Annotated in this window: 42 protein-coding genes (1 of these 42 running past the window's edge); 23 read left to right on the top strand and 19 right to left on the bottom strand. The window is 70.6% G+C overall.

Translation table 11 applies throughout. The features are described 5' to 3' along the window. From ACZ60T_RS24095 to ACZ60T_RS24085, 3 genes are all read right to left on the bottom strand, one after another. On the bottom strand, nucleotides 1-42 hold the 5' end (the start) of the coding sequence (locus ACZ60T_RS24095) for a hypothetical protein (RefSeq protein ID WP_365625294.1). The gene continues 480 nt to the left of window position 1, outside the view; only the first 42 of its 522 coding nucleotides appear in the window; the start codon lies at nucleotides 40-42; its stop codon lies beyond the left edge, outside the window. A 122-nt stretch (nucleotides 43-164) separates the two neighbouring features. Further along, a complete protein-coding gene (locus tag ACZ60T_RS24090; protein WP_365625291.1) occupies nucleotides 165-947 on the bottom strand; it encodes an ABC transporter permease in 783 nt (260 codons plus the stop codon). After that, nucleotides 944-1558, bottom strand: coding sequence for an ABC transporter ATP-binding protein (locus ACZ60T_RS24085; protein WP_469667747.1), 615 nt, complete (start codon nucleotides 1556-1558; stop codon nucleotides 944-946). Before ACZ60T_RS24085 ends, ACZ60T_RS24090 begins: the two co-directional genes overlap by 4 nt. Nucleotides 1559-1922: 364 nt before the next feature. Between ACZ60T_RS24085 and ACZ60T_RS24080 the strand changes: the two genes are divergently transcribed. Together ACZ60T_RS24080 and ACZ60T_RS24075 are read left to right on the top strand one after the other, a co-directional pair. Further along, the gene (locus tag ACZ60T_RS24080) at nucleotides 1923-3284 is read left to right on the top strand and encodes an NAD(P)-binding domain-containing protein (RefSeq protein WP_469667746.1); all 1362 of its coding nucleotides are present in this window, start codon (nucleotides 1923-1925) and stop codon (nucleotides 3282-3284) included. A 13-nt stretch (nucleotides 3285-3297) separates the two neighbouring features. Further along, nucleotides 3298-4536: a wax ester/triacylglycerol synthase domain-containing protein gene (locus ACZ60T_RS24075; protein WP_469667745.1), complete on the top strand. Its 1239-nt coding sequence runs from the start codon at nucleotides 3298-3300 to the stop codon at nucleotides 4534-4536. Between the two features lie 66 nt (nucleotides 4537-4602). Here the strand turns inward: ACZ60T_RS24075 and ACZ60T_RS24070 are convergent, their stop codons facing one another. Then, on the bottom strand, nucleotides 4603-5946 hold the full coding sequence (locus ACZ60T_RS24070) for a wax ester/triacylglycerol synthase domain-containing protein (protein ID WP_469667744.1): 1344 nt from the start codon (nucleotides 5944-5946) through the stop codon (nucleotides 4603-4605). A 522-nt stretch (nucleotides 5947-6468) separates the two neighbouring features. On the opposite strand from ACZ60T_RS24070, the gene ACZ60T_RS24065 reads away from it, so the two are divergent. The 4 genes from ACZ60T_RS24065 (at nucleotide 6469) to ACZ60T_RS24050 (ending at nucleotide 22168) form a co-directional block, all read left to right on the top strand. Then, entirely contained in the window at nucleotides 6469-7656 is a 1188-nt protein-coding gene (locus tag ACZ60T_RS24065; protein ID WP_469667743.1) for an SDR family oxidoreductase, read from the top strand. Nucleotides 7657-7698: 42 nt separating this feature from the next. Beyond that, nucleotides 7699-9282 carry a PfaD family polyunsaturated fatty acid/polyketide biosynthesis protein gene (locus tag ACZ60T_RS24060; RefSeq protein WP_469667742.1) on the top strand — a complete coding sequence of 528 codons (1584 nt, stop codon included), beginning with the start codon at nucleotides 7699-7701 and terminating at the stop codon, nucleotides 9280-9282. Then, nucleotides 9279-15455 carry an SDR family NAD(P)-dependent oxidoreductase gene (locus ACZ60T_RS24055; RefSeq protein WP_469667741.1) on the top strand — a complete coding sequence of 2059 codons (6177 nt, stop codon included), beginning with the start codon at nucleotides 9279-9281 and terminating at the stop codon, nucleotides 15453-15455. The genes ACZ60T_RS24060 and ACZ60T_RS24055 overlap by 4 nt, the downstream gene beginning before the upstream one ends. Nucleotides 15456-15520: 65 nt before the next feature. Continuing rightward, a complete protein-coding gene (locus tag ACZ60T_RS24050) occupies nucleotides 15521-22168 on the top strand; it encodes a beta-ketoacyl synthase N-terminal-like domain-containing protein (protein ID WP_469667740.1) in 6648 nt (2215 codons plus the stop codon). 143 nt (nucleotides 22169-22311) lie between these two features. Here ACZ60T_RS24050 and ACZ60T_RS24045 read toward each other — a convergent pair whose 3' ends face one another. The 4 genes from ACZ60T_RS24045 to ACZ60T_RS24030 all read right to left on the bottom strand — a co-directional run bounded on the left by ACZ60T_RS24045 (nucleotide 22312) and on the right by ACZ60T_RS24030 (nucleotide 25186). Further along, nucleotides 22312-23964, bottom strand: coding sequence for a DEAD/DEAH box helicase (locus ACZ60T_RS24045; RefSeq protein WP_469667739.1), 1653 nt, complete (start codon nucleotides 23962-23964; stop codon nucleotides 22312-22314). 87 nt (nucleotides 23965-24051) lie between these two features. Beyond that, nucleotides 24052-24255, bottom strand: a complete 204-nt coding sequence (locus ACZ60T_RS24040; protein WP_252425628.1) for a cold-shock protein — start codon at nucleotides 24253-24255, stop codon at nucleotides 24052-24054. A gap of 79 nt (nucleotides 24256-24334) precedes the next feature. Next, on the bottom strand, nucleotides 24335-24757 hold the full coding sequence (locus tag ACZ60T_RS24035) for a histidine phosphatase family protein (protein ID WP_469667956.1): 423 nt from the start codon (nucleotides 24755-24757) through the stop codon (nucleotides 24335-24337). Between the two features lie 75 nt (nucleotides 24758-24832). Then, nucleotides 24833-25186 carry a beta/gamma crystallin domain-containing protein gene (locus ACZ60T_RS24030; RefSeq protein WP_365625260.1) on the bottom strand — a complete coding sequence of 118 codons (354 nt, stop codon included), beginning with the start codon at nucleotides 25184-25186 and terminating at the stop codon, nucleotides 24833-24835. 294 nt (nucleotides 25187-25480) lie between these two features. On the opposite strand from ACZ60T_RS24030, the gene ACZ60T_RS24025 reads away from it, so the two are divergent. After that, the gene (locus tag ACZ60T_RS24025) at nucleotides 25481-26521 is read left to right on the top strand and encodes a vWA domain-containing protein (RefSeq protein WP_469667738.1); all 1041 of its coding nucleotides are present in this window, start codon (nucleotides 25481-25483) and stop codon (nucleotides 26519-26521) included. 31 nt (nucleotides 26522-26552) lie between these two features. Here the strand turns inward: ACZ60T_RS24025 and ACZ60T_RS24020 are convergent, their stop codons facing one another. The 3 genes from ACZ60T_RS24020 to ACZ60T_RS24010 form a co-directional block, all read right to left on the bottom strand. After that, complete coding sequence (locus ACZ60T_RS24020; protein WP_469667737.1) at nucleotides 26553-27488, bottom strand: DUF4232 domain-containing protein; 936 nt, start codon at nucleotides 27486-27488, stop codon at nucleotides 26553-26555. A gap of 173 nt (nucleotides 27489-27661) precedes the next feature. Next, complete coding sequence (locus ACZ60T_RS24015) at nucleotides 27662-28345, bottom strand: restriction endonuclease (RefSeq protein ID WP_469667736.1); 684 nt, start codon at nucleotides 28343-28345, stop codon at nucleotides 27662-27664. Between the two features lie 178 nt (nucleotides 28346-28523). Beyond that, nucleotides 28524-29444 (bottom strand): hypothetical protein, encoded by a 921-nt coding sequence (locus ACZ60T_RS24010; protein WP_469667735.1) that lies wholly within the window; start codon nucleotides 29442-29444, stop codon nucleotides 28524-28526. Nucleotides 29445-29607: 163 nt separating this feature from the next. On the opposite strand from ACZ60T_RS24010, the gene ACZ60T_RS24005 reads away from it, so the two are divergent. Both ACZ60T_RS24005 and ACZ60T_RS24000 read left to right on the top strand, forming a co-directional pair. Further along, nucleotides 29608-30957, top strand: coding sequence for a HEAT repeat domain-containing protein (locus tag ACZ60T_RS24005; protein WP_469667734.1), 1350 nt, complete (start codon nucleotides 29608-29610; stop codon nucleotides 30955-30957). Continuing rightward, on the top strand, nucleotides 30957-31502 hold the full coding sequence (locus tag ACZ60T_RS24000) for a P-loop nucleotide/nucleoside kinase family protein (protein WP_469667733.1): 546 nt from the start codon (nucleotides 30957-30959) through the stop codon (nucleotides 31500-31502). The genes ACZ60T_RS24005 and ACZ60T_RS24000 overlap by 1 nt, the downstream gene beginning before the upstream one ends. 21 nt (nucleotides 31503-31523) lie before the next feature. Here the strand turns inward: ACZ60T_RS24000 and ACZ60T_RS23995 are convergent, their stop codons facing one another. The 7 genes from ACZ60T_RS23995 to ACZ60T_RS23965 all read right to left on the bottom strand — a co-directional run bounded on the left by ACZ60T_RS23995 (nucleotide 31524) and on the right by ACZ60T_RS23965 (nucleotide 39735). Further along, nucleotides 31524-32006 carry an iron chaperone gene (locus ACZ60T_RS23995; RefSeq protein ID WP_469667731.1) on the bottom strand — a complete coding sequence of 161 codons (483 nt, stop codon included), beginning with the start codon at nucleotides 32004-32006 and terminating at the stop codon, nucleotides 31524-31526. Between the two features lie 79 nt (nucleotides 32007-32085). Continuing rightward, complete coding sequence (locus tag ACZ60T_RS23990; protein WP_469667730.1) at nucleotides 32086-32598, bottom strand: helix-turn-helix transcriptional regulator; 513 nt, start codon at nucleotides 32596-32598, stop codon at nucleotides 32086-32088. A gap of 17 nt (nucleotides 32599-32615) precedes the next feature. Next, nucleotides 32616-33026, bottom strand: a complete 411-nt coding sequence (locus ACZ60T_RS23985) for a VOC family protein (protein ID WP_469667729.1) — start codon at nucleotides 33024-33026, stop codon at nucleotides 32616-32618. A 165-nt stretch (nucleotides 33027-33191) separates the two neighbouring features. Next, nucleotides 33192-33686: a hypothetical protein gene (locus ACZ60T_RS23980; RefSeq protein ID WP_365625230.1), complete on the bottom strand. Its 495-nt coding sequence runs from the start codon at nucleotides 33684-33686 to the stop codon at nucleotides 33192-33194. 88 nt (nucleotides 33687-33774) lie between these two features. Continuing rightward, a complete protein-coding gene (locus tag ACZ60T_RS23975) occupies nucleotides 33775-34356 on the bottom strand; it encodes a hypothetical protein (protein ID WP_469667728.1) in 582 nt (193 codons plus the stop codon). Continuing rightward, on the bottom strand, nucleotides 34356-36899 hold the full coding sequence (locus tag ACZ60T_RS23970; RefSeq protein WP_469667727.1) for a DnaB-like helicase C-terminal domain-containing protein: 2544 nt from the start codon (nucleotides 36897-36899) through the stop codon (nucleotides 34356-34358). The genes ACZ60T_RS23975 and ACZ60T_RS23970 overlap by 1 nt, the downstream gene beginning before the upstream one ends. Nucleotides 36900-37059: 160 nt before the next feature. Beyond that, a complete protein-coding gene (locus tag ACZ60T_RS23965) occupies nucleotides 37060-39735 on the bottom strand; it encodes a beta-N-acetylglucosaminidase domain-containing protein (RefSeq protein ID WP_469667726.1) in 2676 nt (891 codons plus the stop codon). Between the two features lie 273 nt (nucleotides 39736-40008). Here ACZ60T_RS23965 and ACZ60T_RS23960 point away from each other — a divergent pair, with 273 nt between their 5' ends. The 3 genes from ACZ60T_RS23960 (at nucleotide 40009) to ACZ60T_RS23950 (ending at nucleotide 41858) form a co-directional block, all read left to right on the top strand. Continuing rightward, nucleotides 40009-40437: an LmrA/YxaF family transcription factor gene (locus ACZ60T_RS23960; RefSeq protein WP_469667724.1), complete on the top strand. Its 429-nt coding sequence runs from the start codon at nucleotides 40009-40011 to the stop codon at nucleotides 40435-40437. An 82-nt stretch (nucleotides 40438-40519) separates the two neighbouring features. Then, the gene (locus ACZ60T_RS23955; protein ID WP_469667723.1) at nucleotides 40520-41191 is read left to right on the top strand and encodes an enoyl-CoA hydratase-related protein; all 672 of its coding nucleotides are present in this window, start codon (nucleotides 40520-40522) and stop codon (nucleotides 41189-41191) included. 100 nt (nucleotides 41192-41291) lie between these two features. Beyond that, nucleotides 41292-41858, top strand: coding sequence for a GNAT family N-acetyltransferase (locus tag ACZ60T_RS23950; protein WP_469667722.1), 567 nt, complete (start codon nucleotides 41292-41294; stop codon nucleotides 41856-41858). 31 nt (nucleotides 41859-41889) lie between these two features. Here ACZ60T_RS23950 and ettA read toward each other — a convergent pair whose 3' ends face one another. Further along, nucleotides 41890-43557 carry an energy-dependent translational throttle protein EttA gene (ettA, locus tag ACZ60T_RS23945; protein ID WP_469667955.1) on the bottom strand — a complete coding sequence of 556 codons (1668 nt, stop codon included), beginning with the start codon at nucleotides 43555-43557 and terminating at the stop codon, nucleotides 41890-41892. Between the two features lie 376 nt (nucleotides 43558-43933). Here ettA and eno point away from each other — a divergent pair, with 376 nt between their 5' ends. The 11 genes from eno to ACZ60T_RS23890 all read left to right on the top strand — a co-directional run bounded on the left by eno (nucleotide 43934) and on the right by ACZ60T_RS23890 (nucleotide 57621). Then, nucleotides 43934-45211 carry a phosphopyruvate hydratase gene (eno, locus tag ACZ60T_RS23940; protein ID WP_469667721.1) on the top strand — a complete coding sequence of 426 codons (1278 nt, stop codon included), beginning with the start codon at nucleotides 43934-43936 and terminating at the stop codon, nucleotides 45209-45211. Between the two features lie 137 nt (nucleotides 45212-45348). Continuing rightward, nucleotides 45349-45648, top strand: coding sequence for a hypothetical protein (locus tag ACZ60T_RS23935; protein WP_469667720.1), 300 nt, complete (start codon nucleotides 45349-45351; stop codon nucleotides 45646-45648). A gap of 191 nt (nucleotides 45649-45839) precedes the next feature. After that, a complete protein-coding gene (locus ACZ60T_RS23930) occupies nucleotides 45840-47117 on the top strand; it encodes an IS701 family transposase (protein ID WP_469667719.1) in 1278 nt (425 codons plus the stop codon). 333 nt (nucleotides 47118-47450) lie between these two features. Next, nucleotides 47451-49088 (top strand): carboxylesterase/lipase family protein, encoded by a 1638-nt coding sequence (locus ACZ60T_RS23925; protein WP_469667718.1) that lies wholly within the window; start codon nucleotides 47451-47453, stop codon nucleotides 49086-49088. 168 nt (nucleotides 49089-49256) lie between these two features. Next, nucleotides 49257-50438 carry a 3-deoxy-7-phosphoheptulonate synthase gene (locus tag ACZ60T_RS23920; protein ID WP_469667717.1) on the top strand — a complete coding sequence of 394 codons (1182 nt, stop codon included), beginning with the start codon at nucleotides 49257-49259 and terminating at the stop codon, nucleotides 50436-50438. Between the two features lie 77 nt (nucleotides 50439-50515). Then, a complete protein-coding gene (locus ACZ60T_RS23915; RefSeq protein ID WP_469667954.1) occupies nucleotides 50516-51286 on the top strand; it encodes a 2,3-dihydro-2,3-dihydroxybenzoate dehydrogenase in 771 nt (256 codons plus the stop codon). A 96-nt stretch (nucleotides 51287-51382) separates the two neighbouring features. Next, nucleotides 51383-52012: an isochorismatase family protein gene (locus ACZ60T_RS23910; RefSeq protein ID WP_365625200.1), complete on the top strand. Its 630-nt coding sequence runs from the start codon at nucleotides 51383-51385 to the stop codon at nucleotides 52010-52012. Further along, a complete protein-coding gene (locus tag ACZ60T_RS23905; RefSeq protein WP_469667716.1) occupies nucleotides 52009-53934 on the top strand; it encodes an anthranilate synthase family protein in 1926 nt (641 codons plus the stop codon). The genes ACZ60T_RS23910 and ACZ60T_RS23905 overlap by 4 nt, the downstream gene beginning before the upstream one ends. Before the next feature lie 126 nt (nucleotides 53935-54060). Then, nucleotides 54061-55125, top strand: a complete 1065-nt coding sequence (locus tag ACZ60T_RS23900; protein WP_469667715.1) for a 3-oxoacyl-ACP synthase III family protein — start codon at nucleotides 54061-54063, stop codon at nucleotides 55123-55125. Between the two features lie 64 nt (nucleotides 55126-55189). Continuing rightward, complete coding sequence (locus ACZ60T_RS23895; protein WP_469667714.1) at nucleotides 55190-56005, top strand: arylamine N-acetyltransferase family protein; 816 nt, start codon at nucleotides 55190-55192, stop codon at nucleotides 56003-56005. Nucleotides 56006-56010: 5 nt separating this feature from the next. Beyond that, the gene (locus tag ACZ60T_RS23890; RefSeq protein ID WP_469667712.1) at nucleotides 56011-57621 is read left to right on the top strand and encodes an FAD-dependent oxidoreductase; all 1611 of its coding nucleotides are present in this window, start codon (nucleotides 56011-56013) and stop codon (nucleotides 57619-57621) included. The last annotated feature ends 50 nt before the right edge of the window (nucleotides 57622-57671 follow it).

Genomic DNA, 57671 nt, shown 5'->3' with positions numbered 1-57671 from the left:
CGCGGTGAGGACCGTGCGCTGGACGGTACGGGACAGGGTCATGGGTGATGCTCCTTGCGGGAACCATGGGGTGGGCCGGGCGCGGATCAGCGCCCGGGTACAGAACGAACACCGGCTCACGCCGGTCACGGCGGCTGTGCGGTCAACTGCCCAGGAGCCGTAGGTCAGGTGGGGCGCCCGCGTTCCCGCGGGAGCGCGTCGCGCGTGCGTCGGCGGAAGACCATGAACGCGGCCAGCGCCGCCCCCACGAGCCAGAGCGACTGGATCGCGAGGGCCTGGGCCACGGGCGCGGTGGAGAAGGCCGCGGACATACTGGCCTGCACGGCGCCGTACGACGGCAGGAAGCGCACGATGGCGCTGTCCGACCCGGAGCTCGACAGGGGGTTCTGCAGGGCCACGTCGATGATGCTGATCATCAGGATCGCGAACATGCCCTCCACCTCGCGGCGGAGCACCGAGCCGAAGACGACGCCGAGCGCGCCGTAGGTCAGGGCCGCGCAGAACAGCGCGGCGGCGAGCATGAAGGACTGTCGCGGGGACCAGGCGAAGCCTGCGGCGGCCGTGGCGTAGGCGGCGATGGCGGCGCAGACCAAGGTGAGTGCGGAGAGCTTGGCGAGGACCAGGTGGTGGCGGGGGTACCCCGCCATGGCCAGGCGCCGGTCGAAGGCACCGCCCGTGAACGTGGCGGCGAACATCATGAACCCGGCGATCAGGGTGACCGCGTTGAGCGCGCCGGTGATCTGGGTGAGGTGGTTGCCGGGTGGGGTCAGGACCTCGTTCGTGGCCCGCAGCCGGAACGGCGCCGGCCGGTCGGGAATGGTCACGTAGGCGAGCGCGATCCATACGGGGATGTACACCACCACGAGCAGCATCGCGAACCGGTTGCGGGCGTGACCGATCAGCGCGTACCGGGAGGCCGTGGTGAACAACGACCAGTGCCGCCTCATGCCGCCGCCCGGGAGTGCCGCTCCCGGCGGTGCAGGCGCCCGTCCTCCAGGCGCCACAGCTCGTCCAACCGGTCGATGTCGTAGGCGAGATGGGAGACGACCAGCACCGAGCGTCCGGCGTCGCGCAGCTCTGTCGCCAGCTTCCAGAAGCGTTGGTACGTCTCCCAGTCGAAGCCCTGGTAGGGCTCGTCGAGCAGCAGTACCTCCGGGTCGTGCATGAGCGCGAGGGTCAGGTTCAGCTTCTGCCGTGAGCCCCCGCTGAGCAGGCCCGCGCGCTGGTCGAGGTACTCGGTGAAGGCGAGGATCTCCATCACTTCCTCGGCCCGTCGCAGGTCCGCGAGTCCGAAGGCGTGCCGGAAGAGGTCCAGGTGCTGGCGGACGGTGAAGGAGTCGTCCAGGACGACGGACTGCGGGCAGTAGCCGAACCTGCCGCTGTGGCGCACCGAGCCCCGGTCCGGCCTGAGTTCACCGGAGAGGATCTTCAGCAGCGTCGTCTTGCCGGCGCCGTTCTCCCCGACGATCCCGGCGAGGACACCGGGCCGCAGATGGAGGTCGACGCCGCGTAACACGGCGTGCTGCCGGTAGGAGTGGTGCACCTCTGTGAAGTCCAACGCGCTGCTCCGTCGTTCCAGATCTTCCGGTGGTCAGGTCCCGATCGACCCCAACGAGCAAGCGGGGCAAGGGAAACGGCGCCGGGAGCGCTTCTGTCCCGCGGCGTCAATCCGGCGCACGACGCGTCACGCGTGCGGCGGTGTTTCCAGCGGCAGCGGGGTTCGGGGCGGCCAAGGCGGCTAGCGTGCCCAGGACCGGGGGTGCCAGCAGGTCGTGCGGCTCCGTATCGGTCCCTGTCGGTCCCTACGGGCAAGGTTCTGCCCCCGCTCGCGGGGCGGGGAAGGTCGGTCAGTCATGTGTCCTCGGCCAGTCATGCGTCGTCCGTCAGTCATGCGTCCTCGGCCGGTCATGCGGAGAACATGTGTGATCGGCGCCGGGCCGTCCGGCCTGGCCGCGAGCAAGGTCTTCGCCTCGCGGAACGTCCCGTTCGACTGCTTCGAGGCCGGGTCGGGCATCGGCGGACTGTGGCGATACGGCAACGACAACGGCATGTCGGGGGTCTACGCGTCGCTGCACACGAACATCTCGAAGGAGAGCATGTCCTTCACCTCCCGGACCATGCCCGCGACCTATCCGGTCTTCCCCCATCACAGCCTGGTTCTGGCCTACTTGGAGGACTACGCCACGTCGTTCGATCTGCACCGGCACATCGTGTGCGACACGAAGGTCACCTCGGTGCGGCCCCTGGACGACGGTGGCTGGGAGGTGGTCTGCCGGCACCGCGGCACCGAGGCCGAGGAGACGCGGCGCTACAGCGAGGTGGTCGTCGCCAACGGGCACCACTGGGACCCTCGCTTCCCGGCCCCCGCCGTGCCCGGTGCCGAGGAGTTCGAGGGAACCGCGATCCACTCGCACGACTACCGCACCCCTGATCCGTACGCGGGTCGCCGGGTCCTGGTGATCGGCATGGGCAACTCCGCGTGCGAGATCGCGGCGGAGATCTCCCGTACGGCGGCGCGGACGTTCCTCTCCGCGCGCGACGCGGCGCATGTGTACCCCAAGATGCTGCTCGGCCGTCCGGCGGATCACTTGGCGTCGAGCCCGCTGTCCGATCTCCCGCGCTTCCTCAAGGACCCGGCGCTACGGCTCCTTCTGCGGCTGTCCCGTGGTGCCCCGGCTCAGTACGGGCTGCCCGACCCGGTCGGCGGACCCCTCGCGAGCCACCCTTCCACCTCCGACGAACTCCTCGTCCAACTGGCCCGCGGTGCGGTGACGCCGAAGCCCGGCGTCAGCTCCTTCGGCCGGAACACGGCGGCGTTCACGGACGGCAGCCGGGAAGCGGTGGACGCCGTGGTGTACGCCACGGGTTACACGATCTCCTTCCCCTTCCTGGACCCCGCCGTGTTCGCCGCCCCAAAGGGCCGTACGGAGCTGTATCTGCGCACGGTCCCGCCCCGGATCCCCGGGCTCTACTTCATGGGACTCGCCCAACCCTCCGGCGCGGCCTTCCCGTTGCTCGAACCGCAGGCGGAATGGATCGCCGAGCTGATCGAGGGCGCGGTCGCGCTGCCGTCGCCGACGGACATGACGCGGGCGATCGCACGCGAGTGGCGCCGCCATCGCACGACGTACGTGTCCACCTACCGCCATGGAATCGAAATTGACTTCCGCTCCTACCGAAGAGCCCTCCGCCGGGAACGCCGAGAGGGAAGGCGTCGCGCACGCGGCACCGTCCCGGCCCTGCCCACCGTGGCAGGCACCGCCCCGGCGGTCGATCACGTGTGATCCGCTCAGCCAGGTGTTCCATCAACTGTCCGGCGCCCAGCAGTTGGCGGTGGGCTGGGCGCTGCGCTTCCGTGGGAAGCCACCCTCGGCGGACGCCCTGCGCGCACACGTACGGACCAGGCTCGGGGACCTGCCGACGCTGACCCACCGGGTCGAGGAGCAGCCGGGATCTCGTCCCCACTTCATGCCCGTCCGGAATCTCGACCTGGGACGGCATATCCGTCGTCTGCTCGTGACAGATCCATGGGAGCAGTGGCAGGACTGTCTCCGGACGGTACTGGAGCGGCCGTTGCCGGACGCGCCCCATCCGCCCTGGGACCTCTGGCTGCTTCACGGACACGCCGATGCCGATGCCACCGACGGGCCTGAGTATGTGCTGGTGTTCCGTATCCACCACGCTCTGGAGGATGGCGCGGGGCACCACTACGTACTCCGGACGCTGTTCACCCCGTACGTCCCGTCGCCCAGGTCGCCCGACGTCCAGGGCACTCCCCCGCCGGTCGACGGCTGGGGGCGGATCTCGTCCCGTGCCGTGCTGGGCATCATGGGTGACCTGGCCCGGAGTCTGCGGGGCGCCGACGCCTGGCCCATGCTGCGTCGGCCGCCGACCGGTCAACTCGCCACCGTTGTAGGGACGGTGGAGACCCGGCGGCTGCTCGCACTCTCCCGGGCCCTCGGTACTGACGTCAGCGCCGTCTTCCTGACCGCACTGACCGGGGCGATGCGCACTGTCGCCCTGGCCGAGGGAGAACGCCCGGCTCCCCTCGCACTCCTGTGGCCGCTGTCGGTCCGGAGCGGTGGCGAACGCGGCGCGGTGGGCAACTTCCTCACCATGGTGCGCCTCGGACTGCCCTGTGAGGAGCCGCTTCCGCAGCGCCGACTCGCCTCGCTCGTACGACAGTTAGAGCCCGGAGGCCTGGAGCGGCGGATGCGCACCTCTCGCGCTCTCCTGCGGCTCGCGCCGCGTCCTGTGAGCCTTGGCACCCTGCGGCTGCTCATGCGCCCGCGCCATGCCTCCCTCACCGGCACCTACTTCCCGGCGGCCTTGCCCCAACCTGTCCTCGGCGAGGCTCGGTTGGACGGCGCGCTCGGGCTGGGCGCTCCCCTGCCGGGTCAGCTCTGCCATCTGACGCTGCTCAGATACCGGGCGCAGTGCACGCTCTCGGTCGTCCACGACACGGCCTTCGCCCACGGCGCGGACCTTCCGGGACTGTGGCTGAGCGCGCTGGCGGAACTCGAAGCGGTGGTCTGACCCGGACAACACACCTGGGCCTGGGGCCGTATTGAGCGTTCGCTACGACCCTGGGCGCGGCCTCGTTCACGTCGACGCCGAGGTCTGCTCCAGTTCCCCCACGGCCTGCTCCCACAGTTCCGGAAGCAGTTCCCCGAGCGGCAGCGCGGGGTCGGCGACGAAGGACACCTCGGCCCAGGTACCGAAGAACGACAGGCCCACTCCGCAGAGTTGACCGGGAACGAGCAAGGGGAGCAAGGCGGCGCCCGTCACTTGGGTGTCGCCCAGGCTGCCCTTGTCGGCGAGCGGCATGGACGTGGCCATGAGGCCGCTGACGCGTGGGGAGAGCATCCTGCGCAGGTACCACTCGGTCGGGCGGTCCGGCATGAAGCGGACCAGATCCTGAACGGCCTGCCGCCAGGCCTCGCCGCGCAGCTTCCGGGTCGTCGCCATGATGTGCTCCAGGCGCCGCACGGGCGCCTTGCCCTCCTTGGCCCCTGTCCCGCGTTCGGTCCGTACGGGCGCATCGCCGCCCTGGGCGCCGGTCCCGCGTGCGGTCCGTACGGACAGTGGCAGTTCCAGCGGCAGGGCGAAACAGCGGTTGCCCCAGGTCTGTTCCTCTTCCGGGCGGCGCGCGTCGACGGGCAGCAGTGCCGTCACCCGCGGAAGCGGCACGCCGGAGCGGGTCGACCAGGTCGCCAACGCCCCGGTGAGAGCGGCCAGATGGGCGTCGTGGGCGGATCCGCCGTGCGCCGCACCGATCCGACGGAGGACGTCCGCCGGTACGCGGCCCCGCCACAGCCGCCGCTCTCCCGTGGCGACGAAGGGGAGGGTCGGACGGCGGCCACGTACGGCGAGTGAGCGGGCCATGAACAGCGCGCCCAGCCCGACGGCCGTGCCGAGTCGCCGCGGGAGACCGGCCAGGCCGCCCTTCCTCGGCACCGGACGGGCCGAGGGCTCTCCCTCGCCCAGTACGGCGCGAAAGGTCATCGCGGCGGCGGCACCGTCCTGGCAGGCGTGGTGGAAGCGGTAGCACACGGCGTACTCGTCGGGCGCATGGCCGTGGATCAGCCAGACACCCCAGTAAGTGCCGGGCGCGAACGGCGCGTTGACCGCGGTGTGCAGGGCGGCGTCCCATCCTTCGGGGCCCTCGGCGACCACCTCGTGGACATGGCGGTCGACGGCGAAGTCCGCGTCCGGTTGCCACCGGGGGCGTCGTGTGCCGCCCTCGACTCGGCTGGTGAGCAAGGGCAGCCGGGTCAGGCGGAAGCCCACGTACGCGCGGAGATCGGCCAGGCTCGGGGGCGGACCGCTCAAGTACGCGACGCCGCCGGCGTCCCAGCGAACGCCGGGGTGGCGGCGCGCCATGCCGAGGAACGCGCGGTCGACCGCGTGGGTGGGACGGCCGGGGAGGGGAGCGGACACGGGCATCGGGGGACTCCAGTTCGTGCCGAATGAGGGGCAGGCCGGATGCGGCCGGGCGGCTGCCGACCGGTGCCCGGCGACACCGAACGCGTCACTCGGCCTCGGCCTGAATCCTGAATCGGTCCGGTTATATCCGCTCGCGAGGAACGCCCGTGCCCACTCCTCCCCTGCCCTGCCCGGCTCGCTACCCCGCGCCGCACCGCCCGACGGGGACACGGTGTCCCCCGGTCACCGCCCGCGAGACCACCCGAACGGGGGACGGCCCTCCCGTCGGACCGCACGGGCCCGACTGCCTCCCTCGCGTCTGTACGGCCGCTGCCCTGGCCCCCGTTGAGGGTTCCGACGCGTCGTCCAGGAGTCATGCCGAGCGCGGCGTTGGTCCTCCGTTCGGGTGAGCAGCGGGGCTCGGGGCACCATCACCGTCCGCCGTCTGACACTGTGCTCCGCGCCGCCGCAATGACCTCGGCCTTCCTCGCCTTCGCATGCGGTCGTGGTCCTGTCCCTTTCGGAGCCCTTGGAGCCAAGGTCATGCACGTCGCCCTCACCGGCGCCACCGGATTCCTCGGACTCCGCCTGCTGCGCCGCCTGCTCGACACGCACCGGTCGGTGACAGTCCTGGTCCACGCCGGGTCGGGTGACGCGCTGCACCGCATCAGCCGGTTCTTCGAACTGACGGGCACGCCTGAGCGGTTCCTCACCGAACTCCCCGACCGGCTACGGGTGGTGGAGACCGAGTTGGAGCAGCCCAGGCTTGGGCTGTCCCGGCGCGCGTTCCAGGAGTTGGCCGACGGTCTCGGCGCGCTCTGGCACAGCGCGGGCAGCATCAACCTCGAAGGGAACCTTCCCGAGTTACGCCGGACCAACGTCGAAGGGACGCGGCATGTGCTGGAGTTGGCCGCCGCCGGGCGCGAGAAGCCCGTGGTCCACCATGTGAGTACCGCCTTCGTAGCCGGGAGTCGGCGACAAGGAGTGGCGTACGAGGACGAGTTGGACGACGCGTACGGCTTCGAGAACGCCTACGAACGCTCCAAGTACGAGGCGGAAGTGCTGGTTCACGCCTGGGCGCGGGAGCACCGCCGTCCGGTCGTCGTGCTGCGGCCGAGCGTGCTGGTCACGGATGTGCCGCCGCATCCGGAACTGCCCTCGCATCCGCTTCAGGTCGTCGAGCGGATCCTGCGCGACGCGCGCCGCAGCGCCGAACCCGACGGTCCTTACGGCACCGACCCGGGCGACCGTCCCCGCATCCGGTTGGTAGGCCATCCGCATGGTCGGTTGAACCTGATGCAGGTGGAGCACGCGGCCGAGGTCATGGTGCGACTGGCCGATCGGCCACCCTCGGGCGGAGTCGACACGTACCACGTCGTCCATGACCGTGACGTGCCGGTGCCGACGATCGTGGCCCTGCTGGAGCGGCTGGTCCAGGTGTCGATCGAGCTGGTCGCCAAGAAGCCGGACGACCCGTCCGCGCTGGAGGCGCTGCTGGACTTCTATCCGGGCCTGACGACCTATCTGACCCACCGACGGCGCTTCGACGACACACGGGTCCGGACCCTGCTCGGTCCGTCGGCGGCCTCCGGCCGGGTGGACCTCGACTACCTGTGGTCCGGCCTGGCCCCGAGGGACCGGGTTCCCGCCGGACCATCGGCCACGCCCGCGACCGGCCTCCCGCCCGCGCAGCACACCCCGTACGCCGCCCCGTACACCCGACACGCCTAGTGCGTCTGCCCGCCAGACCTCCCTTCCCGCTGGAGCCCTTCCATGCCCGTCCTGTCCTCCCCTGACGCACCCGTCGCGTCTCCGCCGGTCTTCTCCCTCGGGGACATCGCCGCCCTCGCCCGACGGATCCGGGAACCCGTCCATGTCGTCAGCGGCCCGACCGGCCGTGAACTGGGGCTCGCCATCGGTCCCGTACCCGAAGGACCGGTGCTCGGTACGCTGCCGCCGCTCTACCCGGAGTGGCTCGGCGGGCGGACCTTCTGCGAGGCACACGGCGTCCGATTCCCTTACGTAGCGGGCGAGATGGCGAACGGCATCGCCACCACCCGGATGGTGTCCGCGATGGCCCAGGCGGAGATGCTCGGGTTCTTCGGCGCCGGAGGCCTCGCGTACACCGAGGTGGAGCGGGCCGTGCACACGCTGGCCCGGGAGTTGCGGTCCCGCCCCAACTGGGGCGTGAACCTCATCCATTCACCCGCCGAACCCTCCCTGGAGTTCGGCGTCGCCGAGCTGCTGCTGCGCTGCGGTGTGCCCCGGATCTCGGCGTCGGCGTTCATGGAGCTGACCCCGGCCGTGGTGCTGTGCTCGGCCCGAGGGCTGCGCCGTGACGGCGACGGCGCGATCGTCCGGCGCACGCGGATCCTCGCCAAGGTGTCCCGTCCGGAGGTGGCCGAGAGGTTCCTCTCCCCCGCCCCGGCCGCGCTGTTGGACCGGCTCGTCGCCGAACGGAAGCTGACCGCGGAGGAGGCCCGTCTTGCGGCCCTGGTGCCGGTGGCCGAGGACATCACCGTGGAGGCCGACAGCGGAGGTCACACCGACAACCGGCCGTTGTCCGCCCTGCTGCCGAGGATCGTCCTGCTGCGGGACGCGTTGTGCCGTCGGTTCGGCTACCCGCGACCGGTCAGGATCGGCGCGGCGGGTGGTCTGGGCACACCGGACGCGGTGGCCGCCGCGTTCGCCCTCGGTGCCTCCTACGTGGTCGTCGGATCGGTGCACCAGACGGCCGTCGAGGCGGGGTTGTCGGACGAGGCCAAGGCGATGCTCTGCGAGGCGGATGTCGCCGATGTGGCCATGGCACCGGCAGCGGACATGTTCGAGTTGGGGGTCACGCTGCAAGTGCTGTCCCGAGGAACGATGTTCGCCCAGCGGGCGGGCAGACTGTACGCGGCGTACCGGACGCACGGCGCGCTGGAGGAGATCCCGCCCGCCTCGCGCGCCACGCTCGAACGGGACGTCCTGCGCGCCTCGTTCGACGAGATCTGGCAGCGCACGCGCGCGTTCTGGGAGCGGCGCGACCCCTCGGAGATCGCGCGCGCGGAGGCCGATCCGAAGCACCGTATGGCGTTGGTCTTCCGCTGGTACCTGGGCAGTTCGAGCCGGTGGGCGATCACCGGGGAGGCGTCCCGGCGTACCGACTACCAGATCTGGTGCGGGCCCGCGATGGGCTCGTTCAACCGCTGGGTCGCGGGCACGTTCCTGGCCGAACCGGCGAACCGGTCCGTGACGCAGATCGCCCTCAACCTGCTCGAAGGCGCCGCGATGCTCACCCGCGCCCATCAACTACGCACCTATGGAGTGCCGTTGCCGACCGAAGCCTTCACCTACACCCCGTGCGGGCTGGCATGAGCGGCCCCGGCGCCGCGCAGGCGTCAACAGCCGCGCAGGTGCCCGTCGCCGTGATCGGCGTCGGTGCTCTCGTACCGGGCGCGACAAACGCGGCCGGTTACTGGCGGATCGTGACCGGCGGCCGCGATCTGATCACCGAAGTGCCTTCCTCCCGCTGGCTGGTTGCCGACCACTACGACCCTGACCCGGCCGCGCCCGACAAGACGTACGCCCGCCGAGGCGCGTTCCTGCCGGAAGTGGACTTCGACCCGTTGGCCTACGGCGTCCCGCCCGCCAACCTGTCGGCGACGGACACCTCCCAACTGCTGGCCCTGCTGGTCGCCGACCAGGTGTTGACCGACGCCGGTGGTCTGTCGGGCGTGGACCGGGACCGGGTCGGTGTCGTACTCGGCGCGGCTGCCCTGGAACTGCTCCCGCACATGTACGGACGCACCCAACGCCCGTTGTGGGTCAAGGCGTTGCGGGAGAGCGGTCTGCCCGAGGCCGAGGTGCGGGCCGTGTGCGACCGGATCGCGGCGCACTTCAGTCCCTGGCAGGAGTCGACCTTCCCGGGTCTGCTCGGCAATGTCGTCGCGGGCCGGATCGCCAACCGGTTCGATCTGCACGGCATCAACCACACGACCGACGCAGCCTGTGCCAGCTCGCTTGCGGCCCTGTCCACGGCGGTCGGTGAACTGTCGCTCGGCCGGACCGACTTGGTGATCAGCGGCGGTGTGGACACCGGGAACGACATCGGCATGTTCCTGTGCTTCTCCAAGACACCCGCACTCTCCCCCACCGGTGACTGCCGTCCGTTCTCGGACGCGGCGGACGGCACCATGCTCGGTGAAGCGGTCGTCATGTACGCCCTGAAGCGACTGTCCGACGCGGAGCGGGACGGCGACCGGATCCATGCGGTGATCCGGGGCATCGGCGCCTCGTCCGACGGCAGGAGTACGGCGATCTACGCGCCACTTCCGGGCGGTCAGGCACGGGCTCTGCGGCGCGCCTACGAGCAAGCGGGCTACAGTCCACGGACCGTCGAGCTGATCGAGGCGCACGGGACCGGCACGAAGGCCGGGGACGCGGCCGAACTCCAGGCGCTCCGCGAGGTGTTCGAGGCATCGGAACCTACGGACAGGCAGGACGGGCAGGACCGGAAGGACGGGCAGGACCGGAGCGGCGGGTACGACGGGCCCGACGGACAGTGGTGCGCGGTCGGCTCGGTCAAGTCGCAGATCGGGCATACCAAGTGCGCGGCGGGGGCGGCGGGGCTGCTCAAGGCGGTCATGGCACTGCATCACCAGGTGCTGCCGCCGACCATCAAGGTCGGCCGACCGGTCCCGGCGGCGGCTGCCCCGGACGGCCCGTTCTACGTCAACACCGAGACCCGGCCATGGGTGCGGCCCGCCGGTCATCCGCGCCGCGCATCGGTGTCTAGCTTCGGCTTCGGGGGCAGCAACTTCCATGTCACGTTGGAGGAGTACGTGCCTTCGGGCACCTCGGCGCGGGTGCCGCCCCGCCATCGCTCGGCGCCGAGCGAACTCGTCCTGTTCAGCGGCGCGTCACCGGCCGACCTGGTGTTGCCGGATGCGAGCGGCGACCGTCCGCTGGCCGCGCTCGCCCGGGAGAGCCAGAGCGCGTTCTCGCCCACCGACCCGCTGCGACTGGCCGTCGTCGCCACGGACTTCGCGGATCTGCGGGAGAAGTACGCGCAGGCGCTCGCGCTGATCCGGCAGCGGCCCGGCACCGCGTTCGCGACCCCGAACGGCGTCCGGTACGCCTGTGAGGACCCGGCGGTCGGCCGTCTCGCCTTCCTGTTTCCGGGCCAGGGGTCCCAGTACGTCGGGATGGGCGCCGACCTCGCGATGCTGGCACCGGCCGCCCAGGCCGTGTGGGACCGGCTGGGCGGTACCCGGTTCGACGGGCGGCCCCTGCACCGGGTGGTGTTCCCACCGCCCGCCTTCACCGACGATGAACGCGCGTTCCAAGCAGCCCAGTTGGCCGCCACCGAGTGGGCGCAGCCCGCGCTCGCGGTGCACGCGCTGGCGCTGTTGGAGGTACTGCGGGAGCTGGGGCTGCGGCCGGACTGCGTGGCGGGCCACAGCTTCGGTGAGTTGGTGGCGCTGCACTGCGCGGGTGCCCTGGAAGCCGACACGTTGGTCTCGCTGGCCCGCACGCGCGGTGAGTTGATGCGGGACGCGGCCGTCGTACCGGGCACGATGCTGGCCGTCGCGGCGGACCGCGCGCACGTGGCGGCGGTGCTGGCCGAGGGCGCGTTCGGCGACATCTGGTCGGCCAACCTCAACTCGCCTCTTCAAGTGGTGCTTTCGGGTACGACGGAGGCGGTCGCGCGTGCCGAGCGGGCGTTCACGGCGGAGGGTGTCGGCACCCACCGGCTGACCACGTCGACCGCGTTCCACAGCCCGCTGGTCGCCCCGGCCGCTGAGCCGCTCGCCGCGTTCCTGCGCACGGTCCCGGTCGCGGGACCCCGGATCGAGGTGTACGGCAACGCGGACGCGACACCGTACCCGTCCTCACCCGACGCCGTACGCCGCCGGATCGCCGACCAGTTGGCCTCGCCGGTGCTCTTCCAGGACCAGATCGAGGCGATGTACGCGGCGGGGGTGCGAACCTTCGTCGAGGTCGGCGCGGGCGCGGCGTTGACCGGCCTCGTCGGGCAGATCCTCGGTGACCGCGCGCACGCGGCCGTCTCCCTGGACCGGGCGGACCGGTCCGGGGTCAACACCCTGCACACCGCGCTCGGCGAACTCGCCGTACGCGGTGTCCCGTTCGACTTCGATCCCCTCTGGGCGCCGTACGGCTCGCCCGAACCCCCAGCCAAGGAGCGCGCGCCCCGGATGACCGTGAAGATCAGCGGAGCCAACTACGGTCAGCTCTACCCGTCTTGCGACGAACCCGCCGAAGTCGCCGAAGCCGAACCTCTGTTGCCTGCCCCTGTGCTGGGGCGCCGGCCGGAACACACCCATCCGCAGCCCGCACCCGCGTCCGACATCCCGGCGGTTCCTATGCCCTCGAATCCCCCTGCTCCGGAGGCGTCGGCGTACGACGCCGCGTCACCGTACGATGCCGTGTCCGCGTACGAGACCGAGTCCGTGTCCGTGTACGACACCGAGCCCGGGGCCGCCCTCGGCGCCGAGTGGTACGCCGCGGTGGAGAGCGTTCAGCGGCAGACCGCCGAGGCCCACGCGGCCTGTCAACGCATGCTGACCGACAGCCACTTGGCCTTCCTGCGGATGACCGAGACCACCCTGGCCGCGATGCTCGGCGTGCGGGCCGTCGGCGATGTACCCGACGCCCCGACTCCCGTGACCCCGCTGCCGCTCCCCCGCCCTTCGGAACCGCGCCAGGCCTCGGCACCCGTGGCGTCGGCCCCGACGGTCGCCGTCGAGCAGCGGACCTCGGTAGCCGCCCCTGTAGTCCCCCCAGCCAAGGCCGCCGAGGCCACGCCGCTACCGACCCCCGAACCGTCGGCGCCGCAACTGTCGGCACCCGAGCTGGAGGACCTCCTCCTCTCCGTGGTGGCCCAACTCACCGGCTACCCGGCGGAGATGCTCACCGTGGACATGGAGTTGGAGGCGGATCTGGGGGTCGACTCGATCAAGCGTGTCGAGATCCTGTCGGCCGTACGCCGCCGCGTGGGCGACCTGGCGACGGGAGACGTCGGGGAACTCGGCAAGCTCCGCACGCTGCGTGAGATCGTCGAGGCGCTCACGACGACCGGCAACCCGCCCGGGGCCCCTGAGCCGAACTCCCGTACAGCAGACTCTAGTACGCCTGATTCCCGTACTCCGTTCTCCCCGACCCAGGGCTCCCCGGCCATGGCCCGGCCCCAAGCCGTCGCGAAGATCCCCGCCATGCGCACCGAGTCCGAGCCGGACAAGGCGCTGACGAGGCTGGTGCCGCGCGCCGTGGAGTCACCCGCGGCCGGCCTCGCGACGGCACGGCTTCTGGACGGACCGCTCGTGGTGACGGACGGAGGCGTCGGCCGCTCCGCTGTCACCGAACTCGTCGCGCTGAAGCTGACGGAGCGCGGCGTGGACGCCACCGCCGTGACGGAGGTACCCGAGGACGCGCGTGCCGTCGTCCATCTCGGCGGGCTGACCGGGGGCAACGGGCCGGACGACGCGCGGGAGGTCCACCGCTCGGTGTTCCGCGCGGCGCGCACCATGGCGGCCCAAGTGGCCGAGCGGGGCGGGCTGTTCGTGACCGTGCAGGACACCGGAGGCGACTTCGGGCTCGGTGGCCACGCCCCCGATCGGGCGTGGCTGGGCGGCGTCGCCGGTCTGACCAGGACCGCCGCGAAGGAATGGCCGGGCGCCTCGGTCAAGGCCATCGACTGCGAGCGCGGCGCCCGCGACGACGAGGAGGTCGCCGAGGCCATCGTGCGAGAGCTGTTCGAAGGGGGCCCCGACCCGGAGGTGGGTCTCCGGGCGGACGGGACCCGCACCACCCCGCGGGTGGTACCCGCGCCCGTGGTTCCCGATGACACCCGGCGGATCACCTCGGAGTCCGTGATCGTGGCCACGGGAGGGGCTCGCGGGGTGACCGCCGCCGCGCTGCTGGATCTGGCGAGGACCCACCGTCCGCGCATCGTGCTGCTCGGCCGGACGGCACCGGCTCCCGAGCCCGAGGGGCTCGCGTCGGCCACCGACGAACCGGCCCTCACCCGCCTGCTCGCCGAGCGTTCCGCCGCGGACGCCACGAACGCGGCGCACACGGCGCACACGGCGGACTCCTCGCCCGCCCGGATCGCGGCACGGGCCCGGGAGATCCTGGCCGCGCGCGAGGTGCGCGCGACGCTGGCGGCGCTGGAGGAGGCCGGGTCCCCTGTCCGGTATGTGCCGGTGGACGTCCGCGACAGTGACGCCGTCGCCGCCGCGCTGTGTGAGGTACGGGAGGTGTGGGGGCCGGTCACCGGCATCGTGCACGGTGCGGGAGTGCTGGCCGACAAGTGGCTCGCCGACAAGACCGAGGAGCAGGTCGAGTATGTGATGTCCACCAAGGTGGACGGTCTGCGCGCGCTGTTGGCCGCGACGGCGGACGATCCGCTGGAGGTGCTCTGCCTGTTCTCCTCGGTGGCCGCCGTGTTCGGCAACGCGGGGCAGAGCGACTACGCCATGGCGAACGAGATCCTCGGCCAGGTGGCGTCCGCCGAACAGGCCCGCCGCCCCAACTGCCTGGTGCGGTGCGTCGCTTGGGGTCCGTGGCGCGGCGGCATGGTCACACCCGCTCTGGTCGGGCACTTCGGCCGGTCCGGAGTCCCGCTGATCCCCCTGGAGCAAGGGGCCGCCGCGTTCACGGCCGAGTTGGACGGCGCGGCCGGTGAGGCGCGTGTCGTCCTGGTGGCCGGGGACGATCCGGCGGCCCTGTCCCCGGCCGGTGATCCGCGTCCGGCGCAGGTGCTCGTCCGGGCGGACAGCGCACCGCAGTTGGCCGACCATACGATCACCGGGGTTCCCGTACTGCCCGTGGCGATGGTGCTGAACTGGTTCGCGGGTGCGGCCACCGCCTGGCTGCCGGGCGTCGACTCCCTCGTCCTGCGCGACCTGCGGGTGTACCAGAAGTACGCGCTGCCCGAACTGGCCGGACCTGGCCATCGGTTGACGGTGCACGGCAGCCGGGGCGCGGCCGGTTCGCCGTCGGGGCTGGAGGCGGAACTGCGGGGAGAGAGCGGGGTGGCGCACTTCCGGGTCGTGCTGGATGCCGGGGCCGAGGAACCGGATCCGGCGGGGTGGGGCAGTCCGGAGGGTCTCAAGCCGCTGGGTCGCGGCGAGTTGTACGACGGGGAGAGCCTCTTCCACGGCCCTCGCTTCCACTGCGTCCGCTCGCTGCAAGGTGTTTCGGCGCACGGAGCCGAGGCGATCGTCGCGGGCGTGCGCGCCCTGGAGTGGCCGGGTGAGCACTGGCCGCTCGACCCGGCCGCCGTGGACGGCGCGCTCCAACTCGCCCTGGTCTGGGCGCAGGAGGAGCTGGGCGCGGCGACGCTGCCGATGGCCGTCGCGGAGTGCCGGGTGCACCGGGGCGGCCCGGTGGACGGCACGGTGCGGTGTGTGCTGCGCGGTCGGAGGGTGCACAGCACGGGGGCGCGCTGCGACGCGGCGCTGATCGATGCCGACGGGGCGGTCCGTCTGGAACTGCTCGGCGTTGAACTCGTCCGCCGCCCCTCATGAACCCCCTCTCCTTTCCGAGCCCCGGCCTTCCCCAGTCCCGCCCCCGCTGTTGAAGTGAGACCTGCATGGAATTCGAACCGATCGCCGTCGTCGGCCGGGGCTGTGTGCTGCCCGACGCGCTCGATCCGGACACGTTCTGGGACAACATCGCCGCGGGCCGCCTCAGTCTGTCGGCCGTCCCGGAGGGCCGGTGGCGGCTGCCGCGCCACTGGGCCATGGGCTCGGTGGCGGACCACCTCGACCGCACCTGGACCGATGTCGGCGGGTACGTAAGGGGGTTCGAGTCCGTCTTCGACCCGGGTGGCTTCCGGATCGCCCCGGAGCGGATCCTGTCACTGGACCCGCTCTTCCACTGGGTCCTGTACGGCGTCCGGCAGGCGCTCACGGAGGCGGGACGCGAAGGCCCGCTGCCGCGCGCGGGGTTGGTGCTGGGGAACCTGTCGTATCCGACGCCCACGGGGGCGGCCTTCGCCGAGCACGTCTGGCTGTCCGCCCAACAGCCCCCGATTCGCGACGCGTTGCTGACGGGAGAGCGCCGGGAGCGGCCCGACGCCCGCAACCGCTTCTCGTCGGGGCTGCCCGCCGAACTCGCGGCCCGCGCCCTCGGGTTGGGCGCGGGCGCGTGGTCGCTCGACGCCGCCTGCGCGTCGTCGCTGTATGCGATCAAGCTGGCGTGCGACCGACTGCACGACGGCACGGCGGATCTGATGGTGGCCGGTGCGGTCAGCCGGGCGGACCCTCTCTATCTGCACGTGGGGTTCTGCGGGCTGTCCGCGACGAGCCGTACGGGGCGCAGCCGCCCCTTCCACCGGGACGCGGACGGACTCGTGCACGGAGAGGGCGCCGGGTTCGTCGCCCTGATGCGGCTGTCCGAGGCCCGTACCGCCGGGCTGCCCGTGCTCGGCGTGATGCGCGGTATCGGGCTGTCCAATGACGGGCGCGGCACCGGGCTGATCAGTCCCTCGGAGGAGGGTCAGGTCCGAGCCATGCGCCTGGCGTACGACATGGCGGGCATCGCGCCCGAGACCGTGTCGCTCGTCGAGTGCCATGCGACGGGGACGCCGCTCGGGGACGCGGTGGAGGCGCGCGGCATGGCCCGGGTCTTCGGGGCCGGTGACGATGTGCCCATCGGTTCGGTGAAGTCGAACGTCGGGCATCTGCTGGCGTCGGCGGGGGTGGCCGGGCTGCTGAAGGTGCTCGGCGCGCTGCGCGCGGGGGTCCGTCCGGCGACGCTCGGCGCGGGGCGGCCGTCGGAGGCACTGGCGGGCACGCCGTTGCGGGTGCTGACCGCGCCGGAACCGTGGTCGGGGCCGCGCCGGGCGGCGGTGAGCGCGTTCGGGTTCGGCGGGACCAACGCCCATCTGGTGGTGGACCTTCCGGACGACGACCCGGTAGGACCCGCCGTACCGCGACCGATCCGCCCGCCCGCCGCCGTATCGCGACCGATCCGTCCGGCCGCCGCCGTGCCCACCCCGGCCCGAGTGCCGGATGCGTCGGATACGTCGGATACGGAGAACACGGCGGACGGTCGTCCTCCTGTGGCGATCGTCGCCCTTGGTGCCCGCGTCGGCGACGGGACCTGTACCGAGGACTTCCGGCGGGCGGTACTGGGCGGTGAACGGCGCGGCCCGGCCCGGGAGATCGCCGTGGAGTTGAGGGACCTGTGCTTCCCGCCCCTGGCCCTGGAGCGAACGGTTCGCCATCAGCTCCTGGTGCTGGAGGCCGCCCGGGAGGCCGTACGGCCGGTGTCCCTGCCACGGGAGCGGACCATGGTGGTCATCGGCATGGGGGTGGACCCGGAGGTGGCCCGAGCGGGCGCCCGCTGGCGGGCCCCTCACTGGCTGGAGCAGGCCGGGCTCCTGGTCACAGAGGCGTCGGCGGGCCTCGCCCGGGACGCGTTCGTGCCACCGATGACCGCGGATGCGGTGGTGGGTACGCTGCCGAACCTCGTGGCGAACCGGATCAGTACCCAACTCGACCTGGCCGGGCCGGGGTTCGCGGTCTCGGCGGAGGAGGCGTCCGGCCTGGTGGCGCTGGAACTCGCGGCCCGCGCGGTCCGGTCGGGCGAGGTCGACGCCGCGCTCGTCGGTGCCACCGACCTGTCCTGCGAGGCGGTGCATCGGGCCGCCCTGCACCAGCTCGGGCGCGAGGACGAACCGGGGGACGCCGCTGTCGTCCTGGTCCTCAAGTCCCTTGACTCCGCGCGCAGGGACGGCGACACCGTCGTCGCCCTCCTCGACGAGGACGGTGACAGCGACGGTGCGCCCGACATGATCATCGGGGACGGCCCGGACACGGTGTTCGATCCGGCGTCGGCCTTCGGGCGCGCCCACGCGGCGTACGGGCTGGTCTCCGTCGCGGTCGCGGCGCTCTCGCTCCAGCACCGCGCGGTGCCGCGTCCGGGCGGCCCCGCGGACACCTTGGCCGTCGCGCATACGGCGAAGGCGGCGGTGACGTCACTGGAGGGGCCCACTGCCAGTGTCCGCCTACGGGCGGGAGACGCCCGGCCCTGGCTGCGCGGCCCCGCTCCACGCCTGCACGTCTTCTCCGGTGCCGACCGCCGGGAGGTCCTGGCCGCGCTGGAGTCCGGTGCTCGGTCGGGCACAGGGCTCGACGCCGGTCCGGCCCTGCTCGCTCTCGTCGCTGACGACGACGCGCTGCCGGACCGGATGGAGGCCGCTCGCCGCTGGCTGGCCGAGGGCGGGACCCGTCCGCCCGATGTGCGGTACCGGGACAGGCCGATCGCGGGGCAGACCGCGTTCGTGTACACCAACGGCTCGGCCGCGTATCCGGGGATGGGTCATGAGCTGATGCTCGCTCTGCCGTCGCTCGGCGAGGCCGTCCGCGCCCGACACGCCATGATCGGCGCGCGGTTGAGGTCGCGGGCCGATCGCGGAGTGCTCGACCAGATCTGGGCCGCCGCCGAACTCGCGCTCTTCCACACCGTGTTCACCCGCGAGGTGCTCGGCCTCCGGCCGGACGCCGCGCTCGGCTACTCCTCCGGCGAGTCGGCCGCCTTGGTGGCGCTGGGGGCCTGGCCGGACGCCGCCGGGCTGTGGGAGGCCACCCGGGACAGCGGGCTGTTCACGACCGAACTCACCGGTGAACTCAGGGCGGTTCGGCGCCACTGGGAGCGTCAGGGTGTCCAGGGCCACCGCTGGTCGAGCTACCTGGTCACTGCACCCTTGGAGGCGGTCCGCGCCGCACTCGCCACCGAGGTGGCCGTCCATCTGATGGCGGTGAACGCGCCCGGCGTCTGCGTCATCGGCGGCGAGTCCCGCGCGTGCGCGGCGGTCGTGGCCCGGCTCGGCACGGACCGCACGATTCAGCTCGACTACGAACTGGCTGCGCACGCCCCGGAGTTGGCGGAGATCCAGGAGGTGTGGCGGGAGGCCCACCGCCACCCCACGGTCGATGTGCCCGGTGTGCGGTTCTACAGCGGGGCCACCGGCCAGACGTACCGGCCGACGACCGAGCGGGCGGCCGAGGCGCTCACCGCGCAGGGGCTGAACACGATCGACTTCGCGGCCACGGTCGAGCAGGCGTGGGCCGACGGTGTCCGGGTCTTCGTGGAGCACGGGCCGCGCAAGCTGTGCACCGGCTGGATCAAGCGCGTACTCGGCGACCGGGACCATGTGGCCGTCGCACTCGACGCCCCGGACGACACCGGGCTGCGGCAGCCCTGCCTGGCGGTGGCCGAACTCGTCGTCGCGGGCGTGCCGTTACACACCGACGCACTGTTCACCCGGCTCGCGCAAGCCGCCACCGAGGTCCCGCGTCCCGGACCCACCATCACCGTGCCCGTACCCGCGCCCCCGTGTCTGCCGCCGCTGGAGCCGACCTTGGTATCCCTGCCTCGGGCCCCGGAGTTGGCGCCGGTACCGGACCGGGAGCCCGGCCGCCCCGACTCACCGGCCGGGGGACCGTACCCCCTGCCGGACGTCAGGCCGAAAGAACCGGACGGGCGGGAGCCGCAGTCGACGGGCGCCCGTGCCGCGGTCCTCCGGCAGAGCCGACGGGTCGCCGCGCTGCACCAAGAGATCATGGCCGGGCACGCCGAGGCCCACCAGCGGTTCCTGCGGACGTCCGCGCTCGCCGTCCTGGCGCTGAGCAAGTCCGCGGGCCGTACGCGGACGGTTCCGGCGCGTCCGTCCGCCGGACCGCCGCCACCGTCCCTCGTACCGTCCGTGCCCCGCCCGGCGTCCCTGCCCGCTCCCCCGCCGGGGACCGAACTCCCAAGGCCGGGGCCGAAGTTCGACCGCGCCCAGTTGGAGCACCTTGCCTCCCGGGAGATCTCCACGCTGTTCGGCCCGCGGTTCGCCGAGCAGGACGCGTACGCGGTGCAGACCCGGATGCCCGAGCCGCCGATGCTGCTCGCGGACCGGGTCACCGGCATCGACGCCGTGCCCGCGGCGCTCACCCTGCCCGGCCCGGTGCGCACCGACGGGACGATCTGGACGGAGACCGATGTCCTGCCCGACAGTTGGTATCTGGACTCCACCGGACGGATGCCCGCCGGACTGCTGATCGAGGCGGGCCAGGCGGATCTGCTTCTGCTCAGTTGGCTGGGCGTGGACCTCCTCAACCGGGGCGAGCGCGCGTACCGGCTGCTCGGCTGCGAAGTGACGTACCACGGCAGCCCGCCGGAAGCGGGTGACATCCTGCGCTATGAGATCCATGTCGACGGCCACGCGGAACACGACGGCGTACGGCTGTCGTTCTTCCACTACGACTGCTACGTGGACGGTGAACTCCGGCTCAGTGTGCGCGAGGGCCAGGCCGGGTTCTTCACCCCGAAGGAGCTGGCGGGCAGCGGCGGTGTGCGGTGGGATCCCGCCGAGCGGGTGCCGGGCGACGACCTGCCGCTCGACCCGCCCACCGTGCGCTGCGAACGGACCCGCTTCGACGCGGACCGGGTGCGGGCCATGGCGCAGGGGCGTCCCGCGGACTGCTTCGGCCCCGGCTGGGAGGCGACAGCGGCCCACGTCCGCTCACCGCGGCTCGACGACGGCAGGCTGCGACTGGTCCACGAGGTGACCGAGTTCGACCCGACCGGAGGGCCATGGGGGCGCGGCTATCTACGGGCCGAGACGCCGCTGTCGCCGGACGACTGGTTCTTCGCGGGGCACTTCAAGAACGACCCTTGTATGCCGGGCACGTTGATGCTCCAGGGCGGTCTGCAGGCGATGGCGTTCTACCTGGCGGCCATGGGCTTCACCGTGGACCGGGACGGCTGGCGTTTCGAGCCCGTCGACGGCCGTCCCTGCAAGACGATGTGCCGGGGCCAGGCGACACCGACCGGCCGACGGGTCGTCTACGAGGTGTTCGTGCGCGGTGTCTCGGCCGGGCCGGTGCCGACGCTGTACGCCGATGTGCTGGGCTCGGTGGACGGGATGCACGCGTTCCTGGGGCGGGACGTGGCGCTGCGACTGGTGCCCGACTGGCCCCTGTCGCACTGGCGACGCTCGGGCCCGCCCGTCGTACAGAGCAGCGGTACCCCGGTGCCGCTCCCCTTGCTCGGCGGGCTGGCCGGGCACCGCGAGGAGCAGCCGGTGGCGACGGCGGCCGATGAACTCCCCTTCGGCTACGCCTCGTTGCTGGCGTGCGCCTGGGGCAGACCGAGTGAGGCGTTCGGCACCGCGTACGAGCCCTTCGACGGCACCCGCAAGGTCGCGCGACTGCCCGGACCTCCCTACCACTTCATGAGCCGGATCGTCTCGGTGGTCGGTCCGCAAGGGGGTATGCGGGAGGGCAGCCGTGTCGTGGCCGAGTACGAAGTCCCCGCGCGGGCTTGGTACTTCGAGCAGAGCGGCGGCCACGCGATGCCGTTCGCCGTCCTGATGGAGATCGCGCTGCAACCCTGCGGGTGGCTGGCCTCGTACGTGGGCAGCGCGTTGACCACCGACAAGGATCTGCTGTTCCGCAACCTCGACGGATCGGGGACGGTCACCGGTGAGGTCACTCCGGCGACGCGCACGGTCCGCACCCACGCCGAACTGACCCGCGTGTCCCACAGCGGAGACATGATCATCGAGTCGTTCCGGGTGCGCTGCACGGCCGACGATGTGCCGGTCTTCGAACTCTCCACGGCCTTCGGCTACTTCCCGCCGTCGGCCTTCGCCCAGCAGCAGGGCCTCCCGGTGTCGGCCGAGGACCGGACCCGTCTCGACGAGCCCGGTGACCGTCTGGTCGATCTGACCGCCCGACCCGCTCGCTACTGCGCCGGGGAACCCCGCTTGCCGGGCCCGATGCTGCTGATGCTCGACCGGATCACCGGCTACTGGCCGACCGGAGGCAGCAAGGGGCTCGGGCGGCTGCGCTCGGAGAAGGACGTGGTCCCGGGCGAGTGGTTCTTCCGGGCCCACTTCTTCCAAGACCCCGTGCAGCCGGGGTCGTTGGGCGTCGAGGCCATGTGTCAACTGCTCCAGTACCACCTGCTCGAACGCGGCGCGGCGAACGGCATCCCCCACCCCCGCTTCGAACCGGTGCTGCCCGACCACGAGACGACCTGGACGTACCGCGGCCAGATCACCCCGGCCAACCGGCTGATCCGGGTGGACATGGACATCGTGGAGACCGGCACGGACACGCGGGGCCCCTACGCGAGGGCGGACGCGACACTGTGGGGCGACGACACCTGCATCTACCGCGTACGCGGTCTGGGCATGCGCGTGGTGTCCGGCACGGCTCCTGGGCCGTCATCCACTCGGTGACGCGAGGCCCTGGACGCCCGCGCCGACCGTACGGCAGTGGCCGGACGGCGAGCCTCGGTCATCTGATGCCCGGCGCGACACGCAGTGTCGTCCGGCTCAGGTGATCGAGGCTCGCCGTCTTCAAGAGGTGTGCGGCCGGGGCCTCACGGCCGCCGTCGCGGAGCGCTCTTCGCGGTTCCGCGGCGGTCGGAGCCGCGGGCACCGGTGCCGGTGGCACCGCCCGTGGCTCCGCCGGTCGCGGTCCGTCGGCCGGTGCCGCGGGCCGTCTTGCCGGAAGCGGCGCCGGCTCCCTTGCCGGGCGCGGCCTGGCGGTCGGAGCTACGGCCGCCCGCGCCACCGGACCCCGCCCTGCGCTGGGAGCTGCGGCCACCCGTCCCGGTGGCCGTACCTGCCGCCGCCTGGGCCCCGCCGCCGCTTCGGCCTCGGCCGCCGGATCGCCTGCCGGACTTGGCGCCGGACTTCCGGTCCGGGCGGGACGCCGCCGGTGCGGTGGGCTGGGGGACCTCGATGGTGACGGCCACGCCGGACGGCTCGCGGGCGCCGGTGATGGTGGCCAGTTCGGTGTCGCTCGACTTGATACGGGCCGTCCGCGGGCGGATACCCGCGTCCGACATGAGCCGGGTGACGTCGCGCTTCTGCTCGGGCAGGACCAGCGTGACCACGCTGCCGGAGCCGCCCGCGCGGGCCGTACGGCCGCCCCGGTGGAGGTAGTCCTTGTGGTCGGTGGGGGGATCGACGTTCACGACGAGGTCGAGGTCGTCGACGTGTATGCCGCGGGCCGCGACGTTCGTCGCCACCAGCGCGGTGACCTGGCCGTTCTTGAACTGCTCCAGGGTGCGGTTCCGCTGCGGCTGGGTGCGGCCTCCGTGCAGCGCCGCCGCGCGGACACCGACGGCCAGGAGCCGCTTGGCGAGCCGGTCGGCGGACCTCTTGGTGTCGAGGAAGAGGATGACCCGACCGTCACGGGCCGCGATACGTGTGGTGACGGCCTTCTTGTCGGTCTCGTCCTGGAGGTGGAGCACATGGTGCTCCATGGTGGTCACCGCTCCCGCGGACGGGTCCACGGAGTGGACCACGGGGTCGGTCAGGAACCGCTGCACCAGGCGGTCGATGTTGCGGTCCAGGGTGGCCGAGAAGAGCATGCGCTGCCCGTCGGGCCGTACCTGCTGGATCAGCTTGGTGATCTGCGGCAGGAAGCCCATGTCGGTCATCTGGTCGGCTTCGTCCAGCACGGTGATGCGTACGTCGCCGAGCACGCAGTCCCCGCGTTCCACGAGGTCGTTGAGCCTGCCGGGGGTCGCCACGAGCACCTCGGCGCCGCGCCGGAGCGTACTGGCCTGCTTGGTGATGGACAGCCCGCCGACCACGGTGGCCAGGCGGAGGTTCACCGCCGTCGCGTAGGGGGTCAGCGCGTCCGCCACCTGCTGGGCGAGTTCACGGGTGGGCACCAGCACGAGGGCGAGAGGGGCCTTGGGCTCCGCGCGCAGTCCGGCCGTACGCGCCAGGACCGCCAGGCCGAACGCGAGGGTCTTGCCGGAGCCGGTGCGGCCCCGTCCCAGCAGGTCACGGCCGGCGAGCGAGTTCGGCAGGGTGGCGGCCTGGATGGGGAAGGGGGAGGTCACGCCCTGCGCGGTGAGGGTCTTCAGCAGCCCCGCGGGCATGTCCAGACCGGCGAATTCCTCGACGGCGGGAAGTGCGGGTGTCGTGCTTTCCGGCAGCCGGAACTCCCGTGGCGACGACACGGACGGAGAGGGTGACGAGGCGCGCCTGCTCGGCTTCTGGGGCCTGCGGGACATGCAGTGATCTGCCTTTCTGGAAACAGCACAAACCGGGGTCCGCACCATGACGGTGCGGACCCCGGTGAGTGGATACGCGTCCGGCGATCAGGCGGGGACGATGTTCTCCGCCTGCGGGCCCTTCTGGCCCTGCGTGACGTCGAACGTGACCCGCTGGCCCTCCTGGAGCTCACGGAAGCCCTGGGTCGCGATGTTCGAGTAGTGAGCGAAGACGTCGGGGCCGCCGCCGTCCTGCTGGATGAAGCCGAAACCCTTTTCGGCGTTGAACCACTTCACGGTTCCCTGTGCCATGACCTTCTCCTTCTGTAGGCAGAGGCCCCATCCGGAGATGCCGGAAAACAAATAAGCGCCTGATGGAGGAACATTCCCGTCAGGCGCACATAGGTTCATGGGTACCACAACTGCAACAAGAGAATCGTAACACAGCTCGGTGCCCGGAGGCCAGGCGGTGCCGGTGGCCCCGTGCGGACGCCGCAGGGCTCTCGCACAGAGGCTGGTGCACCGCCGCCCGTTCCGTGCGACGAGGCCGGGCTGGGACCTGTGGCGGGACGGGGTCGTTCCCGGCGTCGAGGCCGAGCCGGCGCACGGTGAGCACACGCGCGAGATGGCCGTGCGCGACGACGGCGACATCGCCCTCGCTCAGCAGCGGACGGATACGGTCCAGCACCGCGTCCGTCCGCGCGGCCACCCGCTGGAGCCGCTCGCCGGGATGATCGGCGTCGTGTCCGCGAGCCGACTGCTCGGACACCCGCATCCGGGCACCCTCGGCCTCCTGGCCATCGAGGACGGTCAGCCGTGTATCTCCGCCTGGAACGTCCCGTAGACGGTCCCGTAGATATGGGACCTCATCTACGTCATCCGGCTCGTCTTACAGAATTTCGATGTCCTTGACCTTCGGGGGACGGTTCGGGAACGTGATTTCGTGCCACCGCTCGATCTTCACCGAGTCCCCGTTGGCGTCGTAGTAGATCAGGTCGTTGTTCCCGGTGGAGATCTTGTCGACCCACCAATTGCCGAAGGACGTCCGCCCGCGGTTCGCGTAGCAGTCCACGCTGTCCCGCCCGCCGCTGTGCGACCAGATCTTCAGGTAGTTCTCCCCGGCGCGGCAGGGAATGTGGTCGATAGCGAAGGCATTTCCGGTCGGCATGACCATGGTGATGGTAACGGCCGCGGCAAATGCCACGGCCATGGAACGTGCGACCTTCTTCGCTTGTGAAATCACAGGTTCTCCTTGGATCGAATATCGATTGCCGAATGTCGAGTACCGAATGACGAGTGCCGAATGACAAATGTCGAATGGGGCGACCTCAACGACGATCCTGTGAGACTGCTGTAGGTAGCAATCATACTTTTTACCCCTGACCAGAATTCATCCCCCAATGTCCTGATCCAGCCCCTGTGGTGCGGTTTGGCGCGCCCGCTGACCCCGCTGACCCCACCGCCCCTGGGGACGAGGTCGATTGTCAGTGGTGGGTGAGACGGTAGGTGCGTCGAACCGGAAAGAGGGGGCTGTCATATGTCCGGGAGCCAGAACTACATCAACCACGTCGCTCTTGTGCTGGACGCCAGTTCGTCCATGCGCCATCTGAGCGGCAAGGTCGTCGAGGTCGCCGACCAGCAGATCGAGTATCTCGCCCGGCGGTCGCGGGAGTTGGACCAGGAGACCCGTGTCACGGTGTACGTCTTCGCGAGCAGCGTGGAGTGCGTCATCTACGACAAGGACGTACTGCGGATGCCGTCGCTGAAGGAGTTGTACACGACGGGCGGGATGACGGCGCTGCTGGCCGCCGCGCTGAAGTCGCAGCGGGAGCTGGCGCAGACGGCCCAACTGTACGGCGACCACAGCTTCCTGACGTTCATCCTGACCGACGGGCAGGAGAACGCGAGCCATCGCTGCCCGGACGCTCCGTCCACCCGTCAGCGTGAACTGGTCGAGGCCGTGGCCGAGATGACCAGGACGCAGGACGACAACTGGACGCTGGCCGTTCTCGTGCCGGACCAGATGGGCAAGCGCGAAGCCATGCAGTGCGGCTTCCCGAAGGACAACATCGCCATCTGGGACGCCACCAGCACCCAGGGCCTGGAAGAGGCCGGGCATGTCATCCAGGAGGCCACCGAGAAGTTCATGGTGGGCCGTACGAAGGGTATCCGCGGCTCGCGGGCCGTGTTCTCCACCGGCGCGGAGGTGGTCAACAAGGACACCATCAAGGCGGCCGGCCTCACCCCCCTGAACCCCTCGACGTACGAGCTGCTCCCGGTGACGCGTGACGCGGCGATCCGGGACTGGGTCGTCGAGTGCGGACACACCTACCGCACCGGCTGCGCGTTCTACCAGCTCAGCAAGTCCGAGAAGATCCAGGCCAAGAAGAAGATCGCGGTGCTGGAGAAGAAGACGGACCGGATATACGCGGGCCCCGAAGCCCGTGCCCTGCTCGGCCTCCCGGATGCCGAGGTCCGCGTCAAGCCCGATCACAACGCCGACTTCACCATCTTCGTGCAGAGCACCAGCGTCAACCGCAAGCTCGTACCCAACACCCGTCTGCTGCTCGTGCCTTGACACCCGGGAGACCCGGGCCGCGGGCAGGGGGCTACTGCGGCGAGCGGGTCCAGGCGCGGACGGCCAGCTTGCCGGTGGTGCCGAGGTCGAGGTGGGGTGTCACGATCACCGGATCGGCGCCCCGCTCGGCCCGCACCCTGACATGCGGGACGTTGACGGCGGTGCCGAACCCGGTGGTGTTGCGCCACATGAGGCCCGACGAGGCGCTCTCGCCCGGCTTCAGGACCAGCGGGCGGGCCGGTGCGTCGAAGTCCGTCCCCGTGGTGATGCCGCCGCTTCCGTGCACGATCCGGACGCCGTCGACGGGTGACAGGTCATCGTCCAGCAGCTCCAGGAGCGGGTAGCCGTTGAGCGAGTAGTCCCGCTTCCCGCAGTTCCGCAGGTGCAGACCCACCACCCGCAGCCCCATCGCGGCATCGCCGTCATCGGCGCTGACCCGGATGCCGGAGGACGGGCAGTCCCCCGACGCGGACGGCGCCTCGGCCGCGGGCACCTTGGTCACTCTGCCGACCTTGGCACGGGTCACCCGGGACGTTCCGGGTGCCCACTCCCCCAGCCGGACCGTGCGGCGCACGGTCGCGCCGGGTGCGACCGGGCCCACGATCTCTTCCTTGTTGCTCATGGCCCCGCCGGCGTCGTCGGTGAAGGTGAACAGGATCGTGTAGGTCAGCGCCTGGGTAGCCTCGTTGGTGACCTCATAGGCGGCCGAGATCCCGGAGTCACGGCCGATGGTCAGGGGGTCGGCGTGGACGGAGGACCTGTCGGAGCTGGAGCTCGGGGAGGGCGTGGCGGAGGGAATGGTCACCGAGGTGATCCGGACTCCGTCAACGGGCGGATCGGTGACGGTAGTCGGGGAAGCGGGGGCGGCGGCCTCGCCCGTGCCGGGGGTGCCCGCGCGCTCGGATCCGCACGCGGTGAGGAGCAGGAGTGCGGCGAGGGCGGGAAGAAGGGGGAGGGCTCTGCGCATCCGGTCACCCCATCAGCCGCGTAGGTGTCCAGCCGTGATGGAAGCCATAGTTCCGGTCACAGGCCTGTCACAGATGACGTGTCTGCCGACTCACGAGCCGACCCACGACCTCATGGCCTCATATCCTCAGGCCTCATATCTTCAGGCCTCAGGCCTCAGGCCTCATGGGCCGCTCATCGCAGGCGCGGCGGTCTGCGGGGCGGTGGGACGGCCGGGAGGATCTCCCACAGCGGTCGCTGCCCGCGGGCCCACTGTTCGAGCACGCGCCGGTCGACGAGATGCAGGCGCTGCTGCCGGGCGAACTCCCGGGCGGGCTGGGAGATCCTCCCGTTGGTCACCATCACGACGATGTCGCCGCCGTGCACCGGGCGGCCGGTGCCGTTGAGGGTCTGGAGATCCGGGGTACCGACCGCCGAGCCGTCGAGCCCCTTCTTGCGGTGCTTGCACTGGATCACCCAGTAGCGGCCGAGCGGATCGTGGCCCTTCACATCGGCGCCGAGGTCTCCCCTGCCGCCGCAGCGCAGCGCGTCGTGTGAGCCGTCACGCGCGAGCAGGTCACGGACGGCGAACTCGAAGGCGCTGTGGTGCATGGCGTCCAACTGGCCCAGCGAATACGTCAGTCCGTCGACCCTCAGCCGGGCTGACCTCATCCGGTCGGCCTTCCGGTAGATCCAGGCCGCGAGCACGAGCAGGGCCAGGAGGCCGAGCACAAGGAGGATCCACCAGTGCGCCCACACCCACTGTCCGACCTTGACCAGCACCAACCCGCCGACGACCACTACGCCGAGGGCGACGAGCAGGTTCTCGTCACTCTTGCGCCGACTCTTGCGCCGACGCTGACGCCGACGCGCGCTCATCGGGGCACCTCCGCCGCCGGGACTCCGTGCAATACGTGCAGCCGGTACGGTCGTATCCCTCGTGCCCCCTGTTCCCTGGCACGGCTCCCCCTCGTGTCCATCCGCCCATCTCAGCAGCAAACAGCGGAAGTTGACCCGACGACGCGATCAACCGACCGAAAATCGCCGACGGATGGAATCAGAATCCGGCACTGATCGTCCTGTCCCGTATGAGTCCCTCCAACTCCTTGTCGGACAACGGGTGCAGGGTGTCCAGGAGTCGGCGCAACTGCGGTTCGTCGAGGGTCCTGCTGGTGACCTCGGCCTCCGCGTTACGAAGGCGGCGCGTGAGGGTGATCTCGTGCCCGCCGCCGGGCTCGTCGCGGACCATGCGCATCTCGCCGCTCGCCATCGTGCACGTCATTCCCTGCTCCAGGGGCTCGGGGCACCGGGCTCCCGGCGTCAGCAGCGAGCGCACCAGAAGGCCCGCGTATCCGGCCTCGTAGTCAGGGACATGGTGGTACTCAACACTGAAGGAAGCGCTGCCGAGTTGGGCACGGACCACCTCCATCCCGGGCGGCGCGGCGCCCATGTACAGCAACTCCTGGTGCTCCTTGTACCGCGCGATCTCCGCATCGTGGTGTCGCTGGTGTGACAGCGCCGGGCCGACGAAGCCTCCGTAGGCAACTCCGGCCGCCAGCGCGGCGACCGCACCCCAGCGCACCCACCGGCTCGGCACGAAGAACGCGGCGACCACGACGTACGGCACCCCGGTCAGCGCGTATCGCATACCGGCGCTCCCCAGGTCGACGCCCTTGCCGTAGGCCGCCAGACCCGCCAGCACGCCGAGCGTACCGAGGACGAAGACCAACACCGCCCAGCCGAGCCGCTTGGGCTGGGTGCCACACAGCGGGACCACGGTGTGCACCGGTAGGCCCGCCAGGGACAACAGACACACGGCCAGCAGCGCGCCGAACAGGAACACCGGCACCGCCGCGCCGACTCCGTTGGTCCAGCCCGCCACCAGCATCCCGAAGCCGAGCATCGGCACCGCGGCCGTCATCATCGCCCAGACCAGGAGGAGATGCAGGGCCGTGGACGTCTGTCTGTCACTCGTCATGCCGCGGATCTTGCCAGCCGACAGCCTGACGTACATGAGTTCGCGTACTCAGAAGAGAGCGCGCACATCAGCGGTCCGAGAGCAATGTCCCTCGACCCGCGATCAACTACGCGCATACTCTGCTCGACAGGCTGGCGATGTCGTTCGGAACGGGGGCGGGAACGTGGGTGAGGCTGGGCTTGAGGGGCGGCTCTGGGGGGCGGTTCGGGATGGGGATGCCGACGCCGTACGGGAGTTGGTGAGCAACGGCGCGGATCCCGACGGCGTGGGGTCGGACGGGCTGTCCATGTTGTGTGTCGCCGTCGCCGCGTACGACGAGTCGGTGGCCGAGGCTCTGGTGGAGGGCGGCGCGGACCCCGACCGGGTGTTGCCGGACGGAACCACGCCGCTGTCGCGCGCCGTTGACGGGGGATCCCCCGCGGTCTTCTCGGCTGTGCTGGGCAAGGACCCCGGGGTCCGGCTTGACCAGGCCGCCCGTGAACGGCTGCTCGCGTCGGCCCGGAACTGGTACGAGACCGGCGCGGCCGAGGAGTTGCGGCGCAGGACGGGTGTTTCGGGTCCGGTCGTGACGGTCCGGGTTCAGGACGACGGGTACGACTGGGTCGATCAGGTCTCGGTCGGCGGCCTCGTCGTGCGGGCCGGGCACGGCGCCATCCTGACTTCGCTGGAGTGGGCCTTCCGCATCCTGACCCCCGTCGACGAACTGATCGCCCGCGCTATGAAGCAGCCGGACGAGGAGCATGTGGACTGGTCCACGGTCCGCTGGATCCTCGTCGATCGGCGGAGCTTCGAGACCTGGTCCGAAGTGGTGGCCCTGCGTCACGACCCGGACCGGGCGCGACGCCGGTTCGTGCTGGGGTACCTCCACACGCGGGGGGTGATCGGTACCAGCCCCTACTACGAGAAGAAGGAGAGCGAACTCCTGGCCGCCTGGGCAGCCGAGGAGACGGACGGCGAGATACTCGCGAAGGTGCTCGAGGTCTTCACCGAACACGACCATCCGGACCAGGAGGCCATCGGCCTTCGCTACGCCGACCATCCCGACCCGCGCGTACGCCGCGAAGTGCCCTACGCCCTCTGCGGGGAGTGCGCTCCCCACACGCCCGAGGCCAGAACCGCCCTCCGCGGCCTCATGGTCGACCCGGACGCCGAGGTGCGACTCAGGGCGTGCACCATGAGCCTGGGGGACGACGATCTCCGCCCGGAAGCCATCCGGGCGCTGCTGTTGCTGACCGAGGCACCGGACGCCGATGTACGGGGTCCGGCAGCGGCGGCGTTGGCCGGCTCCCGGGACCGTACGCCCGCCATCGCCGACGCCCTGGCGGCGTTGCTCGACGAGGACGACCGACTCGTACGGCTGGAAGCCGCGTACGGTCTCGCCGTGCGCGACGACCCGCGCACCGCCGAGGCGATCGAGCGGGTGGGGCCACTCGGTGAAGACTTCGAGCACGACCATCGGGCCGACGCGCTCTGGCGGTGGAAGTGGCGACAGAAGGAAGAGGCGGACGTCTGATGATCGTCTGGGTGAACGGTGCGTTCGGCAGCGGAAAGACCACTCTGGTGGAGGAGTTGCGTTCCCGATGGCCCGAAGCGCTGGTCTACGACCCGGAGTTGGTCGGCTATGTGCTGCGGGAGATCGTGGAGGTCCCCACCGGTGACTTCCAGGATCTTCGGCTGTGGCGGCGGCAGGTCGCTGACCTCGCGGCAGGGCTGGTCGAGGAGTACGGCCGTCCCCTTCTGGTGCCCATGACCCTGATCGACCCTGGATATGTCGGCGAGATCTTCGGCCGGTTGAAGGACGCGGGTATCGAGGTTCAGCACTTCTTCCTCAAGGTCTCCCGGGAGACCTTGGAGGCGCGGATCGACGGCCGTAGCTTCACGCCGGATGATCCCGAGCAGGACGCGCGAGTACGGCGCTGGTGCAAGGACAGGATCGAACCATGCCTGGCCGCGGCCGACCGCCTGCCCAGCGAAACGGTGTTCCTGGACGGCGAGTTGCCATCTACCCGGTTGGCCGATCTGGTGCTGGCCCGTGTCGGCGCGGACGGGGGGCGGTAGGTCCCGGCCTGCCGCTCCGCCTCAGCTCGTCGCCTTCTTGACGAGCGCGCTGATGCGTTCCTCGTCGGCCGCGGTCAGCTCCGTCAGGGCGTAGGCCGTCGGCCACATCGCGCCGTCGTCGAGCGTGGCCTGGTCGCTGAAGCCGAGCGTGGCATACCTCGAGTTGAACTTCTGCGCGCTCTGGAAGTGGCAGAGGACCTTGCCGTTCCGGGCGTACGCGGGCATCCCGTACCACAGCTTGGGCTTGAGGTCCGGAGCCGCTGCCTTGACGAGGGCGTGGACCCGCTCGGCGAGGACCCGGTCCGCGTCCGGCATCTCGGCGATCTTCGCGAGTACGTCCTCCTCCGCCGCCGCTTCCTTCTCCGCTCGCGAACCGCGCCGCGCCGCCGCCTTCTTCTGCTCCCGCGCGTGCTCCTTCATCGCGGCCCGCTCCTCGGCGGTGAATCCGTTGTGCTGCTCGGCGTCCGTGCCGGAGTTGTGGTCGGACGGCTGTGTGGACTGCATGGCGGGGTTCCTCTCGTACGGTGATGCGGTGGATCGGTACGTGCGTCGGTCAGGAAGTGGTGGTGGTCATGCCTTCACGCTAGGGGGTGCCCGCCGGCCGGGGCTTCTCGATTCCTGACCGGTCTTGATTCCGGACCGGTCGTGTCACCTGCTTCGCCACACACGCGGGCATCCCCTCCACCGTGATCACGGCAGCGGCGGGGTCGGCGGGGTCGACCGGCTCCGCCGCCTGGCGCCGGAAGGCCCCGGGTGGCATACCGACCAGTTCGGTGAAGCGCGTGGTGAACGTGCCCAGCGACGCGCAGCCGACCGCGAAGCAGACCTCCGTGACACTGAGGTCGCCCCGCCGCAGCAGCGCCGTCGCACGCTCGATGCGCCGCGTCATCAGGTACGCGTACGGTGACTCACCGTACGCGGCCCGGAACTGGCGGCTGAGGTGCCCGGCGGACATGTTCACCTCACCGGCGAGCGCCTCGACGTTCAGTGGCTGCGCGTACTCTCGGTCCATCCGGTCACGGACGCGGCGCAGCCGAGCGAGATCCGTCAGGCGCTGCGCCTCGACACGCGCACGCCGCCACTCGGCCTGACACATGAGTGCGCCCCTCGTCCTCAGCGAAGTTCCTGGATGCGGACGAGGTTGCCCGCGGGGTCGCGGAAGGCGCAGTCGCGGATGCCGTACGGCTGCTCGGTCGGCTCCTGCACGACCTCGGTGTCACCGGCCTGCACCCTCTCGAACGTGCCGTCGAGGTCTCGGGTGGCCAGCAGGATCCAGCCATAGGTGCCCTTGGCCATCATCTCGGCGATGGTGCGGCGCTCGCCCTCGGTGACTCCAGGATCGGCGGCGGGCGGTGCCAGCAGGATCGACGTGTCGGGCTGACCGGTCGGGCCGACCGTGATCCAGCGCATCTTTCCCTGCCCGACATCGCTGCGGACCTCGAAGCCGAGGACGTCGCGGTAGAAGGCGAGCGATGCGTCCGGGTCGACGTGCGGGAGAACACTCGTGTGAATGGTGATGTCCATACGAGCAGGTTAGAGGCGGCTTCGTGAGCCGCGCTTCTCGATTCCTGATCGACATTCCTGGTCGATATTCCTGGTCGATGTGAGCACATACGCGGGTAGTGCCCCGGGGTCATACACCAGGGCACCGGGGCACCACTGCGGCTTGCTCACATCTCGGTGCGGGGCTCAGCCCGCGGTGCGGCGGAAGCTGTCGACCGGGCCGCCCCAGCCGCCCTCGGGCCCGGCCCAGTCGATGGCGAGGGCTTCGTCGCCCTTCATCCCGACCGTACCGACGCCTCGTCCGCCGTCGTCGCCGCCTGCGCAGGACAGGGTGAGCGTCGGTGCGTCCTTGCCGTCCTTCTCGCCCGGCTTCATCGTGCCGGTGCAGTCCAGCTTGCCGCCCTTGGCGGTCACCTTCCCACCGGCCTCGATGGTGAGGGTGCTCAGGCCGGTGGCGGAGTCCGACGCGACGATGGACTTCCAGGATCCTGTCGCACGCTCGATGATGCCGTCCCCGGCCGGGGACGCGGACTGCTTCTGTTCGGGCGTTCCGGCACCGGCGTCGGTACGGGCACTGGCCTTCGCCCTCGACTCCGGCTGGTCACCGTCGCTGTCACCACAGCCGCTCAGCAGGACTCCGGCTATGACCGTCGCGACCGCGGCCCGTGCAGCCTTGCGCACGTCGTCTCCTTGATGTTCATGGTGTTCATGCGAACAGGGGCGTATCACCCTATCGGCCTGCCTCACCAAGGTGGTTCGCGCGGGTTCGTCAGATGGTGACCGTGTAAGACGTTCCGGGGAACTCCCAACCGTCCGTTCCCTCACCGATGTCCTCGATGACGACGTACTCGATGAAGTCGTCCTCGAAGGCCTCGTCGGTGAGTTGACCCGCCGCCCACTTGTCTTCGATCGCGGTCCAGATGCCGCTGCGGCCGTCGATCCGCAGGGGCGCGGTGATCCTTCCGCTGCCACTGAGAGAGCCCCGGAACCGCTCGTCGTTGCCGGTCTTGACCAGGCCGCTGATCTCGAACTGGCCGTCCTTGAAGGCCTGGGGTACGGGATCGGCCGGGACGGTGGCGACGCTCTCGTAGGCGGTGTGGATGATGTCGCGGTAGCTGCGGCGGACCGTGTACTCGGGATCTGCCAGCCACTTGAGGAGAGTTGTGGGCCGCACGCTCAGACCGGCGCGTTCGAGCGCCTCGTAACCGCGCTGGGTGTGGGTGAGTTGGGAGAGCTGGGCGTGCCAGTGCTTGGCGTGGTAGGTGGACAGGCGCCGGACGGGCCGGGTTCCCAGCTCGCCGAGCAGTCGGTGGAGTGCGGCGCCGAGGGAAGGTCCTGTTCCCGTGGCCATCAGCGCTCACCTTCCGGGGCCTCGGACTTGACCTTGACCTCGCCGAATCCGGTGCCCACCCGGTAGGTGGCGGGGGCCTGGCCGTCGGGGGTCCAGAAGACGGCTTCGTCGACGTTGCGCAGGGCGACGAGGGTGTGCCCGGCCTGGACGGCGCGCCAGGCGACGCTCCAATGCCGTACGGAGGCTTCGGCCACGAGGGCCATACGCCAATCCGGGCGCCAGAACGGCGAGTTGACCTTCTCGCCCTTGGGCCACAGCAGACGCAGCGCGATGGACAGCCGGCGCTTGTACTCGGTGTAGGGCTCGCCGCCCGCTTCGACGAGTTGGGCGCGGGCCTCGCGGGCCTTGGCGTAGAAGGGCTTGAGGAGGCTCTCGTTGGCCTTGCCGGTGAACGAGTCGTGGACGGTGAGGGGTTCGCTGATGTGCCCGTCCTTGATGAGCTTGGAGAGCTGGCGCACATGGGGCGTGGTCACCCAGGCGCGCCCCTGGTCGTCGGTCCGCTCGGCGAGGCGGCCCAGCGGGTGGGGCATGTCCGGGTGGTCCCAGGCGGGCACGGTGATGAGGAACGCTCCGGCGCGGTCCTTGCCGACCTCGTCCAACGGGCCGGTGTGCAGAAGCTTGTTCGGGGCGAGCGGGACCGCGGAGCAGGCGGAGGGGTAGGAGCCGTTGCGGTCGATGACGCAGAGGCTTCCCGGACCGAACTTCTCGGGTACGACGAGCCGGTCGCGCTTGCCCGCTCTGGTCTTCTCGGTCGTGATGCCGGGGTGCACCCAGCGGGGCTCGCCGTCCATGACCTCCCGGAAGAGCGTCCAGGGTTCGTCGTCCCGCTCCTGCTTCCTGATCACGGGGATCGGGTGGTACGTCGAGCGTTCCATGCAGTCCTTGAGGATGCCGAGCGCGGGGAAGACCGTACCGGCGGGTTCGGCTTCCTCACCCGGCTGCACCCAGGCGCCCTCCTCTTCCACGGGTGGCCGCGGGGCGGTGGGGGGCTCGGTGGTCTCGGTAGTGTCCGTACGCGTACTCGTACCTGCGGTACCCGCATCCGCACTCGTACCCGTGGCATCCGTGGAGAAGCGCAGCGCGGGGTCGTACGCGCCGAGCGCGTCTGCCAGGCGGCGGCCCTCGGCGGTGTCCGGCAGGTGCCGCAGCGACGCGAACGCGGAGACCAGCGCGGGCTTGAGGTTCTCCGCCTCCGCGGCGTCGCCGTCGCCGACCGCGGTGCGCAGTGCGGCCAGGACATGGGTGGCCGCGGCGGGGAGCCCCTGCCGGGCGCCGGACGTGTAGGCGAGCGCCGCCTCGGCCAGTGCCACCGCAGGGGGCGCAAGCGCGGGCGTGGCGTCGACGAAGCGGGCGTGGAGCAGGTCGGGTCGGAGCCAGGCCTCGCCGAGGGTGCCGAAGTCCCGCTCCGCGACGGCCACTTGGACCCTGGAGGCGTCCGTGGCCGGGGTGAGGGTCAGCAGGACGTCGGCGTCCAGGCGCGCCAGGAGCGCGGGATCGTCACTGTCCACGACGGCCAGTACCGGGACATGGAGCGTACGGGCGAGCGTGGCCAGAGCCTGGGAGGCACCTGGGAGGCGGTCGCCGGACAGCGGAAGGCGGGCATGGGGGGCGGCCTGGAGCCGGTCCACGACCACCAGGGCCAGGTCCTGGACGTGCGGGGCGGTCTCCGCGATCGCCTCGGCCGTCAGATCACTGCCGTCGTCGATGAGCAGCGGCGCCTGCACCAACTGCTGGGCGACCTGCTGCTCATGGGCGGTCAGACGGCCCTGCTTCAGACGCGGGTAGTCACCGCCGGTCTGTGCGGAGATGATCCGGCGGGTGATGTCGGCCCGGTTCGGACCCGACGCCGCGTACAGCACCCTGCGGCCGTCGACGAGTGCGGTCTGCCGGGCGGCGGCCAGCCCCAGCAGGCTGCCGCCCACGTTCGGGGCAGCGGCCACCAGCGTCAGCCGGCCCGCCTGCAACCCCCCTGTCACCGCGTCCAGTCCGGGCAGCCCGAACGAGGGCCCGGCGGCCGGACCGGAGGCGAGGACCGCGCCGATCGCGTCGCCCAGGGTGGCGAGTCTGCGTGGCCGCGGGCTGTCGCGATCCGCATGATGTGGGTTGTGCACCGCGCCTCCCGCGGACACCGCTGCTGTCGGGGTGTCCGTGTCCGTACCCGTGTCCGTACCCGTGTCCGATGTGACATCGGCGTCGGAATCAGAAGTGAGATCGACGTCGGAGGTGACATCGACGGAGATGTCCGCCGGTAGCAGGACCGCGACCGGCGTGGTGCCGCGCCGCAGCACCTGGGGCCGCCCTTCGGCCGCCTCGGTGACGAGTTCGCCGAACTTGCCCTGGGCCGCGCTCAGGGTGTGGGACGGCAGGGTCTCGGTCGTCCGGGCTACCGGAAGCCGATCGAGGGGGGCCAGGAGGGCGCGCTCCCGCCGCTTGTGGATCAGGGTCGGGTGCCCGTCCTCCTCGGCGCGCTTGACCAGGGCGTAGAGGTCGTTCCGCGCCACGGTCACGTTCATCGCGGCCTCGCCGTGTTCCGACCTGCTCACTCACCCTCCCGGACCCATCAAGCCACCCCAACGCTATCGCGTGTCCGGCGGCTCACCCGCGAGCAGCCTCACCACAGGCCGAAGGCCGGGACCATGACGCCGGTCCCGGCCTTCGGTCAGCGCCCTGGTTCCTCGACGACGCCGAGTGGGCCGGGCGGGCTCAGTCCTGGCCGGTCACGACCACCTCCGCGACCTGCGGCGCAGCCGTTCCCGTACCCCAGAGGAGGCGTACCGCGTCGGCCGACCTGCCTCCCGCGGAGACCTTGGTGTAGGCGCCGTCGAGCGTGCCGATGGTGCGCCATGTCCCGTCGGTGCCGTGGAGCTGGATGTCGCCGCGGCCGGTGGTTCCGGTCGGGCGCAGGACGGTGACGGAGCGGACGGGGCCCGTGTGCTCGATCCCCATCTGGAGCGCGTCTGAGGCCTCCGGGGCCCGCGCCGCCCGGTAGACGGTGTTCGGGTCCGCGTCGGCTGCCGCGCGCAGCGAGGAGCCGGTGGCGGCGGGCGGCCCTCCGGTCACCGCTCCGTCCTTGGTCGTGACGTCGAACTCGCGCACGACAAGCCAGTTCTCCTGGTCCGCGGTCGCGCGCGCCCGTACGTAGCGCGCGCTGGTTCCGGCGGGCACTGTCGCGGTGACGTCGGGCTGTCCGGCGAAGGTGGTGAGCCGTTGCCAGTTCTGCCCGTCCACCGAGTACTCGAGGACGCCCTCGTGCAGGTAGTCGTCGGGGCTCGTGGGCTTGGCCATGGCCAGGGTGATGTCGCCGAGGTCCCGTGTCCGGCCGAGGTCCACGGTGACCCCGTCACCGGCGGCGGGCGACCTGTCGCTCCAGAAGTAGGTGGAGTCGTCGCCGTCCAGCATCCGCGCCGGGGCGTTGCTCTGCCAGGTGCCGAGGGTGGCCGACGCCGTGGGCCGTCCGCTGATCCCGAGGATCCGGTCGTACTCCGCGTTCGCCGCGTCGATGAACCGGTCCAGCACCCCGTCGCCGACGGCGACCGGTACCGCGCGGCCGTCGAGGCCGGTGTAGGTGAAGGACTTCGCCGCGGTGACCTGTGCGGGCAACTGCTGACGCAACTCCCATGCCTGCGCGCCCTTTCCGGCGCGGGCCGCCTCGACCATGCGCAGCCCGGTACGGGCGGCGGTCGCCCAGGACTTGGTCGCGTCCAGCCAGGGTCCGGCGTCGGCGACGAAGCCGCGGTCCGGGAGGCTGTCGCGCAGTCGGTCGGGGGCGGTGCCGAGCGTGGTGAGCGTCGAGGTGAGCCGGGCGGCGTCGCCGGACGTCCAGTAGGCGTCGAACGCCGCGGCCAGGTCGGGTGCCTGCTCGCTGTTCAGGGACGAGCTGTAGTTGATGTCGGCGAAGGCCCGCAGCGCCTTCTCGGTGCGGGCGTTGCCACCCGCGTACTCCTTGATGCCCTGGAGCCACGAGGTCCGGGGGTCGTACGCGGTGTCGTTCCACGCGTAGTCGGCGACGGTGTGGAGCGCGATCTTGGAGGCGTACGGCTGGATCATCGGGTTGGCGGTGATCCCGGCCAGCTTGCCGGGGAGCCCCTTCTCCCGGCCGTTGAACGGGCCGAGCAGCAGCCGGTCCGTCGTGTAGTCGTTCACGGGGTAGTTGTCCCACGTCAGGATCGGGTGGCCGAAGACCGCGCGGGCTTCCTCGGCCTGGGCGACGGTCATCGTCGGGGCGACGACGCCGACACCGGTCCACTCCACGAGGACGTCGGGGTCGAGCTGCTCGGACAGCGCCTGCTTGTACGGCGACGCGGAGACGTTGTAGTACTCGGTGGGCACCATCTGGAGGGGCTGAGCGCCCGGGTGGGTGGCGATGAACTCCTTGTTGACCCGGTTGAGCAGATACGCCTGGGCCGCGCCCGCCGCGGCGCCACCGGTCCCCCACTTCTCCTTGTCCTCGGCGCAGTTCCAGTCGGTGTAGCTGATGTCGTCGAGCGGCACGGCGAAGGTCCGTACCCCGATGTCCCAGATGGTCTGGAACTTGTCGACCAGCGCCTTGATGTCGGCGTCCGAGCTGTAGCAGACGGACAGGCCGGGTGAGAGCGCGTAGGTGAAGTCCACGTGCCGCTGGGTGGCCCGGTCGGCCAACTCCTTGATCTGGGCGAGCTGTTCGGCGGGGTAGGCGTCGCGCCACTTCGCCCGGAGGTAGGCGTCGTCCTTCGGCGAGTAGACGTAGATGTTCATCTTGTGCTCGCCGTAGTAGTCGAGTTGGTCGAGCCGGGCCTTGTGCGACCAAGGGGTGCCGTAGAAGCCCTCGATGACGCCGCGCAGGGCGGTGCCGGGCCAGTCGCGTACGGCGGTTCCGGCGACCTGGGCGCCCGGACGACTCTGCTGCGGCAGCACTTGCCGCAGGGTCTGCGCGGCGTAGTACGTGCCGGTCGTGTCCTTGCCCGCGAGGACGATCCGGTCGGCGCCGATGCCGAGGACGTAGCCGTCGGCGGGCAGTTCGTCGGGGCCGTCGAGGTGCTGCGCGGCGAGCGCGGCGGAGTCGCCGACGTAGACGGTCAGCCCGCTTCTGCCGGGTCTGTCACCGTGTACGACATGCTGCGCACCGGCTTTGCGCAGGGCGCTCTCCACGACGTCGAGGGAGGGCCCGTCGGAGGTCGCGCCCGTCACCAGGGTCACGGTGGGGGTGATGGTGACGTGGTCGGATCGGTTCGTCACGGACCGCGGGGTGGGCGAGATGGTCCGCTGCGTCTTCGCGGTCTTCGCCGGGGCGGCGGGGGTGTTGCCGACTGCCTGGGCGGGCGGCGCGGCGGTCAGCAGACCACCGGCCAGCAGCACGGCCGCGGCGCCGAGCGCGGTGGGACGGGGTGAGCGAGGTGTCACTGGTCCTCCATTGATCACTTAAGTCATCGGAGTCGCGCAACAACAACCTGAATTCAACATCCTGGCGCTTGCATGTCAATGGTCTGGACAACACCGACGCGTTGACCTGCGGTTTCGCACTCGGAGGCGGCAGTACTCGTATGCGGCATGAACCTTGCGCGAACCCTTGCGTGTTCTATGCCATACCCCATAAGTTACCGACAGGTAGCCCGAGTTGAGGCGGGGAGGGGGTGGGCGGGTGAGCCCGCGCAGGAGTAACTCATCGACGAAGCGGTGGCGCTGGCAGGGGACTTCATCGCGGGGCTGATCGACGCGGCCTTGCGGGTGGAGGATCCCGTCGCGGCCGTCGACGCGTTCTTCGCGCTGTGGCGCGACCAGCTCACGGAGAGCGGCTTCAGGGCGGGCTGCCCGATCGCGGCCGTGGCCGCGGAGACCAACGACGACGCACCCCAACTCGCCCGTTCCGCCGCCGCCGTCTTCGCCCGCCGGCAGGAGGCTCTCGCGGACCTGTTCGTCCGGCACGGCGTGACCGAGCAACGCGGCCGCAGACTGGGCGTGTTCATCATCGCGGCGGTCGAAGGCGCGGTGATCATGTGCCGGGCCGAGCAGAGCACCGCACCGCTGGAGGCGGCCGCGACCGAGATCCACGGCCTGCTCACGCACGTGCTGCGCGAGCACCCGGAGGCCGGGCCGCAGCCCTGACCCACCCCTCTCCCGCACCTCCAACTCCCAGAGTTCTCAACCGCTTTCAGCGCCGAGATCGGCGCAGCCCGAAGGAGTCGCCATGCCCTCGCTCGACCGTCAGGACAACGTCTTCGTCCTGGACCTGGGAGACGGAGAGAACCGCTTCCACCCCGACTGGATCACCGCTGTCGGCGCCGCGTTGGACGAGGTGGAGAAGGCGGACGGGCCTCGCGCCCTGGTCACCGCCGCCACCGGCAAGTTCTACTCCAACGGGCTCGATCTGGACTGGCTGTTGGCCCATGTCGACCAGCACCTGGACTATGTCACCTCCGTGCACGAGCTGTTCGCGCGGATGCTGTCGCTGCCGGTCATCACCGTGGCCGCGCTCCAGGGGCACACCTTCGCCGCCGGAGCGATGCTCTCCCTCGCCCATGACTTCCGTGTCATGCGCGCCGACCGGGGCTACTGGTGCCTGCCCGAAGCGGACATCAACATCCCCTTCACCCCCGGCATGTCCGCCCTCGTCCAGGCCCGTCTGGCACCGCAGACGGCGCACGAGGCCATGCTCACCGCCCGCCGCTACGGCGGAGTCGACGCCGCGGCTGCCCGCATCGTCGACCGGGCGGTCACCGAGGACGCGGTGCGCTCCACCGCCATCGAGTTCGCACAGGCGCGGGTGGGCAAGGCCGGTGACACGCTCGGCACCATCAAGGCCCGTATGTACGCCCCGACGCTGGCCACCCTGCGCGACCCCGGCAACCCGCTCGGCTGACGACCGGTGGCTTGATGAAATTCCGTCTCCGCCGCAGGCGTGCCGTGCTTACCATGCGGGGCCGACAGTACCTCTGCAACCGACTGAAGTGGTGGGCGCGATGAGTGACATGTGGAGCGGGGAGAAGATACGGCTGCGGGGTGTCGAGCCGGAGGACTGGGAGGACTTCCGGGACCTGGCTCAGAACACCGTCGATGTCCGCAACGCCGACCTGGTCGAGCCGCCGCGCTCGGACGAGGGCTTTCGGGCCTGGACCGCCGAGCGTGCTGGGCGTGAGCCGGGAGGTGAGGTGTTCCGGCTGGTGATCGAGGTGTTGGCCGACGGCGCGTTCGCGGGGTCGGTGACCGTCGGCGAGACCGACATGCGTGCCGGGCGGTTCAAGGTGGGCATCGAGATCAGCCGCGATCAGCGTCGCAAGGGATACGCGGCCGAGGCCGTCGAGTTGCTCCTCACCTACATGTTCGCCGAACAGCGCTACCACAAGTGCGAAGTGGAGATCCACGCGTTCAACGACGGCTCCCTCGCGCTCTTCCGCAAGCTGGGCTTCGTCGAGGAGGGACGGCTCCGGGAGCATGAGTTCTTCGCCGGTACCCACCACGATCTCGTCCTGCTCGGCATCACCGCTCCCGAGTACTGGGCCAAGCATCAGCCGCCGCAGGTGAGTTGACGGCCATCGCCATCCGTGTGCCCTGGACCGCTCAGGAGCGGGTGAGACGGCGGTGGGTGACTCGGTGGGGACGGGTGGCGTTCTCGCCGAGTCGGGTGGGCTTGTTGGCCTCGTAGTCCGCGTGATTCCCCTCGAACCAGAACCAGTCGGCGCCGCCCTCCCAGGCGAGGATGTGGGTGGCCACCCGGTCCAGGAACCACCGGTCATGGGCACTGATCACCGCGCAGCCGGAGAAGTCCAGCAGCGCGGATTCCAGCGACGCCAAGGTCTCCACGTCCAGGTCGTTGGTGGGCTCGTCCAGCAACAGCAGGTTGCCGCCCTGCTTGAGGGTGAGGGCGAGGTTGAGCCGGTTGTGTTCCCCACCTGACATCACACCTACAGGCTTCTGCTGGTCGGGCCCCTTGAAGCCGAACGCGGCGACGTAGGCGCGCGAGGGCATCTCCACCGCGCCGACCCGGATGTGCTCCTGGCCTCCGGCGACGACCTCCCACACACTCTTGTCCGCGGCGAGACCGGCGCGGTTCTGGTCGGCGTACGAGATCTTCACGCTCTCCCCGAGACGCAGGGTCCCGGAGTCCGGCCGCTCCTCGCCGACGATCATGCGCATGAGCGTCGTCTTGCCCACTCCGTTGGGCCCGAGGATGCCGACGATGCCGCCGCGCGGCAGCGAGAACGACAGGTCCTCGATCAGCAGCCGTCCACCGTAGCCCTTGGTGAGATGCTCGGCTTCCAGGACGAGGGCACCCAGGCGGGGGCCGGGCGGGATCTGGATCTCCTCGAAGTCCACCGTGCGCCGCCGATCGGCGTCGGCGGCCAGTTCCTCGTAACGCTGAAGACGCGCCCTGGACTTCGCCCGTCGCCCTTTCGCGCCCGACCGGACCCAGGCCAACTCCTCGGCCAGCCGCTGCTGCCGCTTGGCGTCCTTGTGCCCCTCGACCGTCAGCCGGGCGGCCTTGGTCTCCAGGTAGGTGGCGTAGTTGCCCTGGTAGGGGTAGGCATGGCCGCGGTCGATCTCCAGGATCCACTGGGCGACGCCTTCGAGGAAGTACCGGTCGTGGGTGACGGCCACGACGGTGCCCGGGTAGGCGGCCAGATGCCGCTCCAGCCATGCCACCGATTCGGCGTCGAGATGGTTGGTGGGCTCGTCCAGGAGCAGCAGGTCCGGCTGGGCGAGCAGGACGGTGCACAGCGCGACCCGGCGCCGCTCTCCGCCGGACAGTTCACGTACCGGGGTGTCGGGGGGTGGGCAGCGCAGGGCGTCCATGGCCTGCTCCAGCCGGGGGTCCAGTTCCCAGGCGTCGGCGCGGTCGAGGGTCTCCTGAAGGGCGCCCAGTTCCTCCAGCAGGCGCGGCATCGCCTCCTCGTCCGCGCGGGCGAGGTCGGCGGTGACCTTCTCGTAGCGGCGCTGTGTCGAGCGCACGCCGGACACACCGTGCTCGACGGTGCCGCGCACCGTGGTGGACTCGTCGAGGGACGGTTCCTGTTCGAAGAAGCCGATGCCGAGCCCCGGCGCGGGGAAGGCATCGCCGCTGATGGGTCGCTCCCGACCCGCCATGATCCGTAGCAGGGTGGACTTGCCCATGCCGTTCGGGCCGACCACACCGATCTTCGCGCCGGACCGGAACCCCAAGGTGACGTCCTCGAGGACGACCTTGTCGCCGTGCGCCATCCGCGCCTCGCGCATCGTGTACGCGTACATGGCTCGCCTCCGCTCGGCCGTCGCCTCGGCCACGGGGCGGACGCCGGATCCGGAACCGGGCCCGGCGCGTACACACGTACCCCCGCGGTCCTTCGTGCTGCGCACAGAGGCCATCAGCACCGATGGTGGTGCGGGCAAGGGCGAGCCTCATCACCCACGTACACGTACGAGTATCCGCCCCCACCACCCTGAGCTGCCACCGTCGTCGGCCGTCATCCGCCCGGCCCGCCGCCGCGGCGATGTGGCGCTACGCTGAAAGCAGGGCCCATGGGCCGCAGCGGCGCTGGATCCCGCCGCGACCGCCCGCCACGGGTGGTCGATCCGCCGACCTGGCCGATGGTTCCTCTCTCGCACCAGCACAGAGAGGGGCTCAGCCATGACGCTGCGCATCACCCGTCTGCATGCCACCGAGATCCTCGACTCCCGCGCCCGCCCCACCCTCGCGGTCACCTTGACCACGCCCGAAGGCGCCACGTTCCGTGCCGGTGTTCCGGCCGGGGCGTCCACCGGGACCCAGGAAGCGGTCGAGGTACGCGACGGCGACGCGCGGCGGTTCGCCGGGCAGGGTGTGCGGCAGGCCGTCGCCCATGTCAACGGCGAGATCGCCCAAGCGGTGGTGGGCCGTCCCTTCGACACGGCCGCCGACATCGACCGCGAACTGATCGCCGTGGACGGCACCCCCACCAAGTCCCGCCTCGGCGCCAATGCCGTCGTCGGCGTCTCGCTGGCCGCCGCCCGCGCCGAGGCCGCCGCCCGAGGCAGCGACCTGTGGCGCTACCTCGCCGACCTCGCCGGGACCCCGGCCCGTCTTCCGGTGCCCCACTTCAACGTCGTCAACGGCGGCGTCCACGCCCCCAACTCCCTTGACTTCCAGGAGTTCATGCTCGCCCCGCTCGGCGCCCCGAGCCTGCCGGAGGCCGTCCGCGCGGGAGCCGAGGTCTACACCCGGCTCAAAGGCCGCCTCGCCGCCGCCGGTTACGCGACAGGGCTCGGCGACGAGGGCGGCTTCGCCCCCGCCCTCGATCAACCGGCCGACGTACTACGGCTGTTGGTCGACGCGATCGAAGACGCCGGGTACACGCCGGGGCCGGACGGCATCGCGATCGCCCTGGACCCGGCCGCCAGTGAGTTCCGCAAGTCCGACGGTCACTACGCCGTCGCCGGGAAGGAGTTGACGAGCGATCAACTCATCGACTTCTACGAGGAGATCATCGAGCGGTTCCCGGTCTGGAGCATCGAGGACGGGCTGGCCGAGGACGACTGGGACGGCTGGGTACGCCTCACCAGGCGGCTCGGCGACCGCGTCCAGTTGATGGGCGACGACATCTTCGTCACCGACCCGGCGATCATCACGGAGGCGATCGGCAAGAACGTCGGCAACTCCTCGCTGATCAAGGTCAATCAGATCGGCACGGTCACCGAGACCCTGGAGGCGATGCGGATCTGCCGGGAGGTCGGGTACACCCAGATGGTCTCGCACCGCTCCGGGGAGACCGACGACGCCTTCATCGCCGACCTCGCCGTCGGCACCGGCTGCGGACAGCTCAAGTCCGGGGCGCCCGCGCGCGGCGAGAGGGTCGCCAAGTACAACCGGTTGCTCGACATCACCGACACCTCGCCCCGGCCGCTGCCCTACGGTCTCGCCGCCCACTGACTCCGGGGCTCGCGGCAGCGGCGGGTGGTGCGGGCTGCGGCTTGGAGCGGGCTTCGCCTCGCCTGGACCGTACGGCACGACTCTGGCGGCGGCAGACGGCCGCGCCGACGCGGTGCGGCCCCGGACGAGGAGGCGGCATGCGGCAGGAGTACGAGGAGTTGGCGGCGCGCTGGCTGATGGTGCCGACCGGACTGGAGATAGACCTGGCCCCGTCGTGCGGGTCCGGCACGTGCGCGACCGCCGAGCGCGGCGACGAAGAACCGGGGCACGGGCTCTGGTACGCGGGTGAGGAGCGCGCTGCGGCGCGCGCGGGCGTATGCCGCCACTGCGGTGCGCCATGGCCGGCCGCCGCGCCGCTTCAGCGCTCCCCCGAGTGCGTCGGCCGGTGTGCCGCCGGGACGGGCCGAGCGCCGGACGCGGTGGCGCCCGCCCCTTAGCGGCGCTCGGGCACGCTCCGGGCACCCGCGTGCCCGTACACCCGTGACCCACGCGCCCGTACCCCCGTACGCCCCACCTTCCGCTCCCTGCGCACACACCCTGTGTGGCCTGCGTGTTTCACGGGCCTTGGTCCCGCCTTGGACGCCCGATCCGAGCCTGCTTGCGAGGCAATCGAGCGAGGTGGGATGGGATGCAGACCAGACTGCACATACGCACCACTGACCGTGAGCCGCCCTACCTGGCGCCCAAGGCGTCGCGGCAGAGCGTGCTGGAGGAACTGAGCCCGGTGCTCTTCGAGTCCCTGCCGCGCAGCGACCAGCGGCGCAGGGGTGTGGAGTACGTGCAAGGCCTGCTCGGCGTCGAAGGGCGCAAGTCGATACGGAACATCTCCTCCCTGTTCGGCGGGGAGGCGGCCGAGCAGAGCCTGCACCACTTCATCAGCGGCTCCACCTGGGACTGGGGCCCGGTGCGGCGCGCGTTGGCCCGCCATCTTGAGGAGATCTTCCCCGCCCGTGCGTATGTGCTGCGGCCGATGGTGATTCCCAAGGCCGGTGCCAGCTCGGTGGGTGTCGACCGCCGCTTCTCCCCCACCCACGGCCAGGTGATGAACGCTCAGCAGGCCGTGGGTGTGTGGGCGGTGTCGGAGGAGCACAGCACGCCCATCAACTGGCGTCTGCATCTGTCCGAGACCTGGCTGGACGACGAGAGCAGGCGTCGGCAGGCGGCCATCCCGAAGAGCGCGCTGCCCGAGTCCCTCGACGAGTGCGCCGTGGCGGCCTTCCTCGGCATCACGCGGGGCTGGGGACTGCCGGTGCGACCGGCCGTGATGGACGCCCGTGAGCTGGATGTGCCGGGCACCGTGCGCCGGTTGCGGACCGCGGGCGCGCCGATGCTGTTACGGGTCAGTGCCAACCTGCGGCTGCTGGCCATCGATCCGGGGCTGCCCCGCAGTGTCGCCGACACGGAGATGACGGCGCACCAGTTGATGCTGATGGCCCGTCCGCTGCGCCAGCCCGTCATCCAGCGGCGGCCCGGCCCCGGCGGCGGCGCGGTGCACTCGGGCCTGACCGCGGCTGTCCGGGTGCGGCTGGCCAAGCGCTCGTCGTCCCGGCCCGGCGCCTGCCGTGATCTGGTGCTGCTCGGTGTCGGGCACAGCGGTGGCCGCTGGCCCGCCGAGCTGTGGCTCACCGACATCACCGATCTGCAACCCGCCCAGGTGCTGCGGCTGAGCCGGATGACCCAGCAGGTGGAGCGGGCCTTCACGGAGATCGCCGAGCGCGTGGGCATACGGGACTTCTCCGGTCGTTCCTTCAACGGCTGGCACCGGCACACCACTCTCGCCTCGGCGGCCCACGCGGTCGCGGTGCTGTCCGGGACGACCGAGCAGGTGCCGGGTCCCGAGCAGGTGCCGGTCGCGGAGCCGGCGCACGTTCCGGTGCCGGTGCCGGTGACCCACTCCTCCGTATGAGCGGGGCAGGTGATGAGGGTCTGCGTGTGCGGGGGTGACGCAGGCGGACGCCGGACAACAGCAGGACCAGGAGCACGACCAGGGCCAGGACCTCAGCACTCGTCCGAGGCGCGGCCCTTCCGAGGCCCGACGTAGCGCGGGCGCAGTGTACGGGCGGAAAGGAGACCTGTCAGCCCGCTTCCCCTCTGCTCCGTCAGCTTCGTGGGCCGCCCGGCCCACGAGCTGACAGAACCGCCCCGGTAGCTGACGGATTGCCGGGGCAGTCTTTGGCGACCCGTGAACCCTCGGCACACGATCGGCTGACCAGCCCGTCATCGTGCCGAGGAGTTCACCATGACCAGCCAGCCGCAGGCCGCCGACGGGCGGCCGGGCCTGTCCGCCGTCGCCACCAGCCCGCCTCGCCCCCGTAGGTCCGGTTCCCGGGTCGTGGTACGTACGTCGGGCGGGCTGGTGGCGGGCGAACGCGCGGGCCGTGTCACCGTCTTCCGCGGTGTGCCCTACGCCCGGCCGCCGGTGGGCGCGCTGCGCTTCGCGTCCCCCAGGCCGCCGGTGCCCTGGCGCGGGATACGCGAGGCACGGCGCTTCACCCCGGTCTCCTTCCAGGCCGTGATCCCCAACAGGCCGGTGCCGCCCAGCAGTGAGGACTCGCTGTACGCCAATGTCTGGACGCCCGGTACCGGGGGCGGCAGGCCCGTGCTGGTGTACATCCACGGCGGCGGCTGGCAGGCCGGCGCGGGCAGCATGCCCACCTACGACGGGGCGCGCCCGGCCGAGCGGGGCGACTTGGTCGTCGTCACCTTCAACTACCGCCTCGGCGGCCTCGGTTTCGGTCTGCACGAGGACCTCGCCGACCCGGAGACCGGGCACTTCGCCAACTGGGGCCTCCAGGACCAGGAGGCGCTGCTGCGCTGGGTGCATGCCAACGCAGCGGCGTTCGGCGGGGATCCCGGGAACATCACCGTGTGCGGTACGTCCGCGGGCGGTGCCACCGCCTGGCAACTGGCCCTGCTGCCCGGCCTGCGCGGGCTGATCCGCCGTATCGTCTGCATCAGCCCCAGCCATGTCGCCCCGCCCGCGACCGCGTTGACACCGGAGGACTCCCGGACGGTCTACGAGGCGGTCGCGCGCCGCCTGGGCACCAGTGTCGCCGGGCTGCGCGAGGTACCGGCGGGCGCGTTCACCGAGGCGTGGGAAGAGGTGTTCGCGCCGGAGCCCGGCAAGCGGCTTGTGCCCAGCGGCCGTTGGTACCGCGGCCCGGTCCCGGACGGGCGCACCATGCCCGACCTCGACCATCTGCTGCCGACCCCCGAGGTGCCGGTGCTGTCGGTGAACACCCGCACCGAGGGCTCCTTCTACACCGGTCCCAGCTCCCCACAGCCGCAGCCCGCGCCCCGTGACGACGGCGAGTTGAGGCAGGCCGTACGCGACGTACTGGACCTGGGCCGCCCGGCCGCCGACGACGCTCTCGCCGCTGCCTGTGTCACCGCCTACCGCGCCGCGGCCCAAGAAGCCGGTCTGCCCGGCGACCCGTTCGCGCTGTGGACCGAGATCTGGGGCGACGCGTACTTCCGGCACCAGATCGTACGGTTCGCCGAACGCCATGTCCGGTCGGGCAACACCCCGTTGTACGCGATGGAGTTCGCCCACCCGGCCCGGCCGCCCCACTTCGGCACCCCGCACGAGGCGACGTCACCGTTCCTGTTCGGCACCCACCGGCTGCCGCAGTTCGCCGCCGTGTTCGGCGACGGGCCCGTGGAGCGGCGGCTGTCCGACCTCTTCATCGACACGGTGGCCGCCTTCGCCCGTACGTCCGTGCCGCAGACCGCCGACACGGTGGGCTGGCCCCCGTTCACACCCGACGCGCCGAGCACGCTCGTGCTGGGCGGTCCCGGTATCGCCCAGGTCGAACGGACTCCGAAAGCGGCGCAGTTGGGGTTCTGGGACTCGGTGGGCTGGACGCCGCAGGTGTAGGACCACAACCTGTCCGCCGTCCTCCGCGCCGTCTCTCCCCGGCCAAATCCCTTGGCTCAGAGCCCACTTGCCGCCTTGCCCCCCTTGCCCCTGCCCACTTGCTCCCCTGCCGCCCGGCCGTACCGCCCGTGCGCCGCGCAGCCACCGTCTGTGTCTGGAGACACCCCCGTGGACGAATCCCTGCTCAACTCCCTGGTCGACATCGAACTGAAGCCCGCCGCCCAGCAGCCCGAGTGGGCCGATCCGGACCAGTTGCGCCGCGTCCGTTCGGACCTGGCCGCCCGGCCCTCGCTGGTGCGCACCGACGACGTACGCACCCTGCGCCGCCACCTGGCGCGGGTGGCGGCCGGGGAGGCGCTGGTGGTGCAGGCCGGGGACTGCGCGGAGAACCCCGACGAGTGCACCGCCGGGCATGTCGCGCGCAAGGCGGCCGTACTCGACCTGCTCGCCGGGGCGTTGCGGCTGATCACCGGCAAGCCCGTGCTGCGCGTAGGCCGTATCGCCGGACAGTTCAGCAAGCCCCGCTCCCGTCCCACCGAGGACATCGGCGGCGCCGAACTGCCCGTCTACCGCGGCCACATGGTCAACGAACCCGATCCCACCCCCGAGGGCCGCCGCGCCGACCCGCTGCGTCTGCTCATCGGGTACATGGCGGCCGACGAGGTCATGCGTCACCTCGGCTGGCATCGGCCCGCGCACCCCCAGCGCATCGACCCGGTGGTGTGGACCAGCCACGAGGCGCTGCTGCTCGACTACGAGATGCCGCTGCTGCGGCACGAGGCCGACGGAATGCTGCTGTCCTCCACCCACTGGCCGTGGGTCGGGGAGCGCACCCGGCAGGCTGACGGCGCGCACGTCGGCCTGCTGGCCGGTGTGGTCAACCCGGTGTCCTGCAAGGTCGGTCCCGGCACCACGCGCAACGATCTGCTGGAGCTGTGCCGCCGACTGGACCCGCGACGCGAGCCGGGACGGCTCACTCTCATCGCGCGCATGGGCGCCGACGTGGTGGCCGAGGCCCTGCCGCCGCTGGTCGAGGCCGTCCGCGCGGCCGGGCACCCGGCCATCTGGCTCACCGACCCGCTGCACGCCAACACGGTCACCACCCCTGGTGGCTTCAAGACCCGCTATGTGGAGGCCGCCGAGCGGGAGGTCGCCGCGTTCTACCACGCGGTCGTCCGCCATGGCGGCGTCGCCGGCGGCCTGCATCTGGAGACCACGCCGGACTCGGTCATGGAGTGCGTCTCCGACGCGCGCATGGCCCACCTGGTCGGTGACTCCTACGAGACCTTCTGCGACCCCCGGCTCAACGTCGGCCAGGCCATCTCCGTGGTGTCGGCCTGGCAAGCGTGAGCCGGGATGCGTATGACTCCCTGCCTGCACGACATGTGAAGGAGACGCACGACATGGAGAACAGACTGGAGAACCGGCTGGAGAAGAGGTTGGCCCTGGTGACGGGCGCGGCCGGTGGCATCGGCGCCGCCGTGGCCCGCGTCCTGTGCGAACAGGGCATCACGGTGGCCGCTGTCGACCGCGACCCCGACCGGCTCGGCGAGACGACCGCGAAACTCGAGGCGGACACACTGCCGGTGGTGGGGTTCGCGGCGGATGTGTCGGACAGTGCGGCGGTGGAGGCGCTGGTCGGTGAGGTGGAGCGGTGTCTGGGTCCGATCGACTATCTGGTCAATGCGGCTGGTGTGCTGCGGTTGGGGGAGGTGAGCAGTTTCAGTGATGACGACTGGAACAGTACGTTCGCGGTGAACACCACGGGTGTGTTCCATCTGTCGCGTGCTGTGGTGGGGCGTATGGTGCCGCGGCGGTGTGGTGCGGTGGTGACGGTGGCGTCCAATGCTGCTGCGACGCCGCGTTCGGGGATGGCGGCGTACGCGGCGTCGAAGGCGGCGGCGGAGATGTTCACCAAGAGTCTGGGTCTTGAGGTGGCCCGGCATGGGATCCGCTGCAACATTGTCGCCCCTGGTTCCACGGACACGCCGATGCTCAGCTCGATGTGGCACGACGAGTCCGGCCCGCGTGCCACTCTCACCGGCAACCTCGACGCGTTCCGTGTCGGTATCCCCTTGGGCAAACTCGCCCAGCCGGCCGACGTGGCCAACGCGGTCGCCTTCCTCCTCTCCGACCAGGCCTCACACATCACCCTCCACACCCTGACCGTCGACGGCGGCGCCGCACTCGGCGCGTGAGCACCCGTTGAGCACTGCGCCCTCAAGGGGCGCTGCCCTTCCGCACGCGGAGCACTGCCCTCCGTATGTATCGATGTGAAAGGACATCCCACCACCATGGCTGGTCCCGGTCTGCCGCCCATCGAGTCGTACCCCTTGCCCACGTCGCCGGAGCTCCCGGCGAACACCGCACCGTGGATCCCCGACCCCGCGCGCGCGGTACTGCTGATCCATGACATGCAGCGCTACTTCCTCAAGCCGTTCCCCGAGCCGCTGCGCAGCCAACTCGTGCAGAACGCGGTCGTGTTGCGCGAGCGCTGTGCCGAACTCGGCGTTCCCGTCGCCTATACCGCCCAGCCCGGCGGCATGAGTGCCCACCAGCGGGGCCTGTTGAAGGACTTCTGGGGTCCCGGCATGCGGCCGGCCCCCGCCGACCGAGCCGTGGTCGACGCCCTCGCCCCGCGTGACGGGGACTGGCTGGTGACCAAGTGGCGCTACAGCGCGTTCCATCACACCGACCTGCTCACCCGGATGCGATTCCACCAGCGTGACCAGTTGATCGTGTGCGGGATCTACGCCCACGTCGGCGTGATGATCACGGCCGTGGAGGCGTTCAGCCACGACATCGAGACGTTCATGATCGCCGACGCCGTCGCCGACTTCACCCCGGACCATCACCGCATGGCTCTCGAGTACGCCGCCGCGCGCTGCGCGGTCGTCACCACCGCCAAGGAGGTCTTCGCATGACCGGTACCCGGCCGCCGCACACGGGCAGTCTGCTCGACGAGATCCTCGGCCCCACCCCTCCCCCGTTCGCCCTGCTGCACCGCCCCGAGGCGGCGGGCACCGGTGTGCTCGACATCTTGGTGGGCGAGGTGTCGTACCCCGACACGTTGGAGGCCATCGCGCTACCGGAACCGTCCGAAGCCACCGGGGCGCCACGGCACGAAGTGCTCGCCCTGGTGCCGTACCGGCAGATCGCCGAGCGCGGCTTCCACGGCCACGACGACGGCACTCCCCTGGTGGCGATGAGCGTGACCGGCCAGGAGACCGCCGATGTGGCCATGGTGCTCCAGCGGCTGCCCGACGAGCCCCTCCGCACCTCGGGCGCCCGGTTCGACGTGGACGACGACGCCTACGCCGAGACCGTACGACGCATCATCACCGACGAGATCGGTACCGGTGAGGGCGCGAACTTCGTCATCAAGCGGACCTTCACCATCGACATCACCGACTACACCCCGCGCACCGCGCTGACCTTCTTCAAACGGCTCCTGGAACGCGAGAAGGGCGCGTACTGGACGTTCCTGGTGCACACCGGCGAGCGCACCCTGGTCGGCGCCACCCCCGAGCGGCACATCAGTGTGCACGGCGGCACCGCCGTGATGAACCCGATCAGCGGCACCTACCGCTACCCGGCCTCCGGTCCCACCCTGCCGGAGGTGATGGACTTCCTCGCCGACCGCAAGGAGGCCGACGAGCTGTACATGGTGGTGGACGAGGAGCTGAAGATGATGGCCCGGATCTGCCCCGGCGGCGGCCGGGTACGGGGCCCCTTCCTCAAGGAGATGGCGCGCCTGGCCCACACCGAGTACTTCATCGAGGGTCACACCACCAGCGATCCGCGCCGCATCCTGCACGAGACACTCTTCGCACCGACCGTCACCGGATCTCCGCTGGAGAGCGCCTGCCGGGTCATCGAACGGTACGAGGAGCAGGGCCGCGGCTACTACAGCGGAGTCCTCGCCCTGATGGGCCGTGACGCAGCGGGCGGGGCGTTCCTGGACTCGGCGATCTGCATCCGCACCGCGGACATCGACGCCGGCGGGCGGGTGCGCATCGGGGTCGGAGCCACCTTGGTGCGTCACTCCGACCCGCTGTCGGAGGTGGCCGAGACACGCGCCAAGGCCGCCGGGTTGCTGGCCGCGCTGGAGGGCGAGGGGCCGATCCGGTTCGCCGCCCACCCTGAGGTACGGCAGGCGCTGGAGCGACGCAACGACACCATCGCCGGGTTCTGGCTGGCCGACAGCCCACCACACATGCCGCACACCGAACGATCCTCCCTCCTGTCCGACCGCCGCGTGCTCGTGGTGGACGCCGAGGACACCTTCACGTCGATGATCGGACACCAACTCCGGTCTCTGGGCCTGGAGGTGACGGTACGACGCTTCGATGAACCGTACGACCTCGACGGCCACGACCTGGTGGTGATGGGCCCCGGCCCCGGTGACCCACGCGACCTGAGTCACCCCAAGATCGCCCACCTGGACGGAGCCATCGACAGTCTCCTCTCAACACGCCGACCGTTCCTGGCGATCTGCCTCAGCCATCAGGTACTCAGCCGCCGACTCGGCCTCGACCTGGTCCGCAGGACCGTACCCAACCAGGGCGTCCAACGGGACATCGACCTCTTCGGCCGACGCGAACGCGTTGGCTTCTACAACACGTTCGCGGCCTCGTGCGCCGAGGACAAGACGGAGGCGGCGGGCATCGGCGTCATCGAGGTCGCCCGCGACCCCGACGACGACGAGGTGCACGCCCTGCGCGGAACCCACTTCGCGTCGATGCAGTTCCACCCCGAGTCCGTGCTCACGCAGAACGGGGTGGGCATCACCGGCAACCTGGTACGCGACCTACTGACCGCGGTCCCCCTGACCCGGGCCGCCTGATCTGTTACGGCGACGGCCGACCGCCATGTGACGTACTCCCGGGCGACCTGACGGGTTCGACGGTCGGCCTTTGCCCCGGGTTGGACGGGGTGGGGACTATCTGTTTGCGCGTATAGGTCGGTTCTGATGAGGGAGGGTGACTCGGTGATCAGCACGGGTGTGGTGGGGTCTGGTCGTGTTCCTGGTCGTGGCCCTGGTGTCGGTGGGGTCGCGGTGTTGGGCACGGGGTCGTGTCTTCCGTCTCATGTGGTAGGGAACGAGGAGGTGGGTGCGGCTGCGGGTGTGTCGGCTGAGTGGATTCACCGGAAGACGGGGATCGGCGCGCGACGTCGGGCGAAGGCGGACGAGGCGACGTCGGATCTGGCGGTGGCCGCGGGGCGTGCGGCGTTGGAGGCTGCGGGAATCGCCCCGGCTCAGTTGTCGTTGATTGTGGTGGCGACGTCGACGCCGGACCAGCCGCAGCCGCCGACGGCGTGTGTGGTCGCTGACTTGCTGGGTGCGGGTCACGGTGTTGCGGCCTTTGATGTGAATGCGGTGTGCAGTGGTTTCGTGTTCGCGTTGATCGCTGCCGAGCGTGTGCTTGCCGGCTCGGATGGTTCCTATGCGCTGGTCATCGGTGCGGATGTGTATTCGCGGATTCTGGACCCTGCCGACCGTCGGACGGCGATTCTGTTCGGGGACGGTGCGGGTGCGGTGGTCTTGGGTCCGAGCCGTTCCGGGCGCGGGTTGCTGGCCGGGCGGCTGGCGGGATTTGGCGCTGAGCGGGATCTGATCGAGGTTCCTGCCGGTGGGAGTCGTCTGCCGGCGAGCGAGCGCACACTCGCGGAGGGTCTGCACTTCTTCGCGATGAACGGTCGCGGGGTGCGTGAGTTCGTGGATACCACGGTGACACCGGCGATTGATGCGTTCGTCGGTGATGCCGGTTTCGGCATGGGAGACGTGGATCACTTCGTGCCGCATCAGGCGAACGGTCGGATGCTGGAGGATCTGTCGGCTCGGCTGGGTGTTCCGGCTGAACGTATGTGTGTGACGTATGAGGACTTCGGTAATACGGGGGCCGCTTCGATTCCTGTGACGCTCGATCATGCCGCCCGTTCGGGGCGGTTGGCGGATGGGGATCTTGTTCTGCTGGCTGGTTTCGGTGGTGGCATGGCGATGGGTCTGTCGCTGTTGCGTTGGCAGTGTCTGTGAGTGTTCCTGTGTGGGTGTTCGTTCTGTGTTCGTTCGTGGTGTTGTCCGGAGAGGGGTGTTGGTTGTGGTGAAGGTTCTGGCGGATGGGTTGGTGGAGGACTATCTGGCGCGGATCGGTGCGGTGCGGCCGGGGTGTGCGGATGTGGCGGGGTTGCGGCATGTGATGGAGCGTCATCTGTTGTCGGTGCCGTTCGAGAATCTGGGCTATCACCTGGATGAGGAGATCTTCATGGATGAGCGTGTCCTGGAGAAGATCGTGTATGGGAATCGGGGTGGTGGTTGTTTTGAGGTGAATCCGGCGTTGTCGTTCTTGCTGGTGTCGTTGGGGTATGAGGTGGAGATTCTGCCGGGGTGGGTGCATCGTCCTGGTGGGTTGTTGGGTCCGTTCCAGGGGCATCTGGCGTTGCGGGTGAGGGCGGGGGGTGAGGACTGGCTGGTGGATGTGGGTTTCGGGCGTAACAGTCGTTTCCCGTTGCGTCTGGCGTCGCGTGAGGTGCAGGTGGATCCGCATGGTGAGTATCAGTTGCGTGATGTGGGTGAGGGGGTGGTGGATGTGTATCTGGGTGGTAAGCCGTTGTATCGGGTGGCGGACCGTCCGGTGCGGGTCGAGGATTTCGCTCCGACGCTGTGGTGGTACCGCACTTCGCCTGACTCCTCGTTCCTGCAGGGCCTGTTCTGCTCGGTGCGCACGGTGGACGGGCTGGTCACGTTGAAGGGCAACAGGCAGGTGAGCATGGTCGCGGGTGAGGAGCGTTCGCGGCGGGTGCTGGAGAGTGAGGCGGAGGCGTTCGCGGCGTACAAGGAGTATTTCGGTATCAGTCTGGAGCGGTTGCCCCGGGAGCCTGCGGGGGGCGTCACTGCGGGTGTGCGGACGGAATGACCACGATGAGCGAGAACACCACAGCCACGGTGGCTGATTTCGATGTTCTGGTGGTCGGTGCGGGACCGACCGGGCTGCTGACCGCTGTCGAACTGCTGCGCCGCGGTATACGGGTGCGTGTCATCGACCGGGCCGAACAGCCGTCGACCACGCCTAAAGCACTGTCGGTGTGGCCTCGGGCTCTGGACATCCTGGAGGATGCGGGGCTCGCTGAAGGCATCCGGCGTGAGTCCGTCCACATCAGTCGGCTGAGTTACTTCTCGGAGCGTAAGGCGCTGGCTTCGTTCGCGTTGGACGAGGACACTGCGTGCCGGGTGTTGCCGCAGCATGTGACCGAGCGGCTGCTGGCCGAGCGTCTTGCTGAGCTGGGTGGCAAGGTGGAGCGTGAAGTGCGCCTCCTGGCTCTGGAAGACGTGGACTTCTCCGGGAATCTCGAGGCCAGTGATGGTGTCACGGCTGTCGTTGAGCATGGTGACGGCCGTATCGAACGTGTGCGGGCGCCGTTTGTGGTGGGTGCTGATGGTGCGGGCAGTGCGGTGCGCGGGCAGCTCGGTATCGGTTTCCAGGGCAGCACCTACGAGATGGCGTTCGCACTCGTCGATGCGCGGATCGAGGGTGAACTGCCTGGGGATGAGTGTTTGTTCTATCAGGCGCCGAGTGGGGCGTTGGTGGTGGTGCCGATGCCTGGGGGTGTGTACCGGTTCTTGTCGGTGATGCCTCAGGGCCGGCATGAGGTGTCGCTGGAGATGATGCGGGAGATCCTGGAGGACCGCGGTCCGCGTGGGGTGCGGTTGACGGAGGCGGTGTGGCAGGCCGTGTTCCGTGTCCATGCGCGTCGTGCTACTGATTTCCGGGTGGGGCGGGTGTTCCTTGCCGGGGATGCCGCGCATGTGCACAGTCCGGCGGGTGGTCAGGGGATGAACAACGGTCTGCAGGACGCCCAGAACCTGGGCTGGAAACTCGCCGCCGTCATCCAAGGCACCTCCCCTGCCTCGCTGTTGGAGAGTTACGGGGTGGAGCGTTCGGAAGCGACCCGGCAGATCCTGCGGGACACCGATCTGCAGACCCGTGCCTGGGTGGCCGACAGTCCGGCCAAGGTCCGTGCCCGCGACATGACCTTCAAACTCCTCGACCGCACCGGCATCGTCTCCCGCTTCTACACTCCCGTCATGGCGGGGCGCCGCCTCGCCTATCCGCCCGTGCGTGACACCCAGCGGCCCTCCGGGACAGCCCTGTGCCGGATACGGGGCCGGGTTCCGGGTGGGTTGAAGGACGGTGCGGTCTTCCCACGCCGGTATGCGCTCGCGCACGGCGTCAGTGGCCCCGGTGTGGATCCGGGTGCGTGGACGCTGGTGTTGGCGTCGTCGTCGCAGGCCTGGCGGGCGGAGGCCGGTCATGTCGCGGCCCGCTATGGACGGCAGTTGCGCACGGTCGTGCTGCGGCGGCGTGAAGCCGCTGTTGCGGCGGGTTGCGGGCGTGGTGGGTTCTGGCTGGTCCGGCCGGACGGGCATGTCGCCGCGCACGGTCACGAGGGCGATCTCAACCACCTGGAAGCCGAGCTGAAAGCGGTCCTGAACAGCCAGGACAGTGTGGGTCGGCGGGGAGTTGACGGATAACTGGGTGGGCTCTTCTGGTGGACATCGTTGATGCGTAATGTCCAGGTCAT

This window comes from Streptomyces sp. NPDC104371, from assembly GCF_055583785.1.
This window is presented reverse-complemented; position numbering and strand designations above follow the sequence as displayed.

Excerpts from the sequence above, each read along its gene's own strand:
- ACZ60T_RS23990 (WP_469667730.1), bottom strand. The coding sequence starts at position 32,598 with ATGTGTCAGGCCGAGTGGCGGCGTGCGCGTGTCGAGGCGCAGCGCCTG.
- ACZ60T_RS23975 (WP_469667728.1), bottom strand. The coding sequence starts at position 34,356 with ATGGCCACGGGAACAGGACCTTCCCTCGGCGCCGCACTCCACCGACTG.
- ACZ60T_RS24045 (WP_469667739.1), bottom strand. The coding sequence starts at position 23,964 with ATGTCCCGCAGGCCCCAGAAGCCGAGCAGGCGCGCCTCGTCACCCTCT.
- ACZ60T_RS24040 (WP_252425628.1), bottom strand. The coding sequence starts at position 24,255 with ATGGCACAGGGAACCGTGAAGTGGTTCAACGCCGAAAAGGGTTTCGGC.
- ACZ60T_RS24090 (WP_365625291.1), bottom strand. The coding sequence starts at position 947 with ATGAGGCGGCACTGGTCGTTGTTCACCACGGCCTCCCGGTACGCGCTG.
- ACZ60T_RS24050 (WP_469667740.1), top strand. The coding sequence starts at position 15,521 with ATGGAATTCGAACCGATCGCCGTCGTCGGCCGGGGCTGTGTGCTGCCC.
- ACZ60T_RS23995 (WP_469667731.1), bottom strand. The coding sequence starts at position 32,006 with ATGCAGTCCACACAGCCGTCCGACCACAACTCCGGCACGGACGCCGAG.
- ettA (WP_469667955.1), bottom strand. The coding sequence starts at position 43,557 with ATGTACGCGTACACGATGCGCGAGGCGCGGATGGCGCACGGCGACAAG.
- ACZ60T_RS23930 (WP_469667719.1), top strand. The coding sequence starts at position 45,840 with ATGCAGACCAGACTGCACATACGCACCACTGACCGTGAGCCGCCCTAC.
- ACZ60T_RS23890 (WP_469667712.1), top strand. The coding sequence starts at position 56,011 with ATGAGCGAGAACACCACAGCCACGGTGGCTGATTTCGATGTTCTGGTG.
- ACZ60T_RS24055 (WP_469667741.1), top strand. The coding sequence starts at position 9,279 with ATGAGCGGCCCCGGCGCCGCGCAGGCGTCAACAGCCGCGCAGGTGCCC.
- ACZ60T_RS23950 (WP_469667722.1), top strand. The coding sequence starts at position 41,292 with ATGAGTGACATGTGGAGCGGGGAGAAGATACGGCTGCGGGGTGTCGAG.
- ACZ60T_RS24010 (WP_469667735.1), bottom strand. The coding sequence starts at position 29,444 with ATGACGAGTGACAGACAGACGTCCACGGCCCTGCATCTCCTCCTGGTC.
- ACZ60T_RS24070 (WP_469667744.1), bottom strand. The coding sequence starts at position 5,946 with ATGCCCGTGTCCGCTCCCCTCCCCGGCCGTCCCACCCACGCGGTCGAC.
- ACZ60T_RS24000 (WP_469667733.1), top strand. The coding sequence starts at position 30,957 with ATGATCGTCTGGGTGAACGGTGCGTTCGGCAGCGGAAAGACCACTCTG.
- ACZ60T_RS24060 (WP_469667742.1), top strand. The coding sequence starts at position 7,699 with ATGCCCGTCCTGTCCTCCCCTGACGCACCCGTCGCGTCTCCGCCGGTC.
- ACZ60T_RS23935 (WP_469667720.1), top strand. The coding sequence starts at position 45,349 with ATGCGGCAGGAGTACGAGGAGTTGGCGGCGCGCTGGCTGATGGTGCCG.
- ACZ60T_RS24025 (WP_469667738.1), top strand. The coding sequence starts at position 25,481 with ATGTCCGGGAGCCAGAACTACATCAACCACGTCGCTCTTGTGCTGGAC.
- ACZ60T_RS24020 (WP_469667737.1), bottom strand. The coding sequence starts at position 27,488 with ATGCGCAGAGCCCTCCCCCTTCTTCCCGCCCTCGCCGCACTCCTGCTC.
- ACZ60T_RS23905 (WP_469667716.1), top strand. The coding sequence starts at position 52,009 with ATGACCGGTACCCGGCCGCCGCACACGGGCAGTCTGCTCGACGAGATC.
- ACZ60T_RS23910 (WP_365625200.1), top strand. The coding sequence starts at position 51,383 with ATGGCTGGTCCCGGTCTGCCGCCCATCGAGTCGTACCCCTTGCCCACG.
- ACZ60T_RS23955 (WP_469667723.1), top strand. The coding sequence starts at position 40,520 with ATGCCCTCGCTCGACCGTCAGGACAACGTCTTCGTCCTGGACCTGGGA.
- ACZ60T_RS23900 (WP_469667715.1), top strand. The coding sequence starts at position 54,061 with ATGAGGGAGGGTGACTCGGTGATCAGCACGGGTGTGGTGGGGTCTGGT.
- ACZ60T_RS24065 (WP_469667743.1), top strand. The coding sequence starts at position 6,469 with ATGCACGTCGCCCTCACCGGCGCCACCGGATTCCTCGGACTCCGCCTG.
- eno (WP_469667721.1), top strand. The coding sequence starts at position 43,934 with ATGACGCTGCGCATCACCCGTCTGCATGCCACCGAGATCCTCGACTCC.
- ACZ60T_RS23985 (WP_469667729.1), bottom strand. The coding sequence starts at position 33,026 with ATGGACATCACCATTCACACGAGTGTTCTCCCGCACGTCGACCCGGAC.
- ACZ60T_RS23925 (WP_469667718.1), top strand. The coding sequence starts at position 47,451 with ATGACCAGCCAGCCGCAGGCCGCCGACGGGCGGCCGGGCCTGTCCGCC.
- ACZ60T_RS24015 (WP_469667736.1), bottom strand. The coding sequence starts at position 28,345 with ATGAGCGCGCGTCGGCGTCAGCGTCGGCGCAAGAGTCGGCGCAAGAGT.